This window comes from Pseudoalteromonas sp. P1-9, assembly GCF_001399975.1.
Taxonomy (GTDB): domain Bacteria; phylum Pseudomonadota; class Gammaproteobacteria; order Enterobacterales; family Alteromonadaceae; genus Pseudoalteromonas.
The window spans coordinates 1-57,671 of sequence record NZ_LKBD01000017.1 but is presented as its reverse complement, the minus strand read 5'-3'; the positions used below and the strand labels follow the sequence as shown (position 1 = coordinate 57,671).

General features: G+C 40.8%; 53 protein-coding genes (1 of these 53 running past the window's edge). 25 read left to right on the top strand and 28 right to left on the bottom strand.

The genetic code is table 11. The annotated features are described in order from the left end of the window. The 6 genes from AN214_RS12005 to seqA form a co-directional block, all read right to left on the bottom strand. Positions 1 to 1,295 carry the 5' portion of a dihydrolipoyllysine-residue acetyltransferase gene (locus tag AN214_RS12005; RefSeq protein ID WP_054979942.1) on the bottom strand. 259 nt of this gene lie to the left of the window's left edge, so 1,295 of the gene's 1,554 nt are visible here — the first part of the coding sequence; it begins with the start codon at positions 1,293 to 1,295; its stop codon lies beyond the left edge, outside the window. Between the two features lie 9 nt (positions 1,296 to 1,304). Next, on the bottom strand, positions 1,305 to 2,282 hold the full coding sequence (locus AN214_RS12000) for an alpha-ketoacid dehydrogenase subunit beta (protein WP_054979941.1): 978 nt from the start codon (positions 2,280 to 2,282) through the stop codon (positions 1,305 to 1,307). Beyond that, entirely contained in the window at positions 2,282 to 3,496 is a 1,215-nt protein-coding gene (locus tag AN214_RS11995; protein ID WP_054979940.1) for a thiamine pyrophosphate-dependent dehydrogenase E1 component subunit alpha, read from the bottom strand. The genes AN214_RS12000 and AN214_RS11995 overlap by 1 nt, the downstream gene beginning before the upstream one ends. Before the next feature lie 288 nt (positions 3,497 to 3,784). After that, the gene (gene astE / locus AN214_RS11990) at positions 3,785 to 4,828 is read right to left on the bottom strand and encodes a succinylglutamate desuccinylase (protein WP_152960762.1); all 1,044 of its coding nucleotides are present in this window, start codon (positions 4,826 to 4,828) and stop codon (positions 3,785 to 3,787) included. Positions 4,829 to 4,886: 58 nt separating this feature from the next. Beyond that, the gene (pgm, locus tag AN214_RS11985; RefSeq protein WP_054979939.1) at positions 4,887 to 6,527 is read right to left on the bottom strand and encodes a phosphoglucomutase (alpha-D-glucose-1,6-bisphosphate-dependent); all 1,641 of its coding nucleotides are present in this window, start codon (positions 6,525 to 6,527) and stop codon (positions 4,887 to 4,889) included. Between the two features lie 18 nt (positions 6,528 to 6,545). Next, positions 6,546 to 7,073, bottom strand: coding sequence for a replication initiation negative regulator SeqA (gene seqA / locus AN214_RS11980; protein WP_054979938.1), 528 nt, complete (start codon positions 7,071 to 7,073; stop codon positions 6,546 to 6,548). A 132-nt stretch (positions 7,074 to 7,205) separates the two neighbouring features. On the opposite strand from seqA, the gene AN214_RS11975 reads away from it, so the two are divergent. The 5 genes from AN214_RS11975 (at position 7,206) to fur (ending at position 9,879) form a co-directional block, all read left to right on the top strand. After that, entirely contained in the window at positions 7,206 to 7,976 is a 771-nt protein-coding gene (locus tag AN214_RS11975; RefSeq protein ID WP_054979937.1) for an alpha/beta fold hydrolase, read from the top strand. 342 nt (positions 7,977 to 8,318) lie between these two features. Next, complete coding sequence (locus AN214_RS11970; protein ID WP_010560163.1) at positions 8,319 to 8,540, top strand: DUF2788 domain-containing protein; 222 nt, start codon at positions 8,319 to 8,321, stop codon at positions 8,538 to 8,540. Next, the gene (gene ybfE, locus AN214_RS11965) at positions 8,540 to 8,818 is read left to right on the top strand and encodes a LexA regulated protein (RefSeq protein ID WP_010560164.1); all 279 of its coding nucleotides are present in this window, start codon (positions 8,540 to 8,542) and stop codon (positions 8,816 to 8,818) included. The genes AN214_RS11970 and ybfE overlap by 1 nt, the downstream gene beginning before the upstream one ends. Before the next feature lie 6 nt (positions 8,819 to 8,824). After that, positions 8,825 to 9,352 carry a flavodoxin FldA gene (gene fldA / locus AN214_RS11960; protein WP_010560165.1) on the top strand — a complete coding sequence of 176 codons (528 nt, stop codon included), beginning with the start codon at positions 8,825 to 8,827 and terminating at the stop codon, positions 9,350 to 9,352. Between the two features lie 83 nt (positions 9,353 to 9,435). Beyond that, positions 9,436 to 9,879 (top strand): ferric iron uptake transcriptional regulator, encoded by a 444-nt coding sequence (gene fur, locus AN214_RS11955; protein WP_010560166.1) that lies wholly within the window; start codon positions 9,436 to 9,438, stop codon positions 9,877 to 9,879. A 324-nt stretch (positions 9,880 to 10,203) separates the two neighbouring features. On the opposite strand, the gene AN214_RS11950 is transcribed toward fur, so the two are convergent. The 12 genes from AN214_RS11950 to lrp all read right to left on the bottom strand — a co-directional run bounded on the left by AN214_RS11950 (position 10,204) and on the right by lrp (position 25,539). Continuing rightward, positions 10,204 to 11,487 (bottom strand): PAS domain-containing sensor histidine kinase, encoded by a 1,284-nt coding sequence (locus AN214_RS11950; protein ID WP_235576746.1) that lies wholly within the window; start codon positions 11,485 to 11,487, stop codon positions 10,204 to 10,206. Continuing rightward, on the bottom strand, positions 11,474 to 12,841 hold the full coding sequence (locus AN214_RS11945; protein WP_054979936.1) for a sigma-54 dependent transcriptional regulator: 1,368 nt from the start codon (positions 12,839 to 12,841) through the stop codon (positions 11,474 to 11,476). Before AN214_RS11945 ends, AN214_RS11950 begins: the two co-directional genes overlap by 14 nt. Before the next feature lie 6 nt (positions 12,842 to 12,847). Then, a complete protein-coding gene (locus tag AN214_RS11940) occupies positions 12,848 to 15,244 on the bottom strand; it encodes an ABC transporter permease (RefSeq protein WP_054979935.1) in 2,397 nt (798 codons plus the stop codon). Positions 15,245 to 15,247: 3 nt separating this feature from the next. Further along, a complete protein-coding gene (locus AN214_RS11935; protein ID WP_054979934.1) occupies positions 15,248 to 15,970 on the bottom strand; it encodes an ABC transporter ATP-binding protein in 723 nt (240 codons plus the stop codon). A gap of 12 nt (positions 15,971 to 15,982) precedes the next feature. Continuing rightward, positions 15,983 to 17,233, bottom strand: a complete 1,251-nt coding sequence (locus AN214_RS11930) for an efflux RND transporter periplasmic adaptor subunit (protein ID WP_054979933.1) — start codon at positions 17,231 to 17,233, stop codon at positions 15,983 to 15,985. Between the two features lie 245 nt (positions 17,234 to 17,478). Continuing rightward, positions 17,479 to 18,606, bottom strand: coding sequence for a hypothetical protein (locus AN214_RS11925; RefSeq protein WP_054979932.1), 1,128 nt, complete (start codon positions 18,604 to 18,606; stop codon positions 17,479 to 17,481). An 87-nt stretch (positions 18,607 to 18,693) separates the two neighbouring features. Then, positions 18,694 to 19,986: a serine--tRNA ligase gene (gene serS, locus AN214_RS11920; protein WP_054979931.1), complete on the bottom strand. Its 1,293-nt coding sequence runs from the start codon at positions 19,984 to 19,986 to the stop codon at positions 18,694 to 18,696. A gap of 6 nt (positions 19,987 to 19,992) precedes the next feature. Then, entirely contained in the window at positions 19,993 to 20,379 is a 387-nt protein-coding gene (gene crcB / locus AN214_RS11915) for a fluoride efflux transporter CrcB (protein ID WP_010560173.1), read from the bottom strand. Beyond that, a complete protein-coding gene (locus tag AN214_RS11910; protein WP_054979930.1) occupies positions 20,366 to 21,709 on the bottom strand; it encodes a replication-associated recombination protein A in 1,344 nt (447 codons plus the stop codon). Before AN214_RS11910 ends, crcB begins: the two co-directional genes overlap by 14 nt. Further along, positions 21,702 to 22,367: an outer membrane lipoprotein chaperone LolA gene (lolA, locus tag AN214_RS11905; protein WP_054979929.1), complete on the bottom strand. Its 666-nt coding sequence runs from the start codon at positions 22,365 to 22,367 to the stop codon at positions 21,702 to 21,704. The genes AN214_RS11910 and lolA overlap by 8 nt, the downstream gene beginning before the upstream one ends. 1 nt (position 22,368) lies before the next feature. Then, positions 22,369 to 24,975, bottom strand: coding sequence for a DNA translocase FtsK (locus tag AN214_RS11900; RefSeq protein WP_054979928.1), 2,607 nt, complete (start codon positions 24,973 to 24,975; stop codon positions 22,369 to 22,371). A gap of 96 nt (positions 24,976 to 25,071) precedes the next feature. Then, on the bottom strand, positions 25,072 to 25,539 hold the full coding sequence (gene lrp / locus AN214_RS11895; RefSeq protein ID WP_054979927.1) for a leucine-responsive transcriptional regulator Lrp: 468 nt from the start codon (positions 25,537 to 25,539) through the stop codon (positions 25,072 to 25,074). Positions 25,540 to 25,685: 146 nt separating this feature from the next. On the opposite strand from lrp, the gene ald reads away from it, so the two are divergent. Next, positions 25,686 to 26,804, top strand: a complete 1,119-nt coding sequence (ald, locus tag AN214_RS11890) for an alanine dehydrogenase (RefSeq protein ID WP_054979926.1) — start codon at positions 25,686 to 25,688, stop codon at positions 26,802 to 26,804. 70 nt (positions 26,805 to 26,874) lie between these two features. Here the strand turns inward: ald and pssA are convergent, their stop codons facing one another. Continuing rightward, positions 26,875 to 28,200: a CDP-diacylglycerol--serine O-phosphatidyltransferase gene (pssA, locus tag AN214_RS11885; protein WP_054979978.1), complete on the bottom strand. Its 1,326-nt coding sequence runs from the start codon at positions 28,198 to 28,200 to the stop codon at positions 26,875 to 26,877. Positions 28,201 to 28,445: 245 nt separating this feature from the next. Between pssA and trxB the strand changes: the two genes are divergently transcribed. The 4 genes from trxB to infA all read left to right on the top strand — a co-directional run bounded on the left by trxB (position 28,446) and on the right by infA (position 31,173). Further along, a complete protein-coding gene (gene trxB / locus AN214_RS11880; protein ID WP_054979925.1) occupies positions 28,446 to 29,399 on the top strand; it encodes a thioredoxin-disulfide reductase in 954 nt (317 codons plus the stop codon). A gap of 41 nt (positions 29,400 to 29,440) precedes the next feature. After that, positions 29,441 to 30,160 (top strand): leucyl/phenylalanyl-tRNA--protein transferase, encoded by a 720-nt coding sequence (aat, locus tag AN214_RS11875; RefSeq protein ID WP_054979924.1) that lies wholly within the window; start codon positions 29,441 to 29,443, stop codon positions 30,158 to 30,160. Beyond that, the gene (locus tag AN214_RS11870) at positions 30,153 to 30,857 is read left to right on the top strand and encodes an arginyltransferase (RefSeq protein WP_054979923.1); all 705 of its coding nucleotides are present in this window, start codon (positions 30,153 to 30,155) and stop codon (positions 30,855 to 30,857) included. The genes aat and AN214_RS11870 overlap by 8 nt, the downstream gene beginning before the upstream one ends. Before the next feature lie 97 nt (positions 30,858 to 30,954). Continuing rightward, positions 30,955 to 31,173, top strand: coding sequence for a translation initiation factor IF-1 (infA, locus tag AN214_RS11865; protein WP_010560183.1), 219 nt, complete (start codon positions 30,955 to 30,957; stop codon positions 31,171 to 31,173). A gap of 62 nt (positions 31,174 to 31,235) precedes the next feature. Here infA and clpA read toward each other — a convergent pair whose 3' ends face one another. Beyond that, positions 31,236 to 33,506: an ATP-dependent Clp protease ATP-binding subunit ClpA gene (clpA, locus tag AN214_RS11860; protein WP_054979922.1), complete on the bottom strand. Its 2,271-nt coding sequence runs from the start codon at positions 33,504 to 33,506 to the stop codon at positions 31,236 to 31,238. 23 nt (positions 33,507 to 33,529) lie between these two features. After that, positions 33,530 to 33,847, bottom strand: a complete 318-nt coding sequence (gene clpS / locus AN214_RS11855) for an ATP-dependent Clp protease adapter ClpS (RefSeq protein ID WP_010560185.1) — start codon at positions 33,845 to 33,847, stop codon at positions 33,530 to 33,532. A gap of 257 nt (positions 33,848 to 34,104) precedes the next feature. Here clpS and cspD point away from each other — a divergent pair, with 257 nt between their 5' ends. From cspD to AN214_RS11815, 8 genes are all read left to right on the top strand, one after another. Beyond that, a complete protein-coding gene (gene cspD / locus AN214_RS11850; RefSeq protein WP_010560186.1) occupies positions 34,105 to 34,320 on the top strand; it encodes a cold shock domain-containing protein CspD in 216 nt (71 codons plus the stop codon). Between the two features lie 271 nt (positions 34,321 to 34,591). Further along, positions 34,592 to 36,820 (top strand): NADP-dependent isocitrate dehydrogenase, encoded by a 2,229-nt coding sequence (locus AN214_RS11845; protein WP_054979921.1) that lies wholly within the window; start codon positions 34,592 to 34,594, stop codon positions 36,818 to 36,820. A gap of 89 nt (positions 36,821 to 36,909) precedes the next feature. After that, a complete protein-coding gene (locus tag AN214_RS11840; protein ID WP_054979920.1) occupies positions 36,910 to 37,578 on the top strand; it encodes an rRNA large subunit pseudouridine synthase E in 669 nt (222 codons plus the stop codon). Between the two features lie 87 nt (positions 37,579 to 37,665). Beyond that, complete coding sequence (gene mnmA, locus AN214_RS11835; protein ID WP_054979919.1) at positions 37,666 to 38,766, top strand: tRNA 2-thiouridine(34) synthase MnmA; 1,101 nt, start codon at positions 37,666 to 37,668, stop codon at positions 38,764 to 38,766. Then, positions 38,766 to 39,365 (top strand): high frequency lysogenization protein HflD, encoded by a 600-nt coding sequence (gene hflD / locus AN214_RS11830; RefSeq protein ID WP_054979918.1) that lies wholly within the window; start codon positions 38,766 to 38,768, stop codon positions 39,363 to 39,365. The genes mnmA and hflD overlap by 1 nt, the downstream gene beginning before the upstream one ends. A 28-nt stretch (positions 39,366 to 39,393) precedes the next feature. Then, positions 39,394 to 40,764, top strand: coding sequence for an adenylosuccinate lyase (purB, locus tag AN214_RS11825; RefSeq protein ID WP_054979917.1), 1,371 nt, complete (start codon positions 39,394 to 39,396; stop codon positions 40,762 to 40,764). Between the two features lie 81 nt (positions 40,765 to 40,845). Further along, complete coding sequence (locus AN214_RS11820; protein WP_054979916.1) at positions 40,846 to 42,015, top strand: cupin domain-containing protein; 1,170 nt, start codon at positions 40,846 to 40,848, stop codon at positions 42,013 to 42,015. Positions 42,016 to 42,023: 8 nt separating this feature from the next. After that, positions 42,024 to 42,485 carry a GNAT family N-acetyltransferase gene (locus AN214_RS11815; RefSeq protein ID WP_152960760.1) on the top strand — a complete coding sequence of 154 codons (462 nt, stop codon included), beginning with the start codon at positions 42,024 to 42,026 and terminating at the stop codon, positions 42,483 to 42,485. Here the strand turns inward: AN214_RS11815 and AN214_RS11810 are convergent. The 6 genes from AN214_RS11810 to AN214_RS11785 form a co-directional block, all read right to left on the bottom strand. Next, complete coding sequence (locus AN214_RS11810) at positions 42,469 to 42,909, bottom strand: DUF4826 family protein (RefSeq protein ID WP_054979914.1); 441 nt, start codon at positions 42,907 to 42,909, stop codon at positions 42,469 to 42,471. The genes AN214_RS11815 and AN214_RS11810 overlap by 17 nt on opposite strands. Positions 42,910 to 42,977: 68 nt before the next feature. After that, on the bottom strand, positions 42,978 to 43,508 hold the full coding sequence (locus AN214_RS11805; RefSeq protein ID WP_054979913.1) for a DUF924 family protein: 531 nt from the start codon (positions 43,506 to 43,508) through the stop codon (positions 42,978 to 42,980). A 1-nt stretch (position 43,509) separates the two neighbouring features. After that, a complete protein-coding gene (gene gltS, locus AN214_RS11800) occupies positions 43,510 to 44,715 on the bottom strand; it encodes a sodium/glutamate symporter (RefSeq protein ID WP_054979912.1) in 1,206 nt (401 codons plus the stop codon). Next, positions 44,716 to 45,942 carry an FtsX-like permease family protein gene (locus AN214_RS11795; RefSeq protein WP_054979911.1) on the bottom strand — a complete coding sequence of 409 codons (1,227 nt, stop codon included), beginning with the start codon at positions 45,940 to 45,942 and terminating at the stop codon, positions 44,716 to 44,718. Further along, positions 45,939 to 46,622, bottom strand: a complete 684-nt coding sequence (gene lolD / locus AN214_RS11790) for a lipoprotein-releasing ABC transporter ATP-binding protein LolD (protein ID WP_054979910.1) — start codon at positions 46,620 to 46,622, stop codon at positions 45,939 to 45,941. The genes AN214_RS11795 and lolD overlap by 4 nt, the downstream gene beginning before the upstream one ends. Beyond that, on the bottom strand, positions 46,615 to 47,811 hold the full coding sequence (locus AN214_RS11785; RefSeq protein WP_054979909.1) for a lipoprotein-releasing ABC transporter permease subunit: 1,197 nt from the start codon (positions 47,809 to 47,811) through the stop codon (positions 46,615 to 46,617). The genes lolD and AN214_RS11785 overlap by 8 nt, the downstream gene beginning before the upstream one ends. A 193-nt stretch (positions 47,812 to 48,004) precedes the next feature. Here AN214_RS11785 and AN214_RS11780 point away from each other — a divergent pair, with 193 nt between their 5' ends. The 7 genes from AN214_RS11780 (at position 48,005) to AN214_RS11750 (ending at position 57,135) form a co-directional block, all read left to right on the top strand. Then, a complete protein-coding gene (locus AN214_RS11780) occupies positions 48,005 to 49,666 on the top strand; it encodes a SulP family inorganic anion transporter (RefSeq protein WP_200911130.1) in 1,662 nt (553 codons plus the stop codon). Positions 49,667 to 49,739: 73 nt separating this feature from the next. Continuing rightward, positions 49,740 to 50,327 (top strand): PilZ domain-containing protein, encoded by a 588-nt coding sequence (locus AN214_RS11775; RefSeq protein ID WP_327077695.1) that lies wholly within the window; start codon positions 49,740 to 49,742, stop codon positions 50,325 to 50,327. A 60-nt stretch (positions 50,328 to 50,387) separates the two neighbouring features. Further along, positions 50,388 to 51,425: an agmatine deiminase family protein gene (locus AN214_RS11770; protein WP_054979906.1), complete on the top strand. Its 1,038-nt coding sequence runs from the start codon at positions 50,388 to 50,390 to the stop codon at positions 51,423 to 51,425. 2 nt (positions 51,426 to 51,427) lie between these two features. Further along, positions 51,428 to 52,315, top strand: a complete 888-nt coding sequence (locus AN214_RS11765) for a carbon-nitrogen hydrolase (protein WP_054979905.1) — start codon at positions 51,428 to 51,430, stop codon at positions 52,313 to 52,315. 15 nt (positions 52,316 to 52,330) lie between these two features. Beyond that, positions 52,331 to 55,798: a transcription-repair coupling factor gene (mfd, locus tag AN214_RS11760; protein ID WP_054979904.1), complete on the top strand. Its 3,468-nt coding sequence runs from the start codon at positions 52,331 to 52,333 to the stop codon at positions 55,796 to 55,798. Beyond that, positions 55,798 to 56,877: a CsiV family protein gene (locus AN214_RS11755; protein WP_054979903.1), complete on the top strand. Its 1,080-nt coding sequence runs from the start codon at positions 55,798 to 55,800 to the stop codon at positions 56,875 to 56,877. Before mfd ends, AN214_RS11755 begins: the two co-directional genes overlap by 1 nt. A gap of 12 nt (positions 56,878 to 56,889) precedes the next feature. Beyond that, positions 56,890 to 57,135 carry a hypothetical protein gene (locus tag AN214_RS11750; RefSeq protein WP_054979902.1) on the top strand — a complete coding sequence of 82 codons (246 nt, stop codon included), beginning with the start codon at positions 56,890 to 56,892 and terminating at the stop codon, positions 57,133 to 57,135. Positions 57,136 to 57,179: 44 nt separating this feature from the next. Here the strand turns inward: AN214_RS11750 and AN214_RS11745 are convergent. Beyond that, positions 57,180 to 57,671: IS3 family transposase (locus tag AN214_RS11745; protein ID WP_054979901.1), on the bottom strand; the 492-nt coding region annotated here is incomplete at its 5' end.

Genomic DNA, 57,671 nt, shown 5'->3' with positions numbered 1-57,671 from the left:
GAAATTGTGCCGCCTTTTAAATCGGCAGGCGTTACACGGCCTTCGCGCGCTTGCTCTGTTAAGCGAGAAACTTCATTGGCAATGTCCACCATGTTTTTAGCTTGGCATGATTTGATATTTGGTACTAACAGGCCAAGTTTTGAGTCAACCGCCATACCAATGTTGTGATCATTGAAGTATGTAAGCTCTGTGCAATCCGCATTAACTTGCGAATTAATCACAGGGAACTCTTTTAACGCTAAAGACAATGCCTTAATAAAGAACGGCATCATGGTGACCTTAACGCCCTGCTTTGCATACTGTTCTTTAAGACTTTTACGCAAGCTAATAAGTTCTGTTAAATCAATCTCATCGCTCAATGTGAAATGTGGAATGGTCGATACCGACTCCATCATTTGTTTCGCCATCGCAGCTTGCATACCACGAATAGGCTCAACGCGCGTTGCTTGCATTTGTGTAGCTACTGGGGTCGAAGTGTCTTCTGTACGCTTAGACGCTGTACTGCCGTCATTTAAAAAACGTTTAATATCATCTTTATAAACACGGCCATTTTTACCAGAGCCATCCACTTTCGCAATATCAATGTTATGCTCTCGCGCTAAACGGCGTACCGCAGGGCTAGCAACGGCTTTGCCGCTGGCAACAGCTTGTGATGGTGTCGCTTCAACCTGCTTAGCTGAGGCATTTTGTTGGGCGTTCACCACTTTTTCTTGGATATTGATAACTTGTGCACTGGCAACCTGCATTTGGAAAAGCGGCGCATGTACTTTGGCAATCTCACCTTTTTGATGGTACAGCTTGGTTACTCGGCCCGTGTGTTTAGCAGGAATTTGTACCAGCGCTTTATCTGTCATTACATCACAAACCGCTTGGTCTTCTTTGATTTCATCGCCTTCAGCAACTAGCCAATCTACAATTTCACACTCAACAATACCTTCGCCGATATCCGGTAAAATAAAATCTTCAAGTGCGGTGCCTGATGGCGCTTCGCTTGCTACTGGCTGCTCAGTGCTCGTTTCTGGCGCTGCTTCTTGAGGCGCACTCGAAGCCGCTGCACCATCAACATCCATTGCGAAAAGCGGCTCATGCACTTTCGCAATTTCACCTTTTTGATAATACAACTTAGTGATCACACCATTATGCACTGCAGGAATTTGTACAAGTGCCTTATCGGTCATTACATCACAAATAGGCTGATCTTCAGCTACTGTATCGCCTTCGCTAATAAGCCATTCGACTACTTCGCATTCAACAATGCCTTCACCAATGTCTGGTAAAATAAAATCTTGACTCATAACCACTCCTTAAAACTGCACTGACTGCTTAATTGCTGATAACACTTTTAATGCATCAGGAATGTATTCTTTTTCCAGTGCAAGCGGATACGGTGTATCTAAACCACATACGCGACTAATTGGCGACTCTAAATGTAAGAAACACTCTTGCTGGATTGTTGCAGCAATTTCGGCACCAAAACCGCACGTAACAGGTGCTTCATGGCTGATAAGTAAGCGCCCTGTTTTAGTTACTGACTTTGCAACCGTTTCAACATCCCAAGGTTGAATACTGCGTAAATCAATCACTTCACAGCTAATGCCATCTTGCTTCGCCATTTCAGCTGCTTTTTCAATGATTTCCATTTGTGCGCCCCATGCAAGCAGCGTGATGTCTGAACCTTCAGAAACCACTTCCGCTTTACCAATTGGGATAATAAAATCGTCTTCTGGCACATCGCCGATAGAGGCGCGATATAAACGCTTAGGCTCAAAGAATATAACTGGGTTATCGTCTTTAATACATGCGCGTAACAAACCTTTTGCTTGGTACGCATTGCGTGGCACAACTAATTTTAACCCTGGTGTATGAGCAAAATATGCTTCTGGCGATTGAGAGTGGTATAAACCGCCCGCGATACCGCCACCGTATGGCGTACGAATAGTCAGTTTACCTACGTTAAATTCATTACCACTGCGGTAACGGAACTTTGCAGACTCGTTTACGATTTGGTCAAACGCTGGGAAAATATAATCAGCAAATTGGATTTCTGCGATGGCAGGTGCACCTGCTGCCGCTAAACCGTTAGCAAAACCTAAAATACCTTGCTCTGTAAGCGGCGTGTTAAACACACGATGTTTACCGTATTTTTCTTGTAAGCCACTGGTAGCACGGAATACACCACCAAAATAACCCACATCTTCACCAAAAATACAGGCAAGTGGATGTTCCGACATTGAAATATCAAGCGCAGAATTAATCGCTTGTAACATATTCATTTGTGCCATTATTTGATTCTCCCTGCGGTTGTCGGGTAAGCGTCTGGATGCGCTTTTACATGCTCTTTTAATGCTTCGAGTTGTTTTTCAAGTAATGGAATTGGTGTGTCGTACACATCTGTAACTAAATCTTCAATCGGTGGCTTAGCCACTTTTTCAGCTACTTTTACAGCGTCTAAAATCGCTTCACGCAAGCTTTCATCTTCAGCGTTATCTTGCGCTTCGTCTAACCAACCTTTGCTTAATAAGTAGCCTTTAAAGCGTTGAATTGGGCATTTCGTATTGGTGCTTTCTTCTTCTTTTGAACGATAGCCCGTTGGGTCATCCGACGTCGAGTGCGCACCTAAGCGATATGCAATCGATTCAATTAATACTGGTTCACCCTTTTCCACACTGTATTGACGCGCTTTTTGCGTCGCAGCGTAAACTGCAAGCGCATCTGCACCATCAACACGAATTGTTTTTATGCCATAACCAACACCGCGACTGGCAATACCATCGCCTGCAAATTGCTCGTCTGCCGGTGTCGAAATTGCATAACCATTATTACGTGCAAAAAAGATAACCGGCGCTTTTAACACTGCAGCCATATTCAAGCCCGCGTGAAAGTCACCTTCAGATGCAGCACCTTCGCCAAAATAGCATAACGTGATGTTATCAATTTCAGAATCAAGCTCACCCGATTGTGCATTGATGTGCGGAATTTTTTGCGAATACGCATAGCCTGTTGCCTGTGGAATTTGCGTTCCAAGCGGCGATGAAATAGTCATGTAGTGCAATTCTTTTGAACCATAGTGAATTGGCATTTGACGACCTTTACCCAAATCTTTCTCGTTAGAGAACATTTGGTTCATAAACTGCTCTAAGCTAAAACCGCGATAACGCAGTGCGGCTTGCTCGCGATACTGCGCCATAATCATATCGCTGTCTTTTAGCGCTGCGGCACTGGCCGTAACTGCGCCTTCTTCACCTAAACATTGCATATAGAACGAAACGCGACCTTGGCGTTGGGCTGCTTGCATACGTTCATCTAACGCACGGATGAATCGCATGGTTTTGTAAATTTTTAGTGCAGTGTCTTTATCAATGTTTGGATCTACCGCGCCTTTTACTAAATGACCGTTTTCATCTAATAAACTAACGGTAGGTATGTCTAATGCGGATGGATCGATAAACTCGAGTTCCTTTGACGCATTTAACGACACATTTTGCGGGTTCGTCATAGCTTACCTCTAATGATGTAGCGCTTTAAAAATGAGTAAATATCCAATTTAGCAACATAATTAGCAGTACGTTGAGATACGCATAACAGCTAGGTTATTTGAAATAAATGCATCAATTCAACTAACATTAACCATTAAATAACTAATTTATGCAAATGACTGGTATGATTAGTACATATCACCCATAAATTGGACTGATATTAAATTAAAGTTAGCTCGACTTTACGTTAACGTAAACGGATATTCAACTAATTTTAGCTGAATATCCGAAAAGGCGTGGCAAGATATTTATACAAAATCTGTTTTGTTTTGTAGCGGGATAACAGTCAATAATGCGCGTTGGCCAAGTGCCACCTTTGCATTTGGGAAAATAATGGCTTCGCCATCAACATCGGCAAAATATTCAGTATTGCCGTCGGTTGCCAATAGCGCTCCTTTTGCAAAGCCGGTAAAGTTTGCAGCGCTGTCGCTAAACGGAAAACTAAAGTTTTGCTCTGTGCGATTAATAGTACGGTAGACATCGAACAACTCAAAGTCATCAAAGTTAAACTCTGGATATTGCATTTCGTGTTGAGAGATCAGTTGAGTCAAGCTCTGTTTAGCTTTTTCAAAGCGTGACATATCATTTTCGCCAAACGGCCTTACTTTACCTAGTTCGATAGTGAACGCATCAGCACCAAAGGTGCTGCTAGAAAAATAGCTAAATGTGGTTGCTGCAGACTTCATCATCATCACAGTATTAACTCCACAGCTTAATAAAAAGCTCAATTCTTCTTTTTTCCACGGTTTACCGTGTAAAAATGGGTATACCGCGAATTTTTCATTCTTAGAATCACGAATGGCTGTGTGTAAGTCATAATGGATACGTTTTCTGTCTTCAGCGGCTTCTTTATTAAAGAAATCACTTACGTAGTTTTCGAGTTTTGCCGCACGTATTTTCTCATTATTCTGCTCACCTGCTTTGTGTGCACCACAAAATAAACGATTGAGGTTTTCTTCAACAAAACGCTTCGCAATATTTATCGACGCAGGGTTACCAAAAATAAACAGCACACGGTGTACTAGGGTTAATTTACCCTTGATAATGTTTTGGATAAGCTCATCGCAAATTTCAATAGGCGCTGTTTCATTGCCATGTACAGCTGACGATAACACAATGTCTTTTTTGCCATAGCTAGTTGGAGTAAATTCAATTACGCCTGTATCTTTAACGCTAACATGAGTGCCGTTATCTAAAGTGAACTCAAAAGGATCTAAATGCCACTCATGATTACGGGTAATTGATAAAAAATCGCCTGAAGTTGCTAGATTTGTTGTTGTCATAGTACTCATCTTTGTTTTTTACATAATAAAAAAGGCGGTAAACCGCCTTTTAAAAATTCTAATAATGTTATGAAATTACTGAATTAACTAAAGCGATGGCTTCAGTTTCAAGCTCGTTTAAATGTGCCTCAGAGACAAACGATTCAAGGTAAATTTTATAGATATCTTCGGTACCTGAAGGACGGGCAGCAAACCAGCCATTAGCGGTTGTTACTTTTAAGCCACCAATTGCCGCGCCGTTACCCGGTGCGTGAGTTAGCTTTGCGGTAATTTCATCACCTGCTAAGGTATTTGCACTCACATCCTCTGCTGATAGTTTTGACAGCTTGGCTTTTTGCGCCGTATTTGCAGGAGCATCTAAGCGTTTATAAAGTGGCGCACCGAATTCGTCAGTAAGTGCTTTATAATGCTGACTTGGTGTTTTACCAGTAACTGCTAAAATTTCAGCGGCTAGTAAAGCTAAAATAAAGCCGTCTTTATCGGTTTCCCATACGTTACCGTCACGTCGTAAAAATGCAGCACCTGCACTTTCTTCGCCGCCAAATAGTAAACTTGATTCTAGTAAACCATCAACGAACCATTTAAAGCCCACAGGCACTTCAAATACTTCACGACCGTGCTTGGCGACGACTTTATCAATCATGCCGCTTGATACTAAAGTTTTACCAACTTTCGGGTTGGTAGGCCAATCTGGGCGATGGCTAATAAGGTAATCAATCGCAACAGCTAAATAATGGTTCGGGTTCATTAAACCGTCGGGCGTTACAATGCCGTGGCGGTCATAATCAGGATCATTACCCACCGCAATATCAAACTTATCTTTCATGGCAATTAGGCTTGCCATTGCGTGTGGCGATGAACAATCCATACGAATTTTGCCGTCTTTATCTAACGACATAAACGAAAATTGTGGGTCGATTTGCTCGTTAACCACAGTAATATCAAGATTGTATTTTTCTGCAATGAGTGGCCAAAAGTTAATACCAGAGCCACCAAGTGGATCAACGCCAATTTTAATGCCCGCTTTACTGATTGCCTGCATATCAATAATGTTAGCCAAATCGTCAATATACGGTGTCATTAAGTCTTGGTATTGAATAAAGCCTGAGCGTTTTGCTTTTACAAATGGAAACAGCTCAACTTCAACCAAGTCTTCAATTAATAATTGGTTTGCTCTATTTTCAATCCATTTAGTAATCTCGGTATCAGCAGGACCGCCATTTGGCGGGTTGTACTTGAAACCACCATCCTGTGGCGGGTTGTGTGAAGGTGTAATCACTATGCCATCAGCAAGTTCAGCACTGTGCGTTTTATTGTGCGTTACAATCGCATGACTAATGACAGGGGTCGGCGTAAAATCATCATTCTCTTGTGTTACGACTTGTACTTCGTTCGCAACTAAAACTTCAATTGCAGAGTTAAACGCTGCTTCTGATAACGCATGCGTATCTTTGCCTAAAAACAGTGGGCCAAAGATATTGTTTTGTTTGCGGTAATCACAAATCGCTTGGGTGATCGCCAATATATGAGACTCGTTGAATTTTGTGTCTAACGAACACCCGCGGTGCCCTGATGTGCCAAACGCAACGGCTTGCTCTGGGTTTTGCTCAATATCTGGTTCATACAAATAATAAGCTGACATCAGTTTAGGAATGTTGACTAAGTCAGATTGTACGGCGCGCTGTCCTGCTCTTTCATGGTTTGCCATGATTCACCTTCAATATATTTATAAGTAATCGCGTAGCTTTTCGGCTTCTTCTTCACTATAGCCTAATGATATGGCAACTTCGTGAACCATCATTTTTTTACGTGTCGTGTTTGAGTTAGTCATAACCCAATAGCCACTATCCATAATATTTTTTGGGTTAGTACTGCTACCCGATGCAATCAAATCTTCTTTATTGGTTGCAAAATAAATACGGTCGCGCCCTTTAATATCAAGTACACGATTAAAAATACCTTTATGTGTACGGTGCAGCGCGGAAAGAATAAACAAAAAGCGGCCAACTACGCCTTTTTGCATTGCCAACTCTTCTTTATTAAGAATATTAAATACGTTGTCGCATTTATGTTCTTTTTGTTCTGGTTTGGTGGCTTCTGGCGCCTCTTCTTGTGTTTCTGTTACTGCCTTTTCTGGGAGTTCCGTATCCAGCTGTAACAAACGGCGCAATATTTGCGATGCACTTTCACCAATACTCTGCGTATTACTTGCTATATACTGATATAACTCGTCGTCGATTTCGATTTTTTTCATGGTTATCCTAATTGTTAGACGAATTTAGCAAAAATCCCGCATAGTATACCCAGTTTAAATTCATTTCTCTATGTTTGCTTTTTCAAGTTTCACTCGGCACAATGCAGCTTTTACATTAGTTTAGCGACTCCTATGCAATTAAATTACAATCAGCTAGGTGAGAAAACCGACGCACTGCCAATTGTCATTATTCATGGACTATTTGGTTCAAAAGAAAACTTAAATGTAATCGCAAAACCCCTAAGCGAACAAAATTGTGTAATCAACATTGATTTACGTAATCACGGACAGTCATTTCACCATAGCGAAATGACATACAATGCGATGGCAGATGATGTTTTTAAACTGCTAGATGAGTTAACTATTTCCCGTGCAATTGTGATTGGTCACTCTATGGGGGGCAAAGTCGCAATGCAAATGGCGTTAACTAATAGTAACCGTGTGGAAAAATTAGTTGTACTTGATATCGCGCCAACTAAATATTCACCGCGTCATCAACAAGTATTTAATGGATTAAATAATGTTGATTTACAGGCAATCACAAACCGCAGCGACGCCGATAAACAATTGGCAGAGTACATTCATGAGGCTGGTATTAGGCAATTTTTATTAAAGAGCCTCGCAAAAACAGATAGCGGGTTTGCATGGCGCTTTAATTTGTCTCAATTAATTGCATCGTACGATAATATATTAGATAAGCCGCAAGGTGATGCCTTTAAAAAGCCAACCTTATTTATAAAAGGTGCTAACTCAGACTACATTTTAGAAGCCCATCGCGGTGAAATTGCCGCGCTTTTCCCAAATGCGAAAGCCAAGATCATCGCAGGTGCAGGTCACTGGTTACATGCTGAAAAACCAAGCCAAGTGAATTTGGCAATAGCACAGTTTTTAAGTGCGGATTAATTAGTTTTGTTTTTATAAAGAGCCTAGCTGTTTTTAACATGCAAACGATTCGTTAGGTTCTTTTCCCCTCCATGTCTTATACATTTAGTAAATTGCTATTCATTACATTCACTAAATTCACGCTTTTATACGTGATGTTATTAGCGTACGCGAAATTTACAAAACACACTAAAATGCTTTAAATACAAAACAAAAACACACCAAGCGGATTTACTTATTTGTGATTTTGTTAGCCGTAAAAACCACACTTTTTAAAGTGGTACTATTTTTGATCTTTGATAATGTATTTAACGGCTTACTATGCTATAGTTGCGGCCGTTTTCGCGCAGATACAGAATAATAATGTTAGATAAATTATTAGATGGTATTGATATACTTGGACTCTATTTCGGCTTAGCCGGAATATTCTTTTTAATCGGTATGGCAATCCAAGACGTTTTAAAAAAAGGTGACGTTCCTAAATTTGGGCGTTACGTCGTTTGGTTAGTGCTGTTTTTAGGCTGTTCTGGGTTTATTGCGAAAGGGCTTATTCAGGTATTTTGGCAAGGTGCTGGAGTTGGATAATGGCCAAAGCGGAATCTGACAGAACGACCCGAGACTTATTTGAACACGATAAGCGACCGGGGCGTCCAAAAACCAACCCCTTACCACGAGAATTACAGCTTAAAATCAATAAGCGTAATCAGCTTAAACGTGATAAAGCACGTGGTTTAAAACGCGTCGAATTCAAGGTGTCTTCAGAGCTATATCAAGCATTAAATGATATGGCTGAAGAGCAGAACGTGAGTCGAAGCGCATTAATAGAAATTATATTACAAGAGAAATTAGCGACAAAAAGGTAATAAACTATGGCAAGCGTAGGCATTTTTTTTGGTAGTGATACAGGTAATACAGAGCACGTCGCCAAGCTAATTCAAAAAGAGCTAGGTAAGAAAATGGTGGATGTTCATGACATCGCTAAAAGCTCAAAAGAGGACATTGCTGAATTTGATTTAATTTTATTTGGTATCCCGACTTGGTATTACGGCGAAGCGCAATGCGATTGGGATGATTTCTTCCCTGAACTGGAAGAAATTAGCTTCGACGGTAAGCTAGTTGCTATTTTTGGCTGCGGCGACCAAGAAGATTACGCCGAGTACTTCCTTGACGCTATGGGCATGATTAACGATATCGTTACTGAACGTGGCGCTATTGTTGTTGGCCATTGGTCGACTGAAGGTTATGAATTTGAAGCGTCAAAAGCATTAGTTGATGATAACCACTTTGTTGGTTTAGGTATTGATGAAGACCGTCAGCCTGAACTAACAGAAAAGCGCATTAAGGATTGGTGTGCTCAAGTGTATGATGAAATGTGCTTGGCAGAATTAGAAGATTAATTTACATTAGGCTATATCTAGTATAGCCTTACTAAAACGTCGTGCAAATATAGACAAAACAATAGAAAAACGAGACCAAGTTGATGACTGATCACAATTTAGAGCTAAAAAAAGCAGGTTTAAAAGTAACACTGCCGCGAATCAAAATCTTAGAGATTTTACAGTCGCCAGATAATCAACATATCAGCGCTGAAGATGTATATAAAATCTTATTAGATAAAGGCGAAGAAATTGGTCTTGCCACTGTTTACCGTGTTCTTAACCAATTTGATGATGCAGGTATTGTTACCCGTCACCACTTTGAAGGCGGCAAATCAGTATTTGAACTAGCTGGCAGCACACACCATGATCACTTGGTATGCTTAAAGTGCGGTAAAGTAGTTGAATTCGAAGACGACGTGATTGAAACGCGTCAAGAAGAGATTGCTAAAGACAACGGCATCAAGCTAACAAACCACTCGCTTTACCTTTACGGTGAGTGTGAAGATAAAGAAGCATGTAAAAAATATGCGGACGATAACAGCTAATTGTTAAGTCGATGATTTAAAAGCGCCAATTGGCGCTTTTTTTGTTTGTATCATGTTATCTTTAGAATGCTAGTTAACCTTAACTCGGGTTAAGAAGTTAACTAAATATTTGAAATATATGAGTTATGTTATTTCATGCCTTCTAGCTTGATAGTTTGTCTTAGTACAAGGCAAATTTGTGCGTCAATAGCGAGCCTATTGCAAACAAATCTAACGCAGTAATAAGTAAAAGTAGCTGCTAGAAAGTAATTTATTATCCCGAGATCAGGTTGTTTACCAACCAATAGGCACTTTCTTTGATCAATTGACCACTAAGATGCTCTGCTACTTAAGTGAATTTGTATTATTAATAACCCGCTCCAATGAGAATTGCACCCACGCCCCACCCTCTGTTTGGTTTTGAAGTTTAAGTGCCGCACCATGATTTTCAATAATTACGCGTGACAACATTAAGCCAATACCGTTACCGCCGCTTTTTGTTGTATAAAACGCAGTGCCGGCGTCTTCCAAATTTGAAAAACCAGGGCCAGTATCAGTGACGTCAATTATAATGTCAGTTTGGTTAGCACTAAGTTTTAATGAAACATCTGGTGATGGGCTAGATGCTTCACGTGCATTATTAATCAAATGGCAGAGCACTTGCTTTATCTGACTAATATCGAAAAAGCCAAACAAATTTTGCTCATATTGAATTTTAATGTCTGGATAAATTGCCGTTAACTGTTTGCATAACGCGTCACAGCTTTCAATATTTTTGTTAGCCGCTGGTAATTTTGCCAATGACACATAGTTATCCATAAACGACTTTAAGTAATTCGCACGTTCATTAATTAATGTTAAACCCGTTGCAAAACTGTCCCTGTCAATGTCATTTGCGAGCCGTTTATTTAGGCTGCGTGCTACTGTGCCTATTGGCGCCAGTGTATTATTAATCTCGTGGCTTAGGATACGAACAAACTTTTTAAGCGCGTCTTTTTCTTGTTGATATAAAATGGAATCCAATTGCTTTAATACTAACAAAACGTAATTCTGATCACCGATACGACAGTGCGACTGCTCAATTAAAAATGCATGCTGTTTGCCATCAATTGTTAAGGCCACTTTTCCTTGTTGTTGATTGGCTAGTAATGCCTTGTACCAAGCCCAAATATTACTTTGATTACTTGCATCGAATGTTTGCGCCGCGTATTGATTTCTAAATATGCAGCTACGTTCGTTAAACACCAAGAGTGCAAAATCAACCTTCTCAATAATCTGCGCTAACAAATCTTGTTGCTCGGCAACTAACCGCTGGTCTCGTTGCATTTTAGTTGCAAGGGCATTTAAGTGCTCAACGGTAGAACTTAGCGCGCTATCTTGTGCCTCATTTGCTCTAATCGCATATTCACCTTGGCGTAACGAGATCAATAATGTGTCGATTAAATTAATGGTATTGCGTTTAGCTATCGCATCGCGATAGGTCTCGATTAAAAACCATAATGCTGAGGTTAGATTTACCAATAAAATAAGCGCTAACGGGTAACTATGAGTGATCAGTAAGCCATTGACGAGTATCAATAACAGCAAGCTTGTCAGCCAGCGCCCCGAAAACGCGTTAAACCGCATCATACTTAGACATTTTGCGATACCAAGCACTGCGCGACATACCTAAACTTTTGGCCGCTTTTGATGCATTGCCATTGAAGTGTTCGAGTCGCGACAATAATGCTTGTTCTATGACTTCATCGATACTGAGCGTCATATCAATGGAGTGTTGTACATTAGGTTTATTATTACTTGTTGTTGAACTTAACATTAAATCTTGAGCAGTTATTTGCTGTCCATTCGCCATAAATATAACGCGCTCAATAATATGTTTCAGCTCCCTAACATTACCCGGAAAACTATAGTTAAGCAGTGCCTGTTTGGCGCACTGTGTTAGTGACAAAGCAGGCTTATCGTATTGCTTGCAGAATGACGTTAAAAATTGGTTTGCTAGCGGTAGAATATCGTCTTTGCAAGATCTTAACGGTGGGATTTCAATTTCAACTGTGTTTAAACGGTAATATAAATCTTGGCGAAATAGCTCGTTTGCAATTGCTTCAGATAGATCCGCATTGGTTGCAGAAATAATACGCGCTTTATTTTCTAACACCTTGCTGCTACCGAGGGCCGTGTACTTTCGCTCTTCAAGCACATGCAATAACTTTGCTTGTGATTGCGCAGACAAATTAGCAATTTCATCTAAAAACAAGGTGCCATTTTCAGCTAAAGTAAACGCTCCTAAACGGTCTTGGCTTGCGCCAGTAAACGCCCCTTTTTTATGACCAAACACTTCGGAGTTAAATAATTCATCGCTCAGCGCCCCCATATTGAGTGCGATAAAGCTTGCCCTTGAGCGCGTCGAATTCTGATGAATAAACTGCGCGTAATAGCTTTTCCCCGTGCCGTTTTCACCCGTTAGCAGTATATTCATATCGCTTTTTGCTAAGTTTTCGAGTTGACTCAAAACTTGCTGCTTTTGTTTGCTATATGCGTGTAGTGCGGATTGGTGTGCAATTGTACGTTGTTTTTCTTGGGTTAAACGCGCTAAATCTTGTTTGTCACGTCGCGTGTTTAGCTGAAGTTTAATTGCATGGGCTAAGCGCTCGTCTTGCCATGGTTTCTCGATGAAATCGGCAGCCCCTGTGGTTAACGCTTTGACGGCTAAATCAAGCGTTGCCCAGCCCGTCATTACAACCACGGGCAAAAGTGGGTCTAATTCTTTCAGCGCTTCAATTGCACCTAAGCCTTCAGCGCCACTTGTTGTATTTTGACTAAAATTCATATCAAGTAGCACTAAATCGACACTGTTTTTCGCAACATAATCAAGCGCTGTATCAGGTGAAAGTACACAGTGACAAAGATACCCTTCGTCTTCTAAAAAGAACTTAAGACTCGCTTGAATATCAAGCGAGTCGTCGACAACTAAAATTGTTTTCAAGAAACCTTAATCCATTCTTAAACTTGTTGCAGGCTGCTGTTTAATAACGTGCCTTACTGGTACATATAATGCGAGACAAACCGCTGCAAGTACCACAACTACAGTCAATGCACCTGCCTCTAACATAATGTTAATTGGCACATTTCCTCTTAAAAAGCTTTCTGCAAGATAACATAGAATGCCAAACACTAACAACGACGTACCAATTCCATACAAAATATGCGTAATATTCTTTTTAATAAATAACCGCATAATTTGACTATCTTTAGCACCAATCGCGCGGCGAATGCCTATCTCATAACGAGATTTGTTGATATTACTAATACCCATCGCATAAATACCGATTAGTGATAGCGTTAGAGCGAAACCACCTACAATTAAAAATACATAAATAATCGCTGCAAATGAATTGATCATGGATGTGTGGTTATCGTAATGGTCGAACATGTAATACATCGTTAAATCATGAGATAACTGCATCTTAACGCGATAGAAGTCCTCCAACGCCTCATTTGCCGTGTTATCGGTTAGTAATCGAATATTTACACTGTCATCCATAAAATGGGTTTGGCGTAAACTAAAGTAAAGTTCATGGCGCGAGTCACCTGATACACCACTAATTTCATCTTTTGCAACGCCGATAATCTCAACACTTGGCCACATTGCGTCTTGCAACATAAGTTGCGACCCGAGTACATTTTTTTTAGCAAATAGAGCGTTAGCAAGTGACTCACTAATGATTGCAACAGGTTTTGATTCACTGTTGTCATTGCTATTGAAATTTCGCCCAGTTAACAACTCACGCTCAAACAAATGTGACTCTGCACTGATACTAATAAATTGATCATTATAAATATCACCATTTGGGTACAGTACGTCAGCATCTATATGTGAATCAAACAACACCGCATCAATAATATTGTCTTGTTTTGAAAGCCCCACGGCTAAACTATTTATTAGTGTTAATTGCTCGTCGTTGGTTAGCTCATCATTATTATCAAAGTCTAAATAAACTGAGTAAACGCCTTTTTCTCGCTCGCCATCGATATTCGTTGCAATTGAATACATCACATAGCCAACAGTACTTGCAATCATTAGCAAAAAGCTCACCAATGATACTTGCACGCATAATAAACGTCGCGACATCAATGTGGTTTCTTTACCTGTCGCGCCTCGGGTGCCATCGCGAAGTACATTGCTAATATTAAACTTAGCCGATCTATATGCAGGTAGTAACACGGCAAATGTAAAAATAATGGCTAATAGTAAAAGCGAGACTAAAACTGTTTGCATATTTAAATGCCAATACCACCAATACGGCATTTTTCCGCCAAACATCACATTCATGTAAAAATTCAGTATTTCTAACCCTAACGATGTAAAGATCAAGGTAAATATCCAGCTAACAATGCAATATATTAAACCTTCGGTGACATGCTGCTGGATCACACGCTTTTGTGTTGCGCCTATTGCAGCGCGAATAGCAGACTCCTTTTGCTTTTCCATAATTTTCGCAAACAGTAAGTTGCCAATATTAACGCCTGAAATAAACAGCACAATCACAATACCAAACACAAATAAACCAAATACGAATACGGCTTCGCCATCGGTATTGAGCTCAACCAAGGTAAGCGACTCAATACGCACTCCCTGCCCGGTTTGTTTATTACTGTCACTAACTTTTTCTTTAATTGCATTGTAAAAATAATGAGCGAGTTTCGTTTCGAAGGTGCGTTCAAATTCAGCATTTGGTAACTTATAAAGAATATCGATACCATCATCAGGCTTCATGTTCGCCTGCTTTAATGGCAGCCAAACCTTTGAAAAAATGGGAAAATGATTACGCTTTTCCATTACGCCAACAATTGTATGCGGTTTACCTGCCACGTTTAATTGTTTACCGAGTACAGCGGTATCGCCCTGAAATAGTTGCTGCCATACGATATGTGAAATAACCACTACATCTGGCGAATTATTGGTGTAATCGACTTTTTTAAAGCCTCGCCCAAGCACCGGCTCTTGTCCCAAAAACGTAAAAAATGACGGATCAACATAGGATGCTCGGAAATGCTTACCATAATGTTGCGTGCTTAACCATAAACTGCTGCGCTTGATGGTGATCCAGCTATCAAGGGATTCGACCTCATCCAGTTGTTTAAATCCATCTAACATCGAATAAGTAAATTCTCGTTGCGATGATAACGAATTCCATACCTTTAAGATGCGAATATCTTCTTTGTTATGATTAAAACTTGAGTGCGAAAACGCGATGGTATGAATAAAGTTAAAGCCAATTAATGAAATGGTTAAACTGCCTACCATAATAAATATCATTAACAGTGAAAAACGCAGTGATTTAACAATATTGCGTAGCGCATAGCGAAAGTCTAATAACAGCCCCATAATTTACACCTCTAGCGCAACAGAAGGATTAGTGTTAGAGGTTTGCTGCTTATCACGTACAATTGCACCGTCTAACATGTTCAATGTACGACTGGCATAAAGCGTTGACTCTACATCGTGGGTTACCATGCAGATTGTTTTACCTGACAGGTGTAAATCTTTTAATAATTGCAGCACTTGTTGTGCGTTTTTCGAATCTAAGTTACCGGTTGGTTCATCAGCTAAAATTAGATCAGGCTCGTTAATGAGCGCACGAGCAACGGCAACGCGCTGCTGTTGACCACCCGATAATTGAGAAGGAAAGTGATTAATGCGATTTTCAAGGTCAACTAACATCAACGCCTTACGCGCTTTTTCAATCATTTCTGGTTCAGAGTAGCCACCGATATATGTCAGTGGCAGCATCACATTTTCAAGTACATTTAAGTCACTTATAAGGTTAAATGCCTGAAAAATAAAACCAATATGATTTGCCCGAACGTGTGCTCGCTGATCAGAGCTTAAGTTAACGGCTTGTTTGCCGCTAATGGTATAATCCCCAGCTGTTGGCTCATCAATCAGCCCTAACACTGAGAGTAAAGTCGATTTACCGCAACCAGAAGGCCCAGTGATGGCGACAAACTCCCCTTGATTGACTACGAGATTGATACCGTTAAGTGCCTGAGTTGCGATTTCATCGGTTTTAAATAACTTTTCGATGTTTTTTAACGTGATAACTGGGTTCATTGTAATTTCCTTCTAGCGTACAAGCACTTGCGTGTCGTTGGTGTATTTTTCCATATCGGAAATAATAATTTCTTGGTCGATTGTTAGCCCTGCAACAACCTCTATATAATTCACTGAGCGTTTGCCAAATTTAACCGGTTGTTTGGTTGCAAGATGCTTTTCCAACACAAATACGTTGTTTGTACTCTCGGCAATAGCGTTACGCGGTAGCGCTACATACAAGGTGTGTGATTTGAAGCTGGTATTAATAATGCCTTCGATATTGAGTTTATCGCGCGCCTCGGGGGGGATCGCATCAGTTATTGCAAGTTCAACCTCCACATGGCCGTTGTTCACCTTTGGCGATACACGAGTAACTTGTGCACCTAAACGTGAAGTATAGGTATCGATTGTAGCCTGTTGACCAACTTTTACGTTAGGCGCATCTAGCTCAGCTACGTTTATTTTGGCAATCAATTTAGTTTGATCAGCAACTTCAGCAACCGAACCAGTACTCGCCAGCTGTGTACCCAGTTCTACGAACACATCTTGGATTTGCCCAGTGATTGGCGACATCACATCTAACTGTGAAATATGTTGGCTAAGCAAACTAATTTCAGACTTTAAGCTTTGCTGCTCTGCATGTTGCGCATTTTGTTTTGCGGCGAGTATTTCTTTTTGTGTCGCTACTTTAGCTTTTTGTAACGCAAGTTGTTTTAAACTGCGCTTAACGTTGAACTCGCTACGCTGATGCTCTAGTTTAGAAATTGTACTATTGCCTTGTGCTATTAAGGTTGCCTGTGCTTGCCACTCCATTGTATTAGCTTTGTGCGCAAGGTCAGCATCATGGTAGGCGGTTTCAGCTTCTTGAAGGTAAGCTTTTTGCTGCGCCAGCTCTGCTTTATGTTGAGCTGTCATTTTAAGTAAAAGGCTTTGCTTTTGAATGAGTGTTTCATTGATTTGTGGGTTTTCTAAGCGCGCAATAATGTCGCCACGTTCTACATATTCACCCGGCTTAACCAACACCTCAACAACCTTGCCACCTGCATTTGTCGTTATCAAATGGCGTTTTTCAAGTGCTAGACTACCAAGCCCTTTCACATCTATCGCAAAATCGCCCTGTTTTACTTTTGCGACTAGAATTTCGTCTCGTTCAACTAAATTTGAGGCGCCTTGCGTATAGTGGCGAATAAACATAACAGCGCTTAGTAGCAAACTCGCCACGATTACGTATATAAATGTTTTTTTAAGCTTATGTGGGTTGTTCTCAATTTTTATGTCCATACAGCATAATCCGATAATTGCATTACATGGTTTATAACAATTATCAGGCCAATTTTATTTTAATTATTTTTCATAGACTTACACGTTTCACATTAGAATATACCCAAAGAACTGTGCCACTTTCGATACAGTTATTATTTTGATAGTGTGCCGGTAACGAAACACTATTATTCGCCGTATTAGTAGGGCTAATCAACAGGCATAAAAAAACCGGCATATCGCCGGCTTCGTGTAAATAATAATTATTAAAGAAAAAATTCTGACATTGATTTAACAGCTGAGCAACTATCAAAATTAGAGTAAAGAGTTTCGCTATCTTTCATAATCATACTTTGCGTTGAACCCTCTCCTAATAAGTCAAACATAGTAAAGTATTTATAAGCAAGTTGAGGATCAAGCATTAACATTAGTTCTATATCTTTTGACAATCCCTTTGGATAATTATCAATCTTTTGCTTTTCTAAGTCTTCCAAACTCTCTTTATCACCACGACTGGAAAAGATCTCGTATTGTATTGAATTTCCAACCATTTTAGAAATTGATGTCGTCGCTCTTAGCTGTATATCATTACTGGCTTTTATGCAAATATCGGAACCGATAACATCGTCACTCTTGTCTTTACACCATTTAGTTAGGTATCTAAAAGTGTATGGTTGGCTTGCTGCATGCCCTATTCCAGCAATAACACCTAAATTGAAACTTAAGCCTAACTCTGCTTCTAATGCTTCAGCGTAAAATACGATTTGCTCGCCATATCTTTCATTGTAAAAATTAGCTTGCAATAATTCTTGAAGGCTTTCAATCACCTTAGCTTCGTTATTATGTTTACTGAAATAAATTGCAGACTGTAACCAAATAGCACCGTTTTGAAAATCAAGTTGTATTGCCTTTTCTATTGCTTCTTCACTACAGAGCTCACTATCCGTATGACTGCAATATTTAATAAAATTCAGCGCGATTATCGGATGTTGCGCGCCTGACGCTAATGCTGAATTTAAACGCTCTATTCGTTCTTCTGAAGAATTAGCTATGGAAAATACACTGTAAATTAGTTGGCTAGTTTCATCACTCAAATTACCTGCTGAATTTACAAACTTATTAATGCTTTTATCTAGGCCTTCACCACCCCATGCTAAAAAGTCAGGAATACAGGCAAAAATACCATACTGCTCATCATTTTTTGCAATTTCAGAAATGACATTTTCTTTTCTTATTGCGGATATGCGACCGAGCTCAACCAGTGCATCTATTGATTTACTAAGCTCGGGGGCTTTTGATTGTACTGAATCGATATTAATTGATTCTTTTTCTTGTGATAAGAAAATAATGACTAAAATTAAAAGTAAAACGAATCCATAAAAGAGTTTTTTCATTGTCGTACATCCATGACATTTTAATCATATTGCTGTTATGAAATATAAAAAAACCGGCATATCGCCGGTTTTTAATACTATTAACTGTTATGCAGTAATAACTTCTAAGCCGCCCATGTATGGACGAAGTACTTCAGGTACCACTACCGACCCATCTGCTTGCTGGTAGTTCTCTAGAATCGCTACAAGTGTACGACCAACCGCTAAACCAGAACCATTTAGCGTGTGCAGTAACTCAGGCTTTTTCTCACCTTGACGACGGAAACGTGCTTGCATACGGCGTGCTTGGAAATCTTGCATATTTGAGCAGCTTGAAATTTCACGGTAGGTGTCTTGCGCCGGTAGCCATACTTCTAAGTCGTATGTTTTGCTTGCGCCAAAGCCCATATCACCAGTACATAAAATTACTTTACGGTACGGCAATTCAAGCGCCTGTAAAATACCTTCGGCGTGGTTAGTCAGATCTTCTAACGCTTGCATTGAGTCTTCAGGTTTCACAAGCTGTACTAATTCAACTTTATCGAATTGGTGCTGACGAATAAGACCACGAGTGTCACGACCATAACTCCCTGCTTCACTGCGGAAACACGGTGTATGAGCTGTCATTTTTAGTGGTAATTCTGATTCATCAAAAATAACGTCGCGGCCAAGGTTTGTAAGTGGTACTTCTGCCGTTGGAATTAGGCTAAACCCTTCATTGTGCTCGCTGATTGCTTCTGTGTGGAATAAATCTTCCGCGAACTTAGGTAACTGACCTGTGCCGTATAAGCTGTCTTTGTTTACTAAATACGGTACATACATTTCGGTGTAACCGTTTGTATCAGTGTGCGTATCTAGCATAAATTGCACAAGGGCACGGTGCATACGTGCTACTTTACCGCGCATTACAGTAAAGCGTGCGCCTGAAAGTTTAACACCCGCTTCAAAGTCTAAGCCTTTTGCTAAACCTTCACCTAAATCAACGTGATCTTTTACTTCGAAGTCATATTGTTTTGGTTCGCCCCATTTAACAACTTCAACGTTATCGTCTTCGTCGTTACCAAATGGCACTTCGCTATCAGGTAAGTTAGGGATCGTTGCAGCAATGGCATTTAATTCAGCAAGGATTTCGTCTTGTTCTTTTTTAGCCGCATCAAGCTCATCACCTAATGAACCCACAGCAGCTAATAGTGGTGCGATGTCTTCGCCTTTTGCTTTTGCTTGACCAATTGCTTTGGAGCGTGTGTTACGCTCATTTTGTAATTCTTGTGTTTTAACTTGTAGCGCTTTACGCTTTTCTTCAAGCGCTTGAATTTCTGCTACGTTTAATTCAAAACCTCGGCCCTTTAGGCGCTCTGCGGCTTCTTCGATATCCTGACGTAAAAATCGTGGGTCTAACATTCTTTTTTAACCTTTTTGCATTGCTAGCTGCATACCTAAATAGGCAACAAAAACACAACCAATTACATTTAAAAATACATTGAGTGTTGCTTTCAACCAGTGCCCTTGCTGTAACAGCAATAGCGTATCTATCGAGAAGGTTGAAAACGTTGTTAACGCCCCTAAAAAACCAATTCCGATAAGTGATTTGGTCGGGTTAACAACTATTAATTCTTTTTCTAGTAGGCCGTATAAAACGCCTAACATTAATGAACCGAGAATATTAACTGTCAAGGTAGCAAAAGGGAATCCCTTTCCCAAAAGTTTTATCATTGATTCACTAATAAAATAACGAAGACACGCTCCTGTCGCGCCACCAAGTGCAACGTAAAAATAGAGTTTAATCCCTGTCATAACGTTTCCTAGTGGCTAAATTGTCTTGCTCGGTTAAATAATCGAGCTTTGCTTTTATTTTTTGCTCAAGACCACGCTCTGTTGGTTGATAGTATTTTCTATTTGCGATTTCTTCCGGCAGATATTTCTCGCCGGCAGCATAAGCACCTGGCTCGTCATGGGCATAGCGATACTCTGCACCATAGCCTAGATCTTTCATTAAATTGGTTGGCGCATTACGAAGGTGATGCGGCACTTCAAAACTTGGCTCATTTGCAATATCTTGTTTTGCTTGCTTAAACGCTGTGTAAACCGCATTACTCTTTGGTGCGCTGGCTAAATAAATCGCGGCTTGGGCAAGCGCCCTTTCACCTTCTGTTGGTCCTACACGATGATAAATATCCCATGCATTAAGCGCTACTTGCATCGCTCGAGGGTCGGCGTTACCAATATCTTCTGTTGCAATCGCTAATAATCGTCTACCAATGTAAAGCGGGTCACCGCCACCTGCCAAAATACGGCAAAGCCAATAAAGCGCACCATCTGGACTAGAGCCACGAACTGACTTATGAAACGCTGATATAAGATCGTAAAATAAATCGCCGCCTTTATCGTATTTTGCAATATGTGCAGGCAGAACATTCGCCAATACATATTCGCTAACAATCAGTTTATCATTTTGTTGATCGGCCATATCAATGGCTTGCTCAAGTAAATTAAGCGTGCGTCTAGCGTCGCCATCTCCTGCGAGTGCCAGTTTTTCAATCGCAGCATTATCAATTTCGATATATTTTTGCTGTAGCTGCTCATCGCTATTAAGCGCGCTGTGTATGGCTTGTATTAAGTCTTGCTGTTCGAGCGCTTTTAATTGATAAACGCGTGCACGCGATAAAATTGCATTATTAAGTGAAAACGAAGGATTCTCCGTTGTGGCGCCAATAAAGATAAAAGTACCATCTTCAATGTGCGGTAAAAACGCATCTTGCTGCGATTTATTAAAGCGATGCACTTCGTCAATAAATAACAGTGTACGCTGCCCTTGCATTGCTAAATGATCTTTTGCCGATGCGACGCTTTCTCGTATTTCTTTCACGCCTGAGGTAACCGCTGATAAGCGAATTACATTTGCATCTGCATGATATGCGATGACTTCAGCTAACGTTGTTTTACCAACGCCAGGCGGTCCCCATAAAATTAAACTATGGCAGCGACCGGCTAAAATAGCGTTATAAAGCGGCGAACCTTCGCTAAGCAGATGTTTTTGCCCTATGTATTGGCTTAAATTAGTTGGCCGCATGCGTGCTGCAAGTGGCCTAATTTCTGGGGCAAATGAAAAGCTTAAATTACTCACCTTGACTTTGGTCGTCCACTAATACGTCTGCTGGAATGGTGAATTGAAAATACGCATCATCAATGGTTTGATTAACTTGCTGTTTTGAGAACACATAAACAGATGTTTGACCTGTGTTATCAAACACAGTCATAGAACGTAATGCATCTGCATCAAATTTAAGCTCTAAGCGTTCTACTTGGCTTTGACCTTGATTGGTCGGAGTAATCACAAACGCATTATCTGCGTGCGTTACTGCGTAATTTTGCCATAAGCTTTCATCCGCAGATGTTAACAACGCAAACGGCGTATTATCGATTAGTTTTTTGCTATCTAAAATAGTAACTTGTTCAGCAAATTCATCGTAATAATAGGTTTTAGTGCCATCTGAAACCAGAACCGTTTCATCTGGTGATGTTTGCTTCCAATAAAGCTTTTCTGGGCGCTTAATTTTTAATAAACCCGTACCTTGCATAATTTCGCTACCCGTATTGTCGATTACGGTTTGAGAAAAATCTGCCTGTAAATTGTTTAGCTGTGTTAAACGCGTTTTTAATTCACTTTGCGCTTTGCTGTCTACGACATGTTGCGTTGTTTCTGTTTGCGCGTGCACTGCTGTTACACTTGCCGTGCTCATCGCTAATACGCTCGCAACAATTAATGTGATTTTTTTTGTCATCTTATCCTGCATTATTCGGAACAATTACTTCACGAGTGCCATTATGCCCCGGCGCTGATACGATACCGGACATTTCCATCTGCTCGACTAAGCGTGCCGCACGGTTGTAACCAACACGCAATTTACGCTGAACACTCGATACAGACGCGCGACGACTTTCAATTACAAATGCAACCGCTTCATCGTAAAGCGGATCGCTTTCTTCGTCGCTTTCAGCAGTCTCACCTGGTAGTAAGACATCTTCAACGGCTTCTCCGTTCAATATCTCGTCGACATAATTTGGTTTACCGCGCGCTTTCCAATCATTTACCACCGCGTGAACTTCGTGGTCATCAACAAATGCGCCATGCACACGAATTGGTACACTAGTACCTGGCGGCAAGTAAAGCATGTCACCCATGCCTAATAAATGCTCTGCGCCTTGCTGATCTAAAATCGTACGCGAATCAATTTTACTTGATACTTGGAACGCCATACGCGTTGGAATATTCGCTTTTATAAGACCGGTGATCACGTCAACCGATGGGCGCTGTGTTGCAAGTACTAAATGAATACCCGCGGCACGTGCTTTTTGAGCAATACGTGCAATTAGCTCTTCAACTTTCTTACCAACAATCATCATCATGTCGGCAAATTCATCAATAACCACAACGATGGCTGGTAGCTTGCCTAAGTCAGGCGCTTCAGTTTCCATACCATCTGTATCTTTCCAAAGCGGGTCTTTAATTGGGTCACCTGCTTCAATGGCATCTAACACTTTTTGGTTGTAGCCCTTTAAGTTACGTACACCCAATGCAGACATGAGTTTGTATCGGCGTTCCATTTCACCAACACACCAACGCAGCGCATTAGCCGCTTCTTTCATATCTGTTACAACTTCACACAACAGGTGTGGAATGCCTTCGTAAACCGATAATTCAAGCATTTTCGGGTCAATCATGATCATGCGAACATCATCAGGAGTCGATTTAAACAGTAACGATAAAATCATCACGTTTACACCAACTGATTTACCAGAGCCTGTGGTACCGGCAACTAGAAGGTGTGGCATTTTTGCAAGATCAGCAACTACAGGCACACCTGCGATATCTTTACCTAACACCATTGCTAAGTCAGACGGGTTATTAGCAAATTTTTTCGCACCAATAACTTCTGAGAGGCGTACAATTTCGCGGTGCTGATTTGGCAGTTCTAAGCCAACATAGGTTTTACCCGGAATCACTTCCACAACACGCACACTTACTGCTGAAAGTGAACGCGCTAAATCTTTCGCTAGACCGCTAATTTTCGCGACCTTAATACCCGGAGCTAAATCCAGTTCAAAACGCGTAACGACAGGACCAGGGTAAACCCCAACGACCTGCGCTTGCACCCCAAAATCTAATAACTTGGTTTCAACTAGACGTGAGACAGCATCCAGCTCTTCTTGCGTAATTGGATTTTCTTTTTTATCTGGCCTATCGAGCAAATCTAACGTCGGCATTGGCGTTGCTGGTGGTGTCGCCTCAAGTAAATCTTCAAACTGCTCTTTGGCTGTTTTTGGTTTAACGTAAGTAGACTTGCGCGCTGGCTCTGTTGGGGTTTCATTATCGCTTGGCTGCGCAACGGGTGCCAACGTAGGCTCTGCATCTGATTGTGGTTCTAGCGTGCTTAAAAAATCTTCCGATACGGCCTTTGGCGCATTCGTTTGTTTATCGTCATCAAACGGAATATCGTCAAGCGCTGAGAAACTTAAATCATCACTAATGATCTCGTCGAACTCTTGTAATGCCGGGTGCATTTCGCTTTTATTATTCGGCTCAGGCTGTTTTGCTGTTTCAACCTCTGTATTTGCAATGTCATCACCAAAAGTTGGCTCGATTGTGGTTTCAGGCTGAACATCGATTGTCGGTTCCTGTGGCTCAGCGCTTACTTCTTGCTCTGGTAATTCGTCGACATGATAGGTTACTTGTTTTGGTGCTTGAGAAACCGATTCATTAGTTACGGTTTTAATCGGTGCGTTATTCGCCTCTTTTCGTTCTGCTAATAGTTCTGGTAACGCTTTTAACCATAGAAAAGCATACATTGCAAAACGGCCAATTTGGTCGACAAACTGTACCCAAGAGACCCCTGTTAGCAGGGTTAAGCTTGAAAAGAAAAAACACAGTAAAATGATACTTGTGCCAGTAAAGTTAAAGGTCGGTAACATGGCGTTTGCAAACACATCGCCAATTACTCCACCTGAAGAAAACTCATAGAAGTCATCGAAATTAATGCTGCTAATTGCCGTTGATGACACGACAAACAGCACCAAACCAACAACGCGTAATGACAAAGTGAGGTAATCTAGCTTAAATACTTGGTGTGTTTTTTTGAACAGTAAATAACCGATGACTTGAATAATAACAGGGACAAGTAACGCCAACCAACCAAAACTAAAGTACAGTAGATCGGCAGTCCACGCCCCTGCTGTACCTGTCATGTTTTTTACTTTGATATAGTCACCCGTTTGAGACCAAGACGGATCGATTGGGTCAAATGTTAATAAAGCAACTAACACAAACGCTGCGAATGCAGTCGTTAAAATAAGGCCTGCTTCTAATAATCTTTGAACACCATTAAGGCGCATTACAACTCCCCTTTTTATTATTCTTTACTTCCGACTACATCAGCGCAAATAACACTTTCTAAGATACAAATAGTGTGTAGTGTGCTTATTCTATTACTATGGTGCTACTTTTAGAAGCGAAACATCATCACTTTTCACTTCTTCCATGACAACATAAGTACGACTTTCTGAAACTGCCGGTAAACGTAGCAATATATCACCTAATAAGTCACGATATGCAGACATATCTGCTACACGGGTTTTTAATAGAAAGTCAAAATTACCAGAAACAAGGTGACATTCTAAAATCTCATCATGGTTTTTTACTGCGCTACTGAATTCTTCAAATACATCGGGTGAGGTTTTGGTTAGAGTAATTTCAACGTAAACTAATAACGCAGCACCTACTTTTTTTGGGTCGACAATGGCTTTATAGCCTTTTATATACCCTTCCCTCTCGAGTTTTTTTACTCGCTCCAAACAAGGCGTTGCACTTAAACCTATGCGGCGCGCAAGTTCCACATTCGAAATTCTGCCATCTTTTTGTAATTCGACTATTATCTTTTTATCAATGCGATCTAACACTAGCTAACCAAATTAGAATATTAATCTTTGTTCTTTGATTATATGGTTTTATTAACCAACTTTTCAATTAAATAAAGTTACATCGACTAATAAAAGCTAGATAAAATAGTATTATCTATTACCACAGTTCAAAGTAAGGTGAAGTTATGATTATCGGTGTACCTAAAGAGATTAAAAACCACGAATATCGTGTAGGTATGGTTCCGGCAAGTGTTCGTGAGTTAATCAACCACGGTCACAGTGTGTTTGTAGAAACGAATGCAGGTATTGGCATTGGTTTTACAAACGAAGATTATGAAGCCGCAGGTGCTGAAATTCTAAATACTGCTGAAGAAGTTTTCGCTAAAGCAGACATGATTGTTAAAGTGAAAGAGCCTCAAGCAGTTGAGCGTGCAATGCTACGCGAAGACCAAATTCTATTCACTTACTTACACTTAGCACCAGATCTTCCACAAACTGAAGACCTAGTTAAGTCTAAGTCTATCTGTATCGCTTACGAAACAGTAACAGACGCACGCGGTGGTTTACCACTTCTTGCGCCTATGTCAGAAGTAGCGGGCCGTATGTCAATTCAAGCAGGCGCACAAGCACTTGAAAAATCAAATGCAGGTCGCGGCATGCTGCTTGGTGGTGTACCAGGTGTTGAGCCAGCAAAAGTTGTTGTTATTGGTGCGGGTATGGTTGGTAACAACGCAGCGCAAATGGCAGTTGGCATGGGCGCTGATGTAGTTGTTCTTGATCGTAACGTTGATGTTTTACGTCGTATCGATGCACAGTTCGGTAACCGCGTTAAAGCTGTTTATTCAACTTCTGATGCATTAGAAAAGCACGTACTAGACGCTGATCTTGTAATTGGTGGTGTACTTATTCCAGGTGCTGCAGCTCCTAAACTAGTAACAGCAGACCACATCAAACGTATGAAGCCTGGTGCTGCTATTGTTGACGTTGCAATCGACCAAGGTGGTTGTATTGAAACTTCTAAAGCAACAACGCACGCAGATCCAACTTATATCGTTGATGACGTTGTTCACTACTGTGTTGCAAACATGCCAGGTGCCGTTCCTCGTACGTCAACATTTGCACTTAACAATGCAACATTACCTTACATTATCAAGCTAGCTAACAAAGGCTACAAAGCTGCGTTACTTGAAGACTCACACTTCATGAATGGCTTAAATGTATTCAAAGGCAAAGTAACATGTAAAGAAGTTGCTGAAGGCTTCAACATGGAATACGTAGCGCCAGCAGATGCTTTAAATAGCTAATCATTCTGCAAAGCACAAAAAAAGCAGCGAAAGCTGCTTTTTTATGTGTGTTTTTTATATTAAACATTACTTAAATAAAGCGCTTAATAATAAAATCCACTTTAACACGCTTTGCTTGCCCTAAAAGTTTAGCAACCGGTTCTGGGTAATCATGCATTGTTTGCAGCTCTTTGTAGCCGTTTAACTTAGTACAATGCGTTAATATTTGTTGCTTCTCTTGCTCAAGTACATCAGTTAATAAACCTTGGCTGTCATCAAATAAAATACCGTTTTCGATATCTAAACCCCACGCTCGAGGGTTTAAGTTGTGTCCTGTCATCATTTGATAACGGTTATCGACACTAATGCCCTTTAAGTGAAAAGAGTTGCTGTCGTGACGCCATAGATGCACATTTAAAAGGCCATCTTGCACAAATTTATCATTAAGTTTTAAAAACTTAGCCAATATGGTTTCGTACAAATATGGCAACGCACCAATTTTACTAAACGGCTTATCCGGCGAAATATAAAAGTCGTTCGCGGTTTTATCACCCACAACAATGGTCACTTTAAGGCCTTGTTTTAATTTCTTTCTAAGTACACGCAAGAGTGGCGCCGGAAAATTAAAGTAAGGGGTATAAAGAACCAGCTCTTTTTCACCGAGTTCAAACAGATTTTTAATCGCTCGGTTAAGCATATTGCCGCGACGACCAAAACCTAAGAATAAAAAGCTATCAATTGGGCCTTCATCAGTTGACGTAACATACGGATACTTGGCACGTTTTAGCGACTTCATCAGAGCTTTATGGTCAGATTTGCACTCTGCTAACTTTTTAATCGGACGTACATCAAGACGAATTACCGCACTTGACGCAATCAGGTAATCATCAACAAACTGTGTGAATGAATCTGCCAACGCTTGATTCGCAATAGTGAAATAACGATCAAGGCGATAGCGCTCTTCATATTGTAAATAAACATTATTTAAGCTCGCACCGCTGTAAAGCACGGTATCGTCAATCACCATGCCCTTTAGGTGCAATACACCAAATACTTCTTTGCCTTTTACCGGAACGCCGAAAACTCGCACACGATTTTTATAGGCTTGTTGTAGTTTTAAGTAAAGTGCGGCATTACCTTCACTTTGAGCTTCACCAATTAAGCCACGCTGGGCACGGTGATAATCAACCAAAATGTCGACGCGTAGTTCAGGGTTCGCATTTGACGCTTGATGAAGTGCCTCTAAAATTTCACGGCCTGCTTCATCATCCTGTAAATAGAGCGCGGTAATAACAATGCGCTGTTTAGCATTTTTAATTAACGATAATAATTTTGCTCGATAAGACGACGCATCAAGCAATATTGATATTTGCTCGCTATCAAGTTTAAAGCTTGGCTCTTTTTGCCAAAAATCCAAACGCACGCTGTTATCCTATAGCATCAGTTTTGTATAAAAGCGTCAACATAACAAATTATTAGATTAAACGCACAATTTTTGAGAGAAAGATTTGCTAAGTGGCTAAATTTACGACGGGTGTTACGTTAAATTGACGCTTACGCTAAGTTAGTAATATCAAATTCCGTAAAATAATTTACATCTGCCTTGTTTTTAATAGAATCAACCGCATTAATTAGCAAAAGCAGTATTAATTAGGAAATGCGATGAGCGCAAGCAAACACAGTAAATTACTTATTTTAGGCTCAGGCCCTGCAGGTTACACAGCTGCAGTTTACGCCGCACGAGCAAACTTAAACCCTGTATTAATCACAGGTATGCAACAAGGTGGTCAGCTAACAACGACAACTGAAGTTGAAAACTGGCCTGGTGATGCGCACGGTTTAACCGGCCCTGCTCTTATGGAACGTATGAAAGAGCACGCTGAACGTTTTGAGACTGAGATCATTTTTGATCATATTCACACTGTTGATGTAAATAACCGTCCATTCACCCTAACAGGCGATTCAGGCACGTATACATGTGATGCACTTATTATTGCAACAGGTGCGTCTGCTCGTTACTTAGGCTTAGAGTCAGAAGAAGCATTCAAAGGCCGTGGTGTTTCAGCATGTGCTACTTGTGACGGTTTCTTCTACCGCGATCAAAAAGTAGCGGTTGTAGGTGGTGGTAACACAGCTGTTGAAGAAGCACTTTACCTATCTAACATCGCGTCTGAAGTACATTTAGTGCACCGTCGTGATACTTTCCGCAGTGAAAAGATCTTAACCGACCGTTTAATGGATAAAGTTGAGAACGGTAACATTACCCTGCACCTAAACCAAACGCTTGATGAAGTACTTGGTGACGATATGGGTGTAACAGGTCTTCGTACTAAATCAACGACAGACGAAAGCACTAACGAGCTTGACGTTGCAGGTGTATTTATTGCTATCGGTCACTCGCCAAACACGGGGATGTTTGAAGGCCAGCTTGAAATGAAAGACGGCTACCTAGTTGTTGAGTCGGGCTTAAACGGCAATGCAACTCAAACCAGTGTTAAAGGTGTATTTGCAGCAGGTGACGTAAGCGACCACATTTATCGCCAAGCAATTACCTCAGCGGGTACTGGTTGTATGGCTGCACTTGATGCTGAGCGCTACCTAGACAATCTCAAGTAAAATTCGCTAAACTGAAGGCTGCCACTAACGCAGCCTTTTTTATGACAGCACAACTTACACTACTCGATTCATTATCAACTCAATTTCCTCCCGCAGATCGTGCTTTATCCGAGCCTGATGGTTTGCTTGCAATTGGTGGCGACTTATCAATGCCACGATTAATAACCGCCTATCAAAATGGTATTTTCCCTTGGTTTAATCAAGGTGAACCAATTATGTGGTGGTGCCCAAGTATCAGAGCGGTATTAAATATCGGTGACATCAACATCAGCCGCAGTTTGCGTAAACTAGCTCGCCAAGGTAAATACAGCATTACCGTTAATAATGATTTTAGCGGTGTTATAAATAATTGTATTAAGCAGCGAGAACAACTTGAAGGTACGTGGATAACCGATGATATGAAGGCAGCCTATATAGCACTTCATAATCAAGGGTATGCGCATAGTATCGAAGTATATAATCAAGACAATATAATGGTTGGCGGACTATATGGCATTATGGTTAACCAGGTGTTTTGTGGTGAATCTATGTTCCACTTTGAAAGTAACTGTTCAAAACTCGCATTTTGGGCGCTACATAATCACTTACGAAACCATAATATTACCTTGATTGATTGCCAGATTGAGAACCCACATTTATCGTCATTAGGTGCTACTTGCATTACACGCGAAGAATTTTTAGCTAAACTTACTGTAAAAGATGAACAACCAACTCATCCCACTATGTGGAAAAAGGCACAATTGACGGATATTTATGACTGAGCATATGCCGGTAAAATTGGGGATAAGCCAACAATTCCCATGCAGTTATATCGATAAAGAGCAAGAGCGCTTACTGGTGGTGCTAGACCACGATTTTTATACCCAGCAGCGTTTTGAACACCTTCTTGCGCTTGGCTTTCGTCGTTCTAGCGACCAAATTTATCGTCCACATTGTGCTAATTGTACCGCCTGTGAAGCTATCCGCCTTGATGTGTCACAGTTTTCGCCAAGTAAATCACAAAAGCGCATCATTAATAAAAGTAAGCAGTTCGAACTTAAAGTAAGTAGTGTCAGCAAAGATATTTATTACACACTGTACGAAAAATACATCACACTAAGACACCAAGATGGCGCTATGTTTCCACCGTCTGTTGAACAATATGAAAGCTTTTTGACCTGTAGTTGGCTACCAATTAACTATCTTGAACTTTGGCACGACAACACCTTAATTGCAGTTGCGGTAACAGACACATTGAGTAATGCACTTTCAGCTATTTACACTTTCTTCGATCCTGATTTCGAAGATTACAGCCTTGGCACCATGATGATTTTGAAACAAATCGAATTTGCTAATAGTATCAACAAGCAATATTTGTATTTAGGTTACCAAATCGATGAATGTCGTAAAATGAACTACAAAACTAAATTCAAACCTTACCAAAAGCTCAATAATAATATTTGGCATCTGGAATTATAAAAAGATGACTGTAAATGCCAATCATAGCTTTACATATGCATAGGTTTTCGGCAAAATCTGCAGCTTTAAAGAATACAACTGAGGTTATACGCTCAATATGGCGAAAGAAGACGTAATTGAAATGCAAGGCACTGTCCTTGACACACTCCCTAACACTATGTTCCGCGTTGAATTAGAAAACGGTCACGTGGTTGTTGCACACATTTCTGGTAAAATGCGCAAAAACTATATTCGTATTTTAACAGGCGACAAGGTTACGGTTGAGTTAACGCCATATGACCTTTCGAAAGGTCGCATTGTATTCCGTGCTCGCTAATTTATAAGTAGTATCGAATATAAAAAAAGCCCGCTAAATGCGGGCTTTTTTATTGATGTTGTTTATGCTTCAACGCTTTCGTTTTCATAACTAAATGTAAGCTGCTTATCTTTAATGCTTACTTTTACGTTACCACCATCACTGAGTTCACCAAATAGAATTTCATTGGCTAATGGCTTTTTCAGCTTTTCTTGAATTAAGCGAGCCATTGGACGAGCGCCCATCGCTTTATCATAACCTTCTTTTGCAAGCCATTTACGTGCAGGCTCGGTTACTTCCAGTGACACTGATTTAGCATCCAGTTGTGATTCCAGCTCAACAATGAACTTATCAACCACTTGCAAAATCACTTTTTCATCTAAGTGATTAAACCAAATCGTGTTATCTAAGCGGTTTCTAAATTCAGGTGTAAACGTTTTATTAATCTCACTCATCGCATCGTGGCTGTGATCTTGTTGCTTAAAGCCAATTGATTTACGAATTGTTTCTTGCACACCCGCATTAGTCGTCATCACGAGTACAACGTTTCTGAAATCTGCCTTGCGGCCGTTGTTATCCGTGAGCGTGCCGTGATCCATTACTTGCAATAATACATTGTAAATATCAGGATGCGCTTTTTCGATTTCATCGAGTAATACCACACAATGAGGCTGCTTAATCACTGCATCGGTTAATAAGCCGCCTTGTTCATAACCCACATAACCAGGAGGAGCACCAATTAAGCGACTAACTGCATGTTTTTCCATGTATTCAGACATATCGAAACGCACAAGCTCAACACCTAAGCATTTTGCAAGTTGCTTAGTGATTTCGGTTTTACCGACACCCGTTGGCCCTGCAAATAAGAACGAACCAATTGGTTTATCTTCGCTAGACAGACCTGAACGCGACAATCGTATTGCTGCGCTTAATGCATCAATGGCATCATCTTGACCGAATACCACCATTTTCAGATTACGATCAAGTAATTGCAGTACTTGTTTATCAGAATTTGATACATTTTGCTCGGGAATACGCGCGATTTTGGCAATAATGTGCTCAATATCCGATACTGTTACTGTTTTCTTACGACGCGATGCGGGTAATAAACGCTGACTTGCACCCGCTTCATCAATCACGTCTATCGCTTTGTCCGGTAAGTGGCGCTCATTGATATACTTAGCCGATAGCTCGGCAGCAGCTTTTAGTGCTGTTTGCGTATAGCGAATGCCATGGTGCTCTTCATAACGTTCTTTTAAGCCCATTAAAATCTTAGTAGTGTCGGCAACTGACGGCTCAACAATATCGATTTTTTGAAAACGACGTACCAAAGCGCGGTCTTTTTCAAAAATATTTTTAAATTCGTTGTATGTGGTTGACCCCATACAACGAAGCTTACCGCTTGATAGCAACGGTTTGATTAGGTTTGATGCATCCATCACCCCACCGGAAGCGGCACCCGCACCGATAATTGTATGGATTTCATCGATAAACAAAATTGCGTTTTTGTGTTGCTGAAGCTGTTTTAGCAACGCCTTAAAACGTTTTTCAAAATCGCCGCGGTATTTTGTACCAGCAAGCAACGCGCCCATATCGAGTGAAAATACTGTCGCATCTGAAATAACTTCTGGCACTTGCTCGTTAACGATACGATAAGCAAGACCTTCTGCGATAGCGGTTTTACCAACGCCCGCTTCACCCACAAGTAATGGATTGTTCTTCTTACGACGGCATAACACCTGAATCGTGCGTTCAATTTCACTGTCGCGCCCGATCAGAGGATCGATTAAGCCAAGCTCTGCTTGCGTATTAAGGTTTGTGGTAAAGTTTTCTAGCTTAGATTTTTCATCTGCGCCCTGCTCGGCACTATTCTCAATCTCTTGCTCTTCTTCACTTGGATGATGACTTTCTTCCTCGTCTAAACGCGAAATACCGTGTGAAATGTAATTAACGATATCCAGGCGAGTAATGTCGCATTTTTTAAGTAAGTAAACAGCTTGGCTTTCTTGTTCGCTAAAAATTGCAACAAGTACATTAGCACCGTTTACTTCACTTTTACCCGACGACTGCACATGGAATACAGCGCGTTGCAATACGCGTTGAAAACCAAGCGTTGGCTGTGTTTCGCGTTCTTCTTCTAAGTCGGGGATTAATGGTGTGGTTTCATCGATAAAATCTGACAACGCGATTTTAAGTGATTGTAAATCGGTGCCACAGCTCGACAACGCATCAATTGCCGATGGGTTATCTAATAGCGCTAACAGTAAGTGCTCCACAGTCATAAATTCATGCCTGCGACTACGCGCTTCTCTGAATGCGGAGTTTAAGGTAATTTCTAAGTCTTTATTAAGCATAATAAACTCCTCTAAATACTTCTTTATTCGGGCTCAAAACTACATAACAGTGGATGTTCATTATCACGCGCGTATTGATTCACTTGCGCTACCTTGGTTTCAGCGACTTCCGCACTGTAAACGCCACAGACAGCTTTGCCGTCATAATGGACCTTTAACATAATTTCAGTCGCCCTGTCTGAATCCATATTAAAAAATCGCGCTAAAACCTCAACAACAAAGTCCATTGGCGTGTAATCGTCATTATTTAAAATGACTTTATACTTGCGCGGCGGCTTAATACTTTGTCGCTGCTTTTCCTTTTGGCTATCTACTAAATCTGAAAATTGTGTCCCACTCATAATTTAATATAGTCATCTCTTGTAAACTCAAGCAACTTTGAGTCTTAAAAATTAAAAAATTATTTAAATTGTTAAAAACAATTAAAAAAAACTTGACTGTTTGGTCAATTAAACTACAGTCAATATGTGATTATTTACTAAGCAATTTACGAACAAAAGCTTGTGTAATCCGCAGCACTGGTTCGTTTTAAGCTTGTTAAGTAATTTACCATGTAGAATAACATGATTTTAGTCAACTTATAGAAGGATGTTGAGGTATGGCTTGCGGAAAAGTCAAATGGTTCAATAACGCAAAAGGGTTTGGGTTCATCGTAGAAGAAGGCAGCACGGAGGATATCTTTGCGCATTTTTCAACCATTCAAATGGATGGATACAAAACACTTAAAGCCGGCCAAGATGTAACATTTGAGTTGCAACAAGGTCCGAAAGGCCTACACGCGACCAATATTGCGCCAACTGAAGGCGAAGTCTAAGTAGTACTGCTTACGACACATTATAATAAAGAAGCGGATCGCCCGCTTTTTTTATGCCTAAAATTTACCTGCCCATGTCAATTGAACATTTTGTGATTGCTAATTCTTTTTATTTAAACTAGCCCTGCTATACTATCGGCCAATTGTCAGCACTATAAATAACGCTAGACTAAGTCAATTACATTCAGTTTTTGTGATTTTGCAAAATCACACCCCTTTCAATGTAAGTATTGAACGCCATAGTAATGGCATTTAAAAGTTAGGAATAATAATGACTAGTAAATCTAAGATAATTTATACAAAAACGGATGAAGCACCGGCACTTGCCACGTACTCGTTTTTACCAATCGTTAAAGCCTTCAGCGCTGTATCTGACGTAAACGTTGAAACACGTGACATCTCTCTTGCAGGTCGCGTAATCGCAAACTTCCCAGAGTACTTAACCGAAGAGCAACGTATCGGTGATGCACTAGCTGAATTAGGTGAACTAGCAAAAACACCTGACGCAAACATCATTAAACTACCAAACATCAGTGCATCTATTCCTCAGTTACAAGCAGTAATCAAAGAATTGCAAGCTCAAGGTTACGCACTTCCTGAATACCCAGAAGAACCTAAAAACGAAGAAGAAGCGAAAGTTAAAGCAACTTACGACAAAATTAAAGGCAGTGCTGTAAACCCAGTACTACGTGAAGGTAACTCTGACCGTCGCGCACCTGGTTCTGTTAAAAACTATGCGAAAAATAACCCGCACTCAATGGGCGCATGGGCAAGCGATTCTAAATCACACGTTGCATCAATGAACGAAGGCGACTTTTTTGCATCTGAGCAATCAGTAACGCTTGATTCAGCTGATGATGTACGTATTGAATTCGTAAACGATAATGGCGATGTTGAAGTATTAAAAGCGTCTGTGCCATTACTTGCAGGCGAAATCATCGACAGCTCTGTAATGAATGTTGCAGCGTTAAATACATACTTAGAGCGTGAAATCAACGCAGCAAAAGACGAAGACGTATTACTTTCATTACATATGAAAGCAACGATGATGAAAGTATCTGACCCAATCATCTTCGGTCACGCTGTAAAAGTATTCTACAAAGATGTATTTGCAAAACACGCTGCAACGTTTGAAAAATTAGGTGTTGATGCAAACAATGGTATTGGTGATGTTTACGCTAAAATCGCACAGTTAGATGACGCAACACGCGCTGAAATCGAAGCTGATTTACACGCTGTTTATGCAAACCGCCCTGCACTTGCAATGGTTGATTCTGACCGTGGCATTACAAACCTACATGTACCAAGCGACATCATCATTGATGCGTCAATGCCAGCATGTATTCGTTCATCAGGCCAAATGTGGGGCCCTGATGGCAAACTAAAAGACACCAAAGCACTTATTCCAGACCGTTGTTATGCAAGTGTTTACCAAGCAACGATTGATTTCTGTAAAGAAAATGGCGCATTTGATCCAACAACTATGGGTAGCGTACCGAACGTTGGCCTTATGGCTCAAAAAGCAGAAGAATACGGTTCACACGACAAGACATTTGAAATTAAAGCAAAAGGTCAGGTAAGCGTAGTTAACCAAGCAGGTGTTGCTGTAATGTCTCACGACGTTGACGCAGGCGACATCTTCCGTATGTGTCAAGTTAAAGACCTACCAATCCAAGATTGGGTTAAGCTTGCAGTGAATCGTGCGCGTGCAACTGGCACGCCAGCGGTATTCTGGTTAGACGAAAACCGTGCTCACGATGCGCAGTTAATTAAGAAAGTTAACCAATACCTTCAAGACCACGATACTAACGGCCTTGATATTCGTATTCTTGCACCATTTGAAGCAACGCAATTCTCGTTAGCACGCATCAAAGAAGGTCAAGACACTATTTCAGTAACCGGTAACGTACTACGTGACTACCTAACTGATTTATTCCCAATTCTTGAGCTTGGTACAAGTGCTAAAATGCTATCAATCGTTCCATTAATGAACGGTGGTGGTTTATTTGAAACAGGCGCAGGTGGTTCAGCACCTAAGCACGTTCAGCAGTTCGAAAAAGAAAACCACTTGCGTTGGGATTCACTTGGTGAATTCTTAGCGTTAGCGGCTTCTTACGAGCACCTTGCAGTAAACGCAGGTAACACTAAGGCACAAGTATTAGCAGATACGCTTGACGCGGCAACAGCTAAATTCTTACTTGAGAACAAATCACCTTCTCGTAAGGTAAACGAATTAGATAACCGTGGTAGCCACTTCTATCTAACGATGTTCTGGGCACAAGAACTTGCTGCACAAGACAAAGACGCTGAACTTAAAGCGAAGTTTGCGCCAATTGCAGAGCAATTAACAGCAAATGAAGCGGTTATCGTTAAAGAGCTTAACGATGCACAAGGCGTTGCAGTTGATATTAAAGGCTACTTCCAGCCTAGCGAAGAGCTTGCGTACAAAGCAATGCGTCCAAGCGAAACATTCAATAACATTATTACGCAAATCGCATAATCGTACTGTTTGAATGAGAAAAAGGGCAACATGTTGTTGCCCTTTTTTATTTGCTACAATACTTACCTTGCTTGTAATTAATCAAAGTCATGACCCGATTATCTAAACCTAAATCTGCACACATTACTAAAAAGCCAACACGACAAAATAAAGAGCGTGTCGCCACAACTAAAAAACACATCAAAACTCGCGATGTAAAACCTCACCAAGGACCAACTCACATTGTGCTATTTAACAAGCCATTTGATGTACTGAGCCAATTTACCGACGAAGGTAATCGCAAAACACTGGCTGATTTTATCGACATTAAAGATGTGTATGCAGCAGGTCGTCTCGATAGAGACAGTGAGGGATTATTGCTGCTTACCAACAATGGTAAACTGCAACATAAAATCGCGTCACCTAAACATAAATCACCGAAAACCTACTGGGTGCAAGTAGAAGGTGATGTAACACAAGATGCGATAAACGCCCTATCGCAAGGCGTTGTGCTGAAAGATGGTAAAACCCTACCGGCAAACGTTAAGCGCATAAATGAGCCCAACGTTTGGTCACGTAATCCGCCTATTCGTGAACGCAAAGCAATTCCTACTACCTGGCTATCAATCACCATCACCGAAGGTAAAAACCGCCAAGTAAGACGCATGACAGCACATGTTGGTTTTCCTACGTTACGCTTAATTCGTTACGCCATTGGTAAATACACGTTAGACGGTATTGAAAATGGCGAATATAGACTTATAACAGAGAATAAATAACCAGCTTACTCGCGCATTTTAGAACATGTTTTATTAAAACAGCTATGATATAATTCGCGCCTCAAATTTTCGGAGTAATTCAATACCATGAGTGATAACAGTAACATCAAAGTCATCGTTGGCATGTCTGGCGGTGTAGACTCTTCCGTTTCAGCTTATTTACTTAAGCAACAAGGCTATCAGGTAGAAGGCTTGTTTATGAAAAACTGGGAAGAAGATGATACTGATGAATACTGTGCAGCTGCAGAAGATTTAAAAGATGCACAAGCTGTATGCGAAAAACTGGGTATTGAGTTACACACGGTAAACTTTGCCGCAGAATATTGGGATAACGTATTTGAGTATTTTCTTGCTGAATACAAAGCAGGCCGCACGCCTAACCCCGATATTATGTGTAACAAAGAAATTAAATTTAAAGCGTTTCTTGAATTTGCTGCTGAAGCGCTCGGTGCAGACTATATTGCTACCGGTCACTATGTTCGCCGCGCTGAAAAAGACGGTAAAGCGACCCTAGTACGTGGCCTTGATGACAATAAAGATCAAAGCTATTTCCTATACACGCTAGGGCACGAGCATGTTGCGCAAACCTTATTCCCAGTAGGCGAAATTGAAAAGCCAGAAGTACGCCGTATCGCGGAAGAGCAAGGCTTAATTACTCACGACAAAAAAGACAGCACAGGCATTTGCTTTATTGGTGAGCGAAAATTTAAAGACTTTCTACAAAAATTCTTACCAGCTCAACCTGGTAAAATTGAAGATTGCGAAGGCAACGATGTTGGCGAGCATGAAGGCTTAATGTATCACACCTTAGGTCAACGCAAAGGTCTACTCATTGGTGGTATGAAGGAAGGTTCGGGTGAGCCTTGGTATGTTGTAGATAAAGATATTGCGCGTAACGTACTTGTTGTTGGTCAAGGTAAAGATCACCCTCGCCTATACTCAAATGGCCTAATGGCAAATCAGCTTCACTGGGTTGACCGCGTAGGCCCTCAATCAACATTACGTTGTACAGTAAAAACCCGTTACCGCCAAACCGATATTCCATGCACATTACTTGTCGGTGAAGACGGCGTCGCACGCGTATTATTTGATGAACCGCAAAAAGCCGTTACCCCTGGTCAGTCTGCGGTATTTTACCTAAATGAAACCTGTTTAGGTGGCGGTATTATTGACTCGGTGATCCGCTAATGGATAAAAATCAGGTTATGGCGCTTGCCGCCATATGCCAAATTACCAAAGCGGTACAAAAAGTTGCGCAAACCGGTTCAATTACCGATTATGAAATGCAGCAACTACTTTCGGGTATTTTAGTAACTAATCCAGATGCACCGTCAGATGTATTTCGTGATATGGATTTACGCCAAGGCTATCAATTAGTTGTTGAACAACTCGAATCTGGCCAAAATAAAAGCATTGAACTTGTAAAGTACGTTGGTGGTTTAATTCAATTAGAACGTGCTTTAAACGCAAACCCCAAAGCATTAAAAGAACTTGGCTCGCGCATTAATTCAATCGACGCACGATTGGCACATTTATCAATTTCAGATGACGCCATTATTGCGAGCCTTGCGGATATTTATGCCGACGTAATTAGTCCGCTTGGACAACGTATTCAAGTATTTGGTAAACCAGCATTGTTACAACAAAAATCGGTGCAGCATCGTATTCGCGCCCTGTTGTTAGCTGGTATACGCGCCGCAGTATTATGGCGCCAAGTGGGTGGTAAACGCCGCCACTTTTTCTTTGGCAAAGGTAAAATTGTCAAAATTGCAAAACAGTATTGTTAATCTCTAGTACAAATATTTAGGAGTGATTATGGAGCTTTCAGCGTTAACTGCTATTTCACCTGTTGATGGTCGTTACGGCAGCAAAACAACTGAGCTTAGAGAAATCTTTAGTGAGTATGGCCTAATTAAATACCGCGTTACTGTAGAAGTTCGTTGGTTACAAGCACTTGCTGCTGCCGAGGGTATCGATGAAGTACCATCACTAAGCGCTGAAGCAAATCAAATCTTAGATAACATCGTTGCAAACTTTAATGAAGAAGATGCAATGCGTGTTAAAGACATTGAGCGCACCACAAACCACGACGTGAAAGCAGTTGAATACCTACTAAAAGAAAAAGTAGCTGACAACGCCGAGCTTAATGCAATTAACGAATTTATTCACTTTGCATGTACCTCAGAAGACATCAACAACCTGTCACACGGTTTAATGTTAAAAGAAGCACGTGAAAACGTTCTTTTACCATACTGCGATAAACTACTTGATGCTGTTCACGCACTTGCAAAAGAATACCAAACAATTCCGATGATGTGTCGTACACACGGTCAGCCAGCTTCACCTTCAACTATGGGTAAAGAAATGGCAAACGTGTACATGCGCTTAAAGCGTCAACGCGACCAAATCGCTAATGTAGAATTACTTGGTAAAATCAACGGTGCAGTTGGTAACTACAACGCACACATTAGCGCTTACCCTAACTACGACTGGCATGCACACGCTGAAAAGTTTGTAACAAGTCTTGGTCTTGAGTGGAATGCGTTTACAACACAAATCGAGCCACACGATTACATCGCAGAACTTTACGATGCAATTGCACGTTTCAATACTATCTTAATTGACTTTGACCGTGACGTTTGGGGCTACATTGCGCTTAATCACTTCAAGCAAAAAACAATTGCCGGTGAAATTGGTTCATCAACCATGCCACACAAAGTTAACCCAATTGATTTTGAAAACTCTGAAGGTAACTTAGGTATTGCGAACGCTATTTTTGCTCACTTAGCACAAAAACTACCAGTATCTCGCTGGCAGCGTGACCTTACGGATTCAACCGTATTACGTAACTTAGGTGTAGGCATGGGTTATGCTTTAATCGCTTACCAAGCAACACTTAAAGGTATTAGCAAATTAGAAGTTAACCAAGACAAGTTACTTGCTGAACTTGACCAGAACTGGGAACTACTTGCTGAGCCAATCCAAACTGTAATGCGTAAATATGGCATTGAAAAGCCATATGAAAAACTTAAAGAGTTAACACGTGGTAAGCGCGTTAACAAAGAGATCATGGCTGATTTCATCGATAATCTTGATTTACCAGAAGCGGTAAAAGAAGAGTTAAAACAACTTACACCTGCTAATTATATTGGTCGTGCAGTTGAATTTATCGACGACATCAAATAACCAGCAGTTTTAGCTTGAATAAAAAGCGAAAGGTATTTCTAATATCTTTCGCTTTTTTATTATAAATTTTTAGAGACGTCTATGTATCAACTCAGCTTTAATATCAAAACACCAGACGGTGTTAAAACCCTCTCTCAGCAAGAATTTATTAATGAATATTGGCAAAAAAAACCGGCATTGATTAAGTCTGGGTTTGCTGACTTTATTGATCCAATTAGTCCAGATGAACTTGCTGGCCTTGCGATGGAGGAATGCATTGAGTCGCGTCTTATTTCAAACCATAACAATGAATGGCAAGCACACCACGGCCCGTTTGAAGATTTCGAATTATTAACGCCAAAAAACAGTACGCTTCTTGTGCAAGCTGTTGACCACTGGCACCCTGAGGCTGCCGAGTTAATCGAACCGTTTCGCTTTATTCCAAACTGGCGTATCGATGATTTGATGATCAGTTTCTCAACGCCTGATGGTGGCGTTGGGCCTCACCTAGATCAATACGATGTATTTATTATTCAAGGCCAAGGTAAACGACATTGGCGCGTTGGCGAAGCTAAGCAAACCTTCAATGAAGTTATTCCGTGTAAAGATCTGCTGCAAATTGACGGTTTTGATGCCTGCATTGATGAAGTACTTGAACCAGGCGATATTCTATATATTCCACCTGGCTGCCCTCACGAAGGTTACGCAGTCGAAAACGCGATGAACTATTCAGTTGGCTTTAGAGCACCGAATCAGCGCGAATTATTGTCGTCATTTTCAGATTACCTCATTGATAACGATTTGGGGAATACGCGTTACAGCGACCCAAAGCTTCAATTACGTAATAACACCGGTGAGTTTTTAGCAAATGAAGTAGACGATATTAAACAACAAATGCTAGATGTACTTAATAACAATCAAGGTTTTAATTTATGGTTGCTACAAAGTCTGAGCGAAGCAAAACACGATCTCGATTTAGCGCCGCTTGAAGATGAATTCGAGCCAAGTTATGTACTTGAATTACTGAACCAAGACATTGAAATTCATCGTCTAGGTGGTCTTCGCTGCTTTTATTTATCAACAGAAAGCAACGTGTTATTTGCAGTAAACGGTGATGTACTTACCCTACCACTTTCGTGTCTTTCATGGGTGGAAACACTTTGCCAAAACGTAACAGTGACATCCGAACAGATTAAAAGTTCCACAACTTGTTCACACTTTATGCAAAACTTTACTAATCTTTTAAATGAGGGCTATTGGTATTTCGATTAGTAGAGGAAATGATGAGCTTCACATTTAAACAGGTCACATGGCGAGAAAAGCGTAACGAACTCAAACAAGTGAGGGAAAAAGTATTTGTTTATGAATACCATATCCCAAAGGACGTTGAATTTGATAAGTGCGATTTAAATTGTCAGCATCTGCTTGGGTTTGATCATCAAGGTAACAGCATAGCAACCGCAAGAATAACGCAACAAGGTGAAATTGGCCGCGTTGCTGTGCTGCAAGCTTACCGAACTCATGAGTTTTATAATCTAATTTTTGAGCAAATTGCGTTGTGCGTAAAAGAGTTAGGTGCCGAAGAGCTGAGTTTCAATTGTAATATTGTTGAGAAAGAAAAGTTTAAGCGCTGCGGTTATGCCGAACAAGGCAATGTGTTTATGGAGGCTGGAATAGCGCGACAACGATTATCGTGTCCGTTATCGCGTTTTGATCCGAAACCGTTTACTTTGGTTCATTAGTCCAAAGTTTTTCATTGCTGTATAAGTCATACAGACCTTCAGCACGGTTAACAAGCAAGTTAGCAAAGTCGATTTGCGCCTTGTCGCCTGCACTGTTTTTAGCAAGCTGGTCTGCTTTTAATTGCCATTGAAACGAAAAATGACGAAGTGCGTCACGAGCATTTGTTGCCGCAGTCACTTCAACGTGATCTGTCGGTAAATTGCCTGACACAACCCAGTAGGTTTTGCCTTGTTGACTTTTAATTTTCCAAATCGCACACATAGGCGCAATATAACGGCTTTCTTTATCTAGAATTGTCTTTGGAATAACGCCCTTCTCAGCTAAGTGTTTATTAGCGCGATCAAGTGTAGAGCGGATCCATTCATTTTGAGCAGCTTGAATTTCTGCTTGAGTTGGTTGTGGTTTTTGTTCTTGGTTTTCCATAATACATCTTTAGAAAATTTCAATTTCATCACTGTACTGTGTCACCCTTTGCAAAGCAAGATGTAACGTTAAAAAGATGAATTTGGTTGTGTCAAAAATGTTAACTCTTGCTCACTCGATTTGCGGCCTAATATGGCGTTACGGTGTGGATAACGCCCAAACTGGTCGATTATTGCCTTATGCGCCACTTCAAACTCATAACTAGGATGATCTTTATACAACGTCATCGCCAATTCATGAATTTTCGCGCTTTCACTGTGCATAAATGGCAAGTACATAAACCCCACTTCAGTTTCATTAAGTTGCTTATCAAAGCCCTTATCAATTGCTGTTTGCGCCAAAGCTAACGCCAGCGGATCTTGGCGAAACGCCCCTGCTTGACCTCGGTAAATATTCCGTGAAAACTGATCGAGCACTATTATCTCACACAGCGCACCAATCGCAGTGTGTCGCCAATCATGTAATTCGCCTGCAATCGCTGCATCAAGAATAACCTTAAATTTTTTGTTGATTGTTTTATCTAGCGCTTCATTGACAGAAAACCAATCATTCGGTGTTAATTCAGTAAACCAAAAGTCATATATATCTTGATAGTTCATATTATCCCAGCCAACTAATAAACTGATTAATCACCAACGCATTTACAATATCAATAAAAAATGCGCCCACTAAAGGTACAACGATAAACGCTTTAGCTGAAGGCGAATAATGTTGCGTTACCGCCGTCATATTAGCAATTGCTGTTGGTGTCGCGCCTAAGGTCAACCCAGCATAGCCAGAAGCCATTACCGCTGCGTCGTAGTTCTTGCCTAAACTCGGAAATACCACATAGGTGCTATAGAGTATTGTCGCCAACACTTGAAAAACAAGTAACACGACAAATGACATTGCTAAACTCGTCAACGTCCAAATCTTAATACTCATTAACGACATCGCTAAAAATAGCCCTAAACAGACATCGGAAATAAACGACAACGACGCGCTATTGGTGGGCCAAAGCTTAACTGACATTAAACGTGGTACTGTGTTACTAATAATAATGCCGGCAAATAGGCAACAAACAAAAAATGGTAATTCAAAATCAAAATAAACTAATGCAGCTTCAATACGATTACCTAATCCAATTGCCAGTAGAATAACAAAGATACTGATCAGAAACTGATCTATGTTAACACTTGCAAATTTAGCATTGTCATGGGAAACCCCTACTTTCAGCGGCTTAGCAGAATAGACCGTTTGTTTTAATTGGTGTTTCTCTATTATGAACTTCGCGATAGGGCCACCAAGCACGCCACCAAAAATTAAGCCAAATGTCGCGCACGCCAAAGCGAGTTCCAACGCCCCTTCAATCTGATACTGCGCATTAAAAAATGGCGACCAGGCGATTGCCGTACCATGCCCACCACTTAGTGAAATCGAGCCACCTAGCAATCCGCTCACTGGTGGCATGCCAAACGAGGTAAATACACCAATCCCAACAAGGTTTTGTAAAATTAAAAAGCCAACTGCCAGTAGTAATAGCATCATTAAGCTTTTACCGCCTTTTATTAGGCTATCTAACTGTGCATTTAAGCCAATCGTGGTAAAGAAAACGATGAGTAGCACATCGCGCTGTTGAAGTGAGAAAGTGATTTCAGTATTGAAAACATAAAACGAAAAAGCCGCTAAACTTGAGGCAACAATGCCGCCGGTAACGGCTTCTGGAATATTAAAGCTTTGTAACGGCTTATAACGACGGTTTAACCATTTACCTAAAAAGTAAACCAGTATTGCCGCCATTAAGGTAAGCCGTTCGTCTATCAGCATCTAATGTCCTAGTATTTTTGCAGGGTCCGTTTTGCTGGCTTTAACTGCTGGATAAATGCATGCAAGTATCGCCATTGTAAAAGTAATCACCGTAGTGATCAGTAAATCGTTTACGTTAAGCTGACTTGGTAGATAGTCTATAAAATAAACACCAGACAACACATTTTTGCCGAGCAATTCACTTATTAATAAATATATATCGCTTACTGTCAGCGATAAAATAATGCCTAGAATCAGGCCAATACCTAAGCCGATTGCCGCTTGATGAATACCTTGCAGTAAAAAGCAGCGTACAATTGTGCTATCGGTTGCACCCATGGTTTTTAAAATCGCAATACTCGCGCTCTTTTCTTTCACTTCCATAATTAAGGTAGAGACAATATTAAAGCTAGCAACAGCGACAATTAAAAACACCGTGATGTAAACAATTAAGCGCACCATTTGTATATCTTGATACAAATTACCCTGACTACGGTACCAGGTTTCGATATACACCAATTCATCTAATTTTTGACCTATCGCAAGGGCACTATTTCGCACATTAAATACATCCCGTATCTTAACTTGCAGCCCATCAAACTGGGTATTACTCACGTTTTTTAGCTGTTGCGCTTGGCTTAATGCAATTTGGCCAAAATTCATATCAAGTTGACCACCTAAATTAATGGTGCCAACTAAGGTTAAATTAATTCGCTTAATACTCGCAAGTGATTGAGTTCCGGGCTCTGGCAGTAACACAGATACCGTATCGCCAATTTCCAACTGTAACTTATTTGCCAGCGCCTTACCGAGAATAACCTCACCTTTTGTAAGATTAACGCTGCTCTTAGGGGAAATGTACTTAGCGCTGTCTGACACGGCTGCGTCTAACTCTGGTTCAACGCCTTTTAATAGCACGCCATGCATTTTACCTTTGTGCGACACCATCGCATTTAGCTTAATATAAGGGGCAACTGCAACTGCTTCTGGGTGACTGAGTAATTTTTCTTGGTGAGAGGCAAATTTATCCAGCGGTTTTGCTGGCGCATAATACTCAATATGTGGAATAACGCTTAATAAACGCTCTTTTAGTGCAACTTCAAAGCCGTTAATCACCGATAGCGCCAAAATAAGCACCGCCACACCAAGTGAAATACCAATCGTTGATGACTTACTAAAAAAGCCACTAACCGTGGTATCGCCTTTGCCGCGTCGAAAGCCTTTAACTAAATAAACACTTAAACTCATTGGCTAACCAACTTTCCCTGTTTAATAAACATGGTTTTATCAAGCTTTGCCGCTAACTCTAAATCATGCGTCACCACAATAAACGCAGTATTGTGGGTGGTTTTTAACTGGTTAATCAGTTCGTATATGTTCTCGCCATTATCTTTATCAAGGTTACCTGTCGGTTCATCAGCAAGCACTAATGCAGGTTTCGTGATAAGCGCACGGGCGATGGCAACACGCTGACGTTCACCACCCGAAAGTTGATCCGGTTTATGAGTAATTCGATGGCTTAAACCCACGTTTTCGAGCATTTCACTTGCTTGAATTTTGGCGTCTGGTTTTGCCATTCCCCCAATCAATAGCGGCAGCATCACATTTTCAAGAGCGCTAAACTCCATCAGTAAATGGTGAAATTGATATATAAAACCGATGTGCTTATTACGAAAATCGGCTTGCTGCTTGCGATTAAGCGTCGTTGTATCGACACCTTTTATTTCGATTTTACCAATATTAGGCTTATCTAATGTGCCAAGCAAATGTAATAGTGTACTTTTACCTGAACCTGAGCTGCCAACAATTGCAAGTGTTGTACCCGCTTCGAGGGTTAAATTTAAATCATCTAAAATATCAACTTTAACATCGCCATCTTGGTAAGACTTAGCGAGGTGTTCACATTTTACTACAAGGTGATTATTCATATCTTAAAACCTGTGCTGGTGCTAATTTCGCAGCGCGTCGTGCGGGATAAAAGGTGGCTAAATAGCTCATCGCAATACTTAACGTAAAGATCACACCTACTTGTAACCAAGATACATCTACCGGTAACTCCATACCTGCAATAATTTGAATGCCAATCAGTGCTAATATTTCATTAATGTTTAGCGCAACCGCTAAACCAAGTAATACCCCAAGTACACTGCCAACTAAGCCATTGTATAAACCTTGTACCATAAATACCTGTAACACACCGTTGGGTGTTAAACCTAAGGTTTGTAAAATCGCAATTTCAGACTGTTTTTCAGATACCATCATGGTCAGTGCCGAGAGAATATTAAATACCGCAACTAGAATAATCAGGCCAAGCAAGAGGCTCATTATGCGCTTTTCCATTGCCACTGCTGAAAAGAGTGAACCTTGTGTATCTTTCCAATCTGCTACTTTTAGCGTTTTAAGCTCTGGCATGTCATTGATTAGGTCATCTAATTTAAATGGATCGGTTAAATACAGTGCAAATTCATTAAAACTCGATGGTTTTATACGATTAAGTCTTAATAAGTTTGATGTACTCGTTAAAATTACTTGACTATGAAACGCGCTGTTATCAAGCAGTACTGCAACGGTAAATAAACGTTGCGATGGCATACGTCCAACTGGGGTAAATGTTGTGACACTCGGTAGCATTAAGCGAATCTTATCGCCGACAGAAACATTGAGCTCTGTTGCTAAGCGCCGCGTAATCGCCACTGAATACTTAGTGTTTGCTAATTGTTTAACGGTTTCACTATTAAGCATGGCTGTCAAAGGCGTGTCTTGGCTATCATCTATACCGTAAATTTTTGCCGCTAATAATTTGGTATTCGACACAACCAACCCTTCACTACTTTTAAAACGTGATATTGAAGTGACATCTGGATGTTTTGCCAAGGTTTGATACAAGGGGTGGTTTTGCTTGTCAGGTAGTGCAACAGATAAATGCGGCATAATTTGCAGCATAGATTGCTTAAGCCGGTTCTCAAACCCGTTCATTACGCTGGTCACACAAATTAGCGCAATAATACCGAGCGTTATACCCGCGATAGAAAAAAATGAAATAAAGGAGATAAAGCCGTTGCCCTTGGCTAATTTCGCATAGCGCATGCCAATAAACAAACTAACTGGCTGAAACATAGATTACTGATTGTTTAATAAGTGTAATTTTTTGGAAGTTTAACACTTATTAATAAGAAGTGTATTATTTTCTAGGCAATCTCAGAATAACAGATCTGATCAGTGAAATTTTTGCCATAATTCCAGCTAAGCTACTGTAACTATTTAAACAGTCTAGGTAGAATACCGCGTCTGCAATATAGGGGTATGCCTTTTGTTCGAGCGATTTAAGCACTTTCAACTCCGTGGTGACTTATTTGGTGGTGTCACTACTGCAATTATCTCACTACCACTTGCCCTAGCCTTTGGTGTGGCGTCAGGCGCAGGTGCCGAAGCTGGTATCTGGGGCGCTATTTTAGTCGGCTTATTCGCTGCACTGTTTGGTGGTTCTAACTCGCTCATTTCTGAGCCGACCGGTCCAATGACCGTGATTATGACAGCAGTGCTTACCGCGATGATGGCCAAACACCCAGAACAAGGCATGGCAATGGCCTTTACCGTGGTGATGATGGCCGGTGCATTCCAATTTTTACTCGGTTCATTAAAACTGGGTAAATACGTTACCTTAATGCCTTACAGTGTTATCTCCGGTTTTATGTCAGGCATTGGTGTTATTTTAATTATCTTACAATTAGCACCACTTTTAGGCCATCAAACGCCATCTGGTGGCGTAGTCGGCACGCTTACTGAACTCCCCAGTTTAATTTTCAATCTTCACTTTTCAGAATTATTTTTAGGTCTTGCAACGCTCGGTATCTTATTTTACTTCCCCAAGCAATACCGTAAGTATATCCCCGCTCAACTCGTTGCACTTATCGCAATTACGCTTGTTTCCGTTATTTTATTTAGCGATGAATCGATTCGCCGTATCGGTGAAATTCCTACTGGTTTACCTAATTTAGTCTTCCCGACATTTACCGCCGACCAATTCGTTACCATGATCATTGAAGCCATGGTACTTGGCACACTTGGTTGTATCGATACCCTGTTGACTGCCGTAATCTCGGATTCATTGACGCGTCAAGAACACGATTCAAATAAAGAACTCAAAGGTCAAGGTATTGCTAACATGATCTCTGGTTTATTTGGCGCACTGCCGGGCGCAGGTGCTACCATGGGCACAGTGGTAAGTATTCAAGTGGGTTCTCGCTCTCCTGCCGCGGCAATTATCCGCGCCGTTATTTTGATGCTTGTCGTATTGGTTGCGGGCAGTTTAATTGAGCCAATTCCAATGGCGGTGCTTGCAGGTATCGCGCTGTACGTTGGGATCTCGATTCTCGATTGGAGTTTTTTACAGCGCGCACACAAAGCCAGCATGCAGCAAACCGCGATTATGTATGCGGTAATGCTACTAACTGTTTTTGTTGACTTACTTATTGCGGTTGGCTTGGGTGTGTTTATCTCAAATATCATCGTGATTGAACGATTAAGTCGTGAGCAGGCAAAACAAGTCAAAGCTATTAGTGATGCTGATGACGATGATGTACCGTTAAATAAACAAGAGCGCGCAATTTTAGACAAAGCAAAAGGCAATATTCTGTTCTTTTACTTGTCGGGTCCAATGATTTTCAGTGTATCTAAAGCGATTTCTCGTCAGCATTCTTCTGTACATAAGTACAAAGCGATGATCCTAGATTTAAGTGATGTGCCGATGATCGATATGACCGTTGGTCTCGCCTTAGAAAATGCCATTAAAGATGCTATAGAAGCACACTGTGAAGTCTTTTTATATTGCCCAAATAATGATGCTAAACATCAACTTGAAAGGCTTGGCATTGATGAATTAATCGGTAAAGAGCGTTTTGTAAATACACGACTTGAGGCACTTAATCAGTCGTTAGAAGTTATCGAGAACGTGCCGTTCACCGGCAGCTAACTGAAAGTTAAATAAATTCTTTGCCTGAACTCCCCTGTTCGGGCTAAGATTATTTATTATTTAATGATTTACAATGCATATGTCCGACCTCATCGAACAATTTAATCAGTACTTTCAAATCGAACACGCAATTAGCGTTAACTTAGAACAGGTTAACGAAGATAAATTGCCTAGCGATGACAGTGACATAGACAAAATAATCCCACCGCTATTTAAACTAGCCAATGAAGTAAACGTGCTAGAGCAAACCGCCCTTCGCCCACTCAGACAGCTAGGTGATGTAGCCGATGATTTAGCGCAGTACCTTAAATTACAGTCACGTAAAATTGACCTTATTTTGTCGCATATATTAGCAACGGAAAATGAAGACGAAGCTCAGCTAGAAACGGTAAGTTTTGGTGGCAGCGGCTTTGTACTGCAAACAAACACTTGCTATACCCCCAACAGTTTTTTTCGTAGCAAACTATTTTTAGCGGATGAAGCAGCTGCGGTGTTTTGCTTTACCCAAGTTGTAGATAGTGAACCGCATCAAGATGGATATAAGACACGATTTATATTCAGTCACATTCGAGAGCAAGATCAAGAGCTTATGGTTAGAGCAAGCCTGCATACACAAGCCAAGGTGTTAAAAAAGAAGCAATCAAAGAAAAACATCAATTAAACACTAATAAATAGTGTCGCCATTTGCTAATATTGGCCAAAATTACCCTTGTTAACTACTATGAACACTGTTTTTCCAGCTGAATGGGCATTGCAAGATGCCGTGCTCTTAACTTGGCCGCATAAAGATACTGATTGGGCCGATATTTTGCCTCAAGTTGAGCTCACCTACCTTGCTATCGCAAAAGAAATTCTGTCGCAGCAAAGACTTGTGATTGTTGCGCATAACGATGCGTTAAAACAGCATATTAGTACGCTTTTTCATAACAGCGACCTAACACTAGACAAGGTCCATTTTGTTGTATGCCCAACCAATGATACATGGGCGCGTGACCATGGGCCAATTAGCACATATCGTGGTGACACTCTTCATGCCCTTGATTTTACCTTTAATGGCTGGGGTAATAAGTTTCAATCAGAACTTGATAATGCGATTAATCAGCAGCTATTTAACACAGTATTAGCCAATAGCGCTTCATCACAAAAAGTGCCGCTGGCACTCGAAGGTGGTGGTATTGAAAGCGATGGTAACGGCACACTGTTAACAACCAGCGAATGCTTATTAAACGACAATCGTGAAAACAATTTAAACAAAGCGGAGCTAGAAGCAAAGCTAACGGAATTATTAGGCGTTAATCACTTTCTTTGGCTTGATCACGGTTACCTTACAGGAGACGATACCGACAGCCATATCGACACGTTAGTGCGTTTTGCGCCAAATGATGCCTTAGTTTACGTTTCATGCCCTGATCGAAACGATGAACACTTTCAAGCGTTAGACGCAATGGCCAAGCAGTTACAGACATTCACTACAAAACGTGGCAAACCTTATACTTTGCATGCCTTACCTTGGCCAAACGCAAAATACGATGGCGATGGCGAACGCCTTCCAGCAACCTATGCCAATTATTTAATTATCAATAACAAGGTACTGGTACCTACCTACCAAGATGCTAATGATCAAGCTGCACTTGATGTAATCGCAGCAGCCTACCCTCAACATCAGGTTGTTGGTATTGACTGCCTGCCATTAATTCACCAATTTGGCAGCTTACACTGTATTACCATGCAATTACCTAAGGGTTTTTTACGGAGCTAATTATGTCTCAAACGATTAAAGTTGCGGCAATTCAACATTCAAATAGCGGTGATTTACAGCATAACCAAGACAAAACCGTACTTGGCATAAAAGAAGCCGCAAAAAATGGCGCCAAGCTAATTGTATTACAAGAACTTCATCGCAGCCTTTACTTTTGCCAAGTAGAAAGTACCGATAACTTTGACTTAGCAGAATCGATCCCAGGCCCAAGTACCGCGCTTTACGGTGCGCTTGCCAAAGAGCTAAATGTCGTTATTGTTACCTCATTATTTGAGAAACGTGCAACGGGCTTGTATCACAACACCGCCGTTGTACTTGATGCTGACGGAGAAATTGCGGGCACTTACCGTAAAATGCATATTCCTGATGACCCTGGTTTTTATGAAAAGTTTTACTTCACACCGGGCGATTTAGGTTTTCAGCCAATTGAGACCTCAATTGGTAAGCTTGGTGTGTTAGTATGCTGGGATCAATGGTTCCCAGAAGCTGCGCGTTTAATGGCGATGGCAGGTGCAGAGTTTTTAATTTACCCAACCGCAATTGGTTGGGATTTAGACGACGACAGCGCTGAACAACAACGTCAACTCGACGCTTGGGTTATTGCCCAGCGTGCTCACGCAGTATCAAATGGACTGCCTGTAATTGCCTGTAACCGCCAAGGCCATGAAGCCGATCCAAGCGAGCAAAGTAAAGGCATTCAGTTCTGGGGCAATAGTTTTATTACGGGTCCTCAAGGCGAAATTTTGGCGCACGCGTCAAATAATGACGATGAAATTCTCTATGCCGATGTCGATCGTGCACGCAGTGAATCCGTACGTCGTATCTGGCCGTATTTACGTGACCGTCGTATCGACCATTACCAAGATCTAACGAAATTATACCGAGATTAGTAAGGAGTGACATTAATGCAAAGTCAGTGGCTTAACTTACCCTGGATCAAAACCCAAAACGACAAAATTGCGTGGGGCAATTTAGCAGGTTCAGCCTTAAGTTTAGCAATTTCAGATGCGGTAAAAAGCCACGCTGGATTTAAATTAATTGTCACTCAAAACACGCAGCAGGCGCTTAAGCTTGAAGCTGAGCTAAATTACCTATTGCCTAATATCCCAGTTAACTTATTTCCAGACTGGGAAACCTTGCCTTACGACCATTTTTCGCCGCACCAAGATATTATTTCGCAGCGTTTAAGCCTATTAAGTCAGCTAAGAAATCAGCATAACGGAGTGTTGATTGTGCCGATTGCAGGGCTCATGCTGCGCACCGCCCCGTGTGAATTTATTTATGGTAAGGCAATCAAATACAAAGTTGGTGACACGCTCGATAGCATGACCTTGCGCACCGCACTCGAGTCGGTTGGCTATATCAACGTACAACAAGTAATGGCCCATGGTGAATTTGCGATTCGTGGTTCCATCATCGATTTATTCCCGATGGGCAGTAATACACCACTGCGTATTGATTTATTTGATGATGAAATTGATTCAATTCGCCAATTTGATCCGGAAACTCAGCGCTCTCGCGACAACATTCAAGAAATTGACTTATTGCCAGCGCACGAATTTGGTACCGACGAAGACGACATAGAGCGTTTTCGTATTAACTATCGTGAAACCTTTGGCATGGCACATGAAAAAGGCTCTGTCTATTCACAGGTCAGCCAAGGTAGTTTGCCCTCAGGTATTGAATATTATTTACCCTTATTTTTTGATACCACTGCAACCCTGTTTGATTATTTACCAAGCGACAACGTTATTTTTACCTTGGGCGATATTGAACACAGCTGCCGTGAAACTTGGCAAGATATAGAAAAACGCTTCGAAAATCGTAAAGTTGATTCATTACGCCCACTGCTCGAACCGTCTAAGCTTTATCTTAATGTAGAAAACTTATTTTCTGCGCTAAATGATTCTCCGCGCGTTGCGCTCTCTCAAGCAATGCTTGGTACGAAAGCAGGCAATAGCAATATCGCCCTTGATGCTGTACCTGACATCCGTGTAAACCATCAACTTAAGCAGCCGTTTGAACACGTCTTAAACTACATTAGCGCATTAAAAAGTAATAACACGCGTATTTTATTTTCGGTAGAAAGTGACGGCCGCCGTGAATCATTATTAACCTTGCTGAAACCAACTGGGTTAAAGCTTTCAGAGTTCGAGTCTATTGATCAATTTAGTGCAGCAAACAGTGATGTTGGCTTAATTGTTTCACCGCTTGAGCAAAGTATTCACCTTACTACCCAAAACTTATGCATTATCACTGAGCAAGAACTGCTCGGTGTAAAAATATCTCAAAGACGCCGTCGCAAACATAAATACGAAGTCAGTCAAGATTCAATTATTCGTAACCTTGCTGAACTGCAAATTGGTCAACCCATAGTACATTTAGATCACGGTGTCGGCCGTTACCAAGGGCTTGAAACCATTGACGCTGGGGGTGTCAGTACCGAGTTTGTTACCATTCATTATTTAAACGACGCGAAGCTTTATGTGCCTGTGGCATCACTGCATTTATTATCGCGTTATTCAGGTGGCGACTTAGAAACTGCACCACTCAATAAACTGGGCTCCGAAGCGTGGGAAAAAGCTAAACGTCGTGCCGCTGAAAAAGTACGCGATGTTGCCGCTGAATTACTTGATATTTATGCCCAGCGCGAAGTTAAGTTAGGTTACGCATTTAATCACGACAGCAGCGCTTATCGCCAATTTGCCGATAGCTTTCCGTTTGAAGAAACCGACGATCAACAAAATGCCATTGGTGCCGTACTGAATGATATGCAAAAAGCGCAAGCAATGGATCGTTTGGTGTGCGGTGATGTTGGCTTTGGTAAAACGGAAGTTGCGATGCGCGCCGCGTTTGTCGCAGTAAACGACTCTAAGCAAGTTGCAGTTTTAGTGCCAACTACCCTGCTCGCTCAACAGCATTTTGAAAACTTTAAAGACCGTTTCGCCAACTCTGCCGTTGAAGTCGCCTTATTGTCGCGATTTAAAACTGTAAAAGAGCAAAAACAAACGCTTGAAGGCTTAGCCGAAGGTAAAATTGATATTGTTGTTGGAACACATAAGTTACTGCAGCAAGACATTAAGTTTGATGATCTTGGCTTACTGATTGTTGATGAAGAACACCGTTTTGGCGTACGCCAAAAAGAAAAAATTAAGTCGTTACGTGCTGATGTTGATATTTTAACGCTCACCGCAACGCCAATTCCGCGTACGCTGAATATGGCAATGAGTGGCATGCGCGATTTATCAATTATTGCCACACCACCGGCTAAACGTTTAGCAGTCAAAACCTTCGTTCGTCAAAACGACGATGAACTGATTAAAGAAGCAATCATTCGTGAAATTAAACGCGGTGGTCAGGTTTACTTCTTACATAACAATGTTGAAACCATCGACAGCTTTGCGAGCGACATTGCTGCATTAGTACCTGAAGCAAATGTTCAGTACGCCCACGGGCAAATGCGAGAGAAAGAGCTCGAATCATTAATGTCGGATTTTTATCACCAAAAATTTAACGTGTTGGTGTGTACCACGATTATTGAAACTGGTATTGATATTCCAACCGCAAATACCATTTTGATTGATAGAGCCGACCGTTTTGGCCTTGCACAATTACACCAATTACGTGGTCGCGTTGGTCGAAGTCATCACCAAGCCTACGCCTATTTACTGACACCAAATGAAAAACTGATCAGTAAAGATGCGAAGAAACGTTTAGAAGCAATTTCATCACTGGAAGATCTTGGCGCTGGTTTTACCTTAGCAACGCACGATTTAGAAATTCGTGGTGCGGGTGAACTATTAGGTGATGAGCAAAGCGGTCAAATTGAAAGCATTGGCTTTAGCTTGTATATGGAAATGCTCGACCAAGCTGTTGAAGCGTTAAAACAAGGCAAAGAGCCAAGCCTTGAAAACTTGCTACGCAAACAAAGCGACGTTGATTTAAAAATTCCTGCGCTTATTCCAAACGACTATATTCATGATGTAAATACACGATTAAGCATGTACAAACGTATTGCAAGTTGCACCGATAAAGATGCAATGGATGAATTGTCTGTTGAATTAATTGACCGATTTGGTTTACTACCAGAAGCGTTGCAAAACCTATTTGCAATTCAACAACTCAAAATTACAGCCTCTAGTCTTGGTATAACTAAGATTGATGCCAATATCAAAGGCGGTTATTTTGAATTTGGCCAAGATACTAAAGTCGATCCGAGCTTTATTATTGGATTACTGCAATCCAATCCGCAATTCTATAAGATGGAAGGCGCCAGTAAATTGCGTTTTATGATTGAAGAAAAGAATAACCAAGAGCGCTTAAAGCTCGTTACTGCAATGCTAAAAGACTTTGCCCAAAAGGTTGTAAAATAATGATAATAAAATATTTTTTGCCGTTAAGCCTGCTTAGCGCAAGTTTTATGGTCAGTGCCAATTTGCGTTGGTTTGATATTGAATTGATCTTTTTTGAAAGACCTACCGACAGCGAACTAAAAGAAGACCTTTCAGCCGAAGACTTCCCAGCGATTAACTACACTAATAGTAAAGACATTATCGCTGAAGCCTATCAAGAACTGCAAAATGTGAAATATAAAGAATGCATGGGCATCGAAGTCAATAAAGAAAATGGCGAACAGATTGACGGCCTTGACCAGCCTGCCATTCGTAACGATGACGTTATTGAAGCGTTTGAGACATCATCGCAAATTAATAACGACGATGAACTTGATAACCTAGCGCAGCTTGAGTGCCAACGTTATAGTAATGTAGCCGAATTAGACGCGTTACCGCTTACACCTGACGCACTGACGTTCGAACATACTGATTACATTTATTTGTTATCAAAAGAGCAGCTAGAGCTTAACGAAACCGTAAGCCGCTTAAAACGACGTGGCTTAACACCGTTATTGCACACGGGTTGGCGCCAACCTGAAAGTAATATTCGTAACGCGACACCTATGTATTTGTATGGTGGTAAGAACTTGTCGGCAGTTATCAATAAGTCAGAAAATGAGCAATCACTTGAACAAATGCTTAATGAATATACGCAATTTGAACAAAGCGAGGCAATTGATTTAAATGGCGTACCACAAAGTTCAGACATAGATGCGTTTCCAAGCGATATTGTTAACGACTTTGAAACGTTTGAAGACACTCCTAGCCCGCTTTTAACTGAACAAACATGGCAGCTACAAGGTAAATTTAAAGTATTTATTCGCCGCAATTATCTCAATATTGAAGCCGATTTTGATCTTAACGAGTTAGTGGAACAGACCGTTGACAACATCAACTTTACAGATGCTGACAATGGCTTGGCTTTGCAACAACTCACTGAAACTGTATTAAAAACTGAACGATTTTCACAATTCCGTCGTGTGATAAGCTCCGAAATACATTATTTCGACCATCCAAAGCTCGGCATTATTATGCAAATTCGTCGTTATAACCATTAAGGACTTTGTCTTATGAAAAAATTATTTATTACTGCTGCACTACTTACGTTAACTGCATGTTCAAAAGTGACCTTAGAAAACTACGAAAAAATTAAAGTAGGTCAAGACAAGCAAGAAGTTGAAGCGATCCTTGGCAGCGCATCACAATGTGAAGAAAAAACCATGCACACAGACTGTACTTGGGGCAATGACAGCACAAACATTAAAGTAACCTTTGTAGGCGGTAAGGTAACCCTTTACTCAGAGAAAGGCCTTTAATCGCTTAACCAATTGACCCGTCCTAGCATGGGTTGACACTTTTTTTAATAAAACGCTCGATGTACTTCATCGGGCGTTTTGTATTTTAAGGCCGTATGTGGTCTTCTTTGATTATAGGTATCAATGGATTGTTTCACCATTTTCGTAGCTTCTTCCAAGTTATTGGGCTTTGTTAGTAAATATTCATTTTTCAGGATCCCGTTTACGCGTTCCGCCAAGGCATTTTGGTAGCAGTCATATCCATCTGTCATTGAGCACGTTATGCCATATTCTTCGTGTATGCGTTGGTACTCTTTAGCGCAATATTGAATACCTCTATCTGAATGATGGATAAGAGGTGAAATGACTTTTCTATTTTTTAACGCTTGTTTAAACGCCTGTTTTACTGAACTCGTTTTTAAATTATCACTTAAGTTATAGCCCACTATTTTTCTAGAGTAAGCATCCGTTACTAGACTTAGATAGGACTCGCATTCTTTCGTTGGCAGGTAAGTGATATCCGCCACCCATAATTGCTCTGGACGAGTTAATTCAAT

Excerpts from the sequence above, each read along its gene's own strand:
- AN214_RS12000 (WP_054979941.1), bottom strand. The coding sequence starts at position 2,282 with ATGGCACAAATGAATATGTTACAAGCGATTAATTCTGCGCTTGATATT.
- AN214_RS11995 (WP_054979940.1), bottom strand. The coding sequence starts at position 3,496 with ATGACGAACCCGCAAAATGTGTCGTTAAATGCGTCAAAGGAACTCGAG.
- astE (WP_152960762.1), bottom strand. The coding sequence starts at position 4,828 with ATGAGTACTATGACAACAACAAATCTAGCAACTTCAGGCGATTTTTTA.
- pgm (WP_054979939.1), bottom strand. The coding sequence starts at position 6,527 with ATGGCAAACCATGAAAGAGCAGGACAGCGCGCCGTACAATCTGACTTA.
- seqA (WP_054979938.1), bottom strand. The coding sequence starts at position 7,073 with ATGAAAAAAATCGAAATCGACGACGAGTTATATCAGTATATAGCAAGT.
- AN214_RS11975 (WP_054979937.1), top strand. The coding sequence starts at position 7,206 with ATGCAATTAAATTACAATCAGCTAGGTGAGAAAACCGACGCACTGCCA.
- AN214_RS11970 (WP_010560163.1), top strand. The coding sequence starts at position 8,319 with ATGTTAGATAAATTATTAGATGGTATTGATATACTTGGACTCTATTTC.
- ybfE (WP_010560164.1), top strand. The coding sequence starts at position 8,540 with ATGGCCAAAGCGGAATCTGACAGAACGACCCGAGACTTATTTGAACAC.
- fldA (WP_010560165.1), top strand. The coding sequence starts at position 8,825 with ATGGCAAGCGTAGGCATTTTTTTTGGTAGTGATACAGGTAATACAGAG.
- fur (WP_010560166.1), top strand. The coding sequence starts at position 9,436 with ATGACTGATCACAATTTAGAGCTAAAAAAAGCAGGTTTAAAAGTAACA.
- AN214_RS11950 (WP_235576746.1), bottom strand. The coding sequence starts at position 11,487 with ATGATGCGGTTTAACGCGTTTTCGGGGCGCTGGCTGACAAGCTTGCTG.
- AN214_RS11940 (WP_054979935.1), bottom strand. The coding sequence starts at position 15,244 with ATGGGGCTGTTATTAGACTTTCGCTATGCGCTACGCAATATTGTTAAA.
- AN214_RS11935 (WP_054979934.1), bottom strand. The coding sequence starts at position 15,970 with ATGAACCCAGTTATCACGTTAAAAAACATCGAAAAGTTATTTAAAACC.
- AN214_RS11930 (WP_054979933.1), bottom strand. The coding sequence starts at position 17,233 with ATGGACATAAAAATTGAGAACAACCCACATAAGCTTAAAAAAACATTT.
- AN214_RS11925 (WP_054979932.1), bottom strand. The coding sequence starts at position 18,606 with ATGAAAAAACTCTTTTATGGATTCGTTTTACTTTTAATTTTAGTCATT.
- serS (WP_054979931.1), bottom strand. The coding sequence starts at position 19,986 with ATGTTAGACCCACGATTTTTACGTCAGGATATCGAAGAAGCCGCAGAG.
- crcB (WP_010560173.1), bottom strand. The coding sequence starts at position 20,379 with ATGACAGGGATTAAACTCTATTTTTACGTTGCACTTGGTGGCGCGACA.
- lolA (WP_054979929.1), bottom strand. The coding sequence starts at position 22,367 with ATGACAAAAAAAATCACATTAATTGTTGCGAGCGTATTAGCGATGAGC.
- AN214_RS11900 (WP_054979928.1), bottom strand. The coding sequence starts at position 24,975 with ATGCGCCTTAATGGTGTTCAAAGATTATTAGAAGCAGGCCTTATTTTA.
- ald (WP_054979926.1), top strand. The coding sequence starts at position 25,686 with ATGATTATCGGTGTACCTAAAGAGATTAAAAACCACGAATATCGTGTA.
- trxB (WP_054979925.1), top strand. The coding sequence starts at position 28,446 with ATGAGCGCAAGCAAACACAGTAAATTACTTATTTTAGGCTCAGGCCCT.
- aat (WP_054979924.1), top strand. The coding sequence starts at position 29,441 with ATGACAGCACAACTTACACTACTCGATTCATTATCAACTCAATTTCCT.
- AN214_RS11870 (WP_054979923.1), top strand. The coding sequence starts at position 30,153 with ATGACTGAGCATATGCCGGTAAAATTGGGGATAAGCCAACAATTCCCA.
- infA (WP_010560183.1), top strand. The coding sequence starts at position 30,955 with ATGGCGAAAGAAGACGTAATTGAAATGCAAGGCACTGTCCTTGACACA.
- clpA (WP_054979922.1), bottom strand. The coding sequence starts at position 33,506 with ATGCTTAATAAAGACTTAGAAATTACCTTAAACTCCGCATTCAGAGAA.
- clpS (WP_010560185.1), bottom strand. The coding sequence starts at position 33,847 with ATGAGTGGGACACAATTTTCAGATTTAGTAGATAGCCAAAAGGAAAAG.
- cspD (WP_010560186.1), top strand. The coding sequence starts at position 34,105 with ATGGCTTGCGGAAAAGTCAAATGGTTCAATAACGCAAAAGGGTTTGGG.
- AN214_RS11845 (WP_054979921.1), top strand. The coding sequence starts at position 34,592 with ATGACTAGTAAATCTAAGATAATTTATACAAAAACGGATGAAGCACCG.
- AN214_RS11840 (WP_054979920.1), top strand. The coding sequence starts at position 36,910 with ATGACCCGATTATCTAAACCTAAATCTGCACACATTACTAAAAAGCCA.
- mnmA (WP_054979919.1), top strand. The coding sequence starts at position 37,666 with ATGAGTGATAACAGTAACATCAAAGTCATCGTTGGCATGTCTGGCGGT.
- hflD (WP_054979918.1), top strand. The coding sequence starts at position 38,766 with ATGGATAAAAATCAGGTTATGGCGCTTGCCGCCATATGCCAAATTACC.
- purB (WP_054979917.1), top strand. The coding sequence starts at position 39,394 with ATGGAGCTTTCAGCGTTAACTGCTATTTCACCTGTTGATGGTCGTTAC.
- AN214_RS11820 (WP_054979916.1), top strand. The coding sequence starts at position 40,846 with ATGTATCAACTCAGCTTTAATATCAAAACACCAGACGGTGTTAAAACC.
- AN214_RS11815 (WP_152960760.1), top strand. The coding sequence starts at position 42,024 with ATGATGAGCTTCACATTTAAACAGGTCACATGGCGAGAAAAGCGTAAC.
- AN214_RS11810 (WP_054979914.1), bottom strand. The coding sequence starts at position 42,909 with ATGGAAAACCAAGAACAAAAACCACAACCAACTCAAGCAGAAATTCAA.
- AN214_RS11805 (WP_054979913.1), bottom strand. The coding sequence starts at position 43,508 with ATGAACTATCAAGATATATATGACTTTTGGTTTACTGAATTAACACCG.
- gltS (WP_054979912.1), bottom strand. The coding sequence starts at position 44,715 with ATGCTGATAGACGAACGGCTTACCTTAATGGCGGCAATACTGGTTTAC.
- AN214_RS11795 (WP_054979911.1), bottom strand. The coding sequence starts at position 45,942 with ATGAGTTTAAGTGTTTATTTAGTTAAAGGCTTTCGACGCGGCAAAGGC.
- lolD (WP_054979910.1), bottom strand. The coding sequence starts at position 46,622 with ATGAATAATCACCTTGTAGTAAAATGTGAACACCTCGCTAAGTCTTAC.
- AN214_RS11785 (WP_054979909.1), bottom strand. The coding sequence starts at position 47,811 with ATGTTTCAGCCAGTTAGTTTGTTTATTGGCATGCGCTATGCGAAATTA.
- AN214_RS11775 (WP_327077695.1), top strand. The coding sequence starts at position 49,740 with ATGCATATGTCCGACCTCATCGAACAATTTAATCAGTACTTTCAAATC.
- AN214_RS11770 (WP_054979906.1), top strand. The coding sequence starts at position 50,388 with ATGAACACTGTTTTTCCAGCTGAATGGGCATTGCAAGATGCCGTGCTC.
- AN214_RS11765 (WP_054979905.1), top strand. The coding sequence starts at position 51,428 with ATGTCTCAAACGATTAAAGTTGCGGCAATTCAACATTCAAATAGCGGT.
- mfd (WP_054979904.1), top strand. The coding sequence starts at position 52,331 with ATGCAAAGTCAGTGGCTTAACTTACCCTGGATCAAAACCCAAAACGAC.
- AN214_RS11755 (WP_054979903.1), top strand. The coding sequence starts at position 55,798 with ATGATAATAAAATATTTTTTGCCGTTAAGCCTGCTTAGCGCAAGTTTT.
- AN214_RS11750 (WP_054979902.1), top strand. The coding sequence starts at position 56,890 with ATGAAAAAATTATTTATTACTGCTGCACTACTTACGTTAACTGCATGT.